Source organism: Flavobacterium magnesitis (assembly GCF_041729735.1).
Lineage (GTDB): Bacteria > Bacteroidota > Bacteroidia > Flavobacteriales > Flavobacteriaceae > Flavobacterium > Flavobacterium magnesitis.
In genome coordinates this window covers 57,672-115,342 of sequence record NZ_JBCFQK010000009.1, presented here as the reverse complement: position 1 = coordinate 115,342, position 57,671 = coordinate 57,672, and the positions used below count along the sequence as shown (strand labels likewise).

Sequence of the window (57,671 nt, the reverse complement as noted above, 5' to 3'; positions counted from 1 at the left end):
GTTCACGTCCGCGTGTAAAAGGAACTACGCAAAACGTACACATATTATCACAACCACGAGTGATGGAAACTAAAGCTGTGATTCCGTTACTCATCAAACGAACTGGCGAAATATCGCCATAAGTTTCTTCTTTCGATAAAATAACATTAATCGCATCACGACCTTCTTCAACTTCACTTAAAAGATTTGGTAAATCTTTGTAAGCATCAGGACCTACAACCAAATCAACTATTTTTTCTTCTTCTAAAAACTGACTTTTCAAACGTTCGGCCATGCAACCTAAAACGCCTACTTTCATTTTTGAGTTAATGCGTTTTACCGCATTGTATTTCTCTAAACGCTTTCTAATAGTTTGTTCGGCTTTGTCACGAATCGAACACGTATTGACCAAAACCAAATCGGCTTCTTCTAAAATTTGAGTGGTGTTGTAGCCGTTGCTCGATAATATAGAAGCAACTATTTCACTGTCTGAAAAATTCATCGCACAGCCATAACTTTCTATAAATAGTTTTTTGGTGTTTTCTGGTTTATGTTCTAAAACAAGACTTTCTCCTTGTTTACTTTCTTCAATAATCTTTTCCATTCTAGTTGTTTCAAAGCACAAAGATAAGAGAAATCAAACGGATATGACAAGATGTCAGATGAAGAATTAACAGTATTTTTTGTTTTTAAAAAATGGAACAATAATTCTATGTTTTTAGTTGAAATGAAAATCAGCTATTTTTTCGGATAAAATAGATTTACGTTAAAGAAATTGAGAATAAAGTGACTGAAAAAATCTGGTATTTATATTGAAGCAAAATTCCCAAATCTTTCAAAAAAAAAATCTAAAGCCTTTGTATTTAAAAAAAATAGATACTTTTGTCTGAGAAAAATAAAGTAATGGCAAAGAATTTAGTAATAGTTGAGTCACCTGCAAAGGCAAAAACAATCGAGAAATTTCTAGGAAGTGATTTTCAAGTAGAGTCAAGTTATGGTCACATAGCCGACTTACCTTCAAAGGAAATAGGAGTAGATGTAGAAAATGGATTTAAACCTAAATATGAAGTTTCTCCGGATAAAAAAGCCTTAGTAAGCAAACTTAAAACTTTATCTAAAAATGCCGAAACGGTTTGGTTAGCAAGCGATGAGGACCGCGAGGGTGAGGCCATTTCTTGGCACTTAGCGGAAGAATTAAAATTAGATAAAAGCAAAACCAAAAGAATTGTTTTTCACGAAATTACAAAAAATGCCATTTTAAAAGCAATTGATAATCCACGTGAAATTGATTATAATTTAGTTAATGCTCAGCAAGCACGTCGTGTATTAGACCGTTTGGTGGGTTATGAATTATCGCCAGTTTTGTGGAGAAAAATTAAAGGCGGACTTTCGGCAGGTCGTGTACAATCGGTTTCTGTTCGTTTGATTGTAGAACGCGAGCGTGAAATTCAGGATTTTAAAGCTGTAGCTTCTTATTCGGTAGTGGCCGAATTTACTAACGAAGCTGGAAAAACATTCAAAGCCAAATTACCTAAAAACTTTAATACTAAAAAAGAAGCCGAAGAATTTTTGAGTAAAAACATCGGTTCTACTTATAAAGTTTCGGATTTAGAAACGAAACCAACAAAAAAATCACCAACAGCGCCATTTACTACTTCGACTTTACAACAAGAAGCAGCACGTAAATTGTATTTGCCTGTTGGAATTACGATGCAGTTAGCACAACGTTTGTACGAAGCGGGATTGATTACTTACATGAGAACCGATAGTGTGAACTTGTCTAAGGATGCTATGGATGCAGCCGAAGCGGAGATCATTAAATCTTATGGAAAAGAGTTTTCTAATCCTAGAACATTTGCCAACAAAAGTAAAGGAGCTCAGGAAGCACACGAGGCGATTCGTCCAACGGATATGTCACGTCATACCGTAAATATTGATAGAGATCAGGCACGTTTGTATGATTTGATTTGGAAAAGAACTTTAGCTTCGCAAATGAGTGATGCCAAGTTAGAACGTACTAACGTTAAAATCCAGGCGAATAATCATAGCGAATTGTTTACTGCGTCTGGAGAAGTATTGCTTTTTGAAGGTTTCTTAAAAGTATATTTGGAAGGACATGATGATGACGAAGAGGAGCAAGAAGGCATGTTGCCGGCTATGAAAGTAAACGAAAAATTACAAAACAATTATATTACAGCAACCGAGCGTTATTCGCGTCCAGCGGCAAGATATACTGAGGCTTCTTTGGTTAAAAAACTAGAAGAGCTTGGAATTGGTCGTCCATCTACTTATGCGCCAACCATTTCTACCATTATCAATAGAAATTATGTTGAGAAAGGAAATTTAGACGGACAAGAACGTAATTATACACAACTTACGCTGCAATCTGGAAAAGTAGGAGAGAAGTTGCTAAAAGAAAATACTGGTTCTGATAAAGGAAAATTAGTTCCTACAGATATTGGAACTATTGTTACTGATTTCTTGGTTAAGAATTTCGGAAACATTTTAGATTATAATTTTACTGCAAAAGTAGAGCAGGATTTTGACGAAATTGCCGAAGGAAATATCGAATGGGCAACTATGATGCAAGAGTTCTACGATCAGTTTCACCCTACTGTAAAAGATGTCGAAGCCAATGCAGATAGAGAAAGCGGAGAACGAATTTTAGGTACAGATCCTGCAACCGGAAAACCGGTTTCAGTTCGTTTAGGGAAATTTGGTCCAATGGCTCAAATTGGTGATGCCGAAGACGAAGACAAGAAGTTTGCTAGTTTGATGAAAGAGCAAAACATCGGAAACATTACCTTAGAAGATGCCTTGAATTTGTTTTTGTTGCCAAAAGCATTAGGGACATACAAAGACGAAGAAGTGGAGGTAAGTAACGGTCGTTTTGGACCGTATGTACGTCACGGAAGTGTGTTTATTTCGTTACCAAAAGGAGAAGATCCATTGGCAGTAACTAAAGAAAGAGCACAAGAATTGATTGATGAAAAAATAAAAGCCGATGCGCCAATTGCTACCTATAAAGGCGAAGGAGTGCAAAAAGGAACTGGACGTTTTGGACCTTTTATTAAATGGGACGGAATGTTTATTAATGTGAGTAAAAAATATGATTTTGATAATTTATCGCAAGCGGATATTGAAGCTTTGATTGAAGATAAAATACAAAAGAATATTGATAAAGTAATCCACAATTGGGAAGACGAAGGTATTTTAGTTGAGAAAGCAAGATGGGGACGTTCGGTAATTACGAAAGGAAAAATCAAAATCGAATTAAGTAAAGATGTCGATGCTGCTAAAATGACTTTGGCTGAAGTTCAGGAATTGATTGCTCAAAAAACACCTGCTAAAAAAGCACCAGTTAAGAAAGCGGCTGCTAAAAAACCAGCAGCAAAAAAAACTACAGCTAAAAAGAAATAAAACTTGTATTTTCCTCTTATTCTTGGGAAGCAAAAAAGTTGAGAATAACATATTATGATAGGATTTGATTTTCTGGAGCCAATAAATAATGACTTTTTGGAAGTGTTAAAATCACTAAGTTCTCAGCAATTGGGAAGTAAGGTGGTGTTTCATACCCAAGAAGAATTTCCAGATTTGAATAAAGTAAAAATTGCTTTAATAGGTGTTTTAGAAAATCGTGGAAGTGATACTATCTCAAATTCGGGAGATTTATCTGCATTTAGACAAGAATTATACAGTATGTTTCCTGGAAATTGGGATGCTAGCATTGCTGATTTAGGTGATATTTTGCCAGGAAATTCAAAAGAAGATACTTATTTTGCTGTACGCAAAGTAGTTTCTGATTTGATCAAAAAGAAAATCATTCCCATAATTATTGGAGGTTCACAGGATTTAACATACAGCATGTACCGTGCTTATGATGAATTAGAACAAATGGTGAATCTGGTTGCTATTGATAGTAAATTCGACTTTGGAAAAGAAGAAGAAGAGATGTCAAGCAACTCCTATTTGTCAAAAATGATTATCGATGAACCCAATAATTTATTTAATTTTTGCAACATTGGTTACCAAACCTATTACAATTCTCAGGAAGAAATTGATTTAGTTGAGAAATTGTTTTTTGATGGCTATCGCCTTGGTGAAGTTTCAAATAATATTGCTCTTGCCGAGCCTGTTTTTAGAGATGCTGACTTTGTTAGTTTAGATTTAAACGCAGTAAAATCAGCCGATTCTGGAAATTTTGTTTCTTTTGCTCCAAATGGTTTTAATGGGAAAGAAATTTGCGCTTTAGCAAGATATGCGGGAATAAGTGATAAGGTTTCGATGTTTGGCGTTTTTAATCATCATAATTCTCGTCAGGAATCAATTTTGATTACACAAATTATCTGGTATTTTATAGAAGGGTATCATTACCGTTCTAAAGAATATCCTTTTGGAAGTAGAGAAAATTATATTAAATACAGTGTTCCTATTGAGAACGAGACTTTGGTTTTTTATAAAAGCGACAGAACAGATCGTTGGTGGATAGAAATTCCTTTTATTTCAAATGGGAATAATAAACTAAAACGAAATACGTTATTACCTTGTTCTTATGAAGAGTATTTAGGTGCTTGTAATCAGGAATTACCAGAAAGATGGTGGAAAGCACAAAGGAAAAATGTGCTTTAAAATGCTGTTTTTTGTTAATGTATGTAGAAGAATAGTGAGTTTTGATTTTAATTAGAGTAGTTTAAAAACTACGTTTCATCGGATAAATGTGTTTTTAATCGTGTTTTTTTAGCATTTTGTCGATAAAATATTTTTTTTATAATTTTTTTAACTTTACTTTTGGTTGAGTGTTGAATTAAAGAAAAAAAAATATTGTTTTATTAATAAATAATAAATACGTTTACACACTTAAAAAATAAAGAATATATAACCCGAATTTATATGAAGAAGTTCATTGCATTTATGGCAATTTTGTCACTTTTAATAAGCTGTGGTAAATCGAGTGATAAAGGTGAGTTAGTCGGTGTTAAAGGAGCAAAATGGCATCCAGAAAAGCCATACGGAATGACACTAGTTCCTGGAGGAGCCTTTATTATGGGTAAATCTGATGAAGATATTGCTGGCGTTCAAGATGCACAAACAAAAACAGTTACGGTACGTTCCTTTTATATGGATGAAACTGAAATTACTAATAGTGAATACCGTCAGTTTGTAGAATGGGTAAAAGATTCTACGATAAGATTGAAGTTAGCTGTGATGGCAGAAGATTTTGGTGTTAAACCTGGAGATGGAAAAGGAAAAAAAGCAGGAAGCATTGGTGATTTTGCTTTTAATGATGCAGATCCTGAAAAAATGACTGCATATGATAAGTATATGTATGATAATTATTATAGTATAGGGACCGATGAAGATCCGTATGCCGGAAGGAGATTAAACCGAAATGTTAAGTTAATCAAAGATCCGAAACAATATCCTGATGAATATTATGTAGAGGTAATGGATTCAATGTATATTCCAATTGAAGAAGCATATAACGGTGAACGACCTATTGATGTTGATAAACTGAAATTCCGTTACTCTTGGATGGATATTCAGGCTGCTGCAAAAGCGAAAGTGGGTAAAAGAAAAGATTTTATAAGAAATGAAGAAGTAAAAGTATATCCGGATACCACAGTTTGGATTAAAGATTTTACTTACTCGTACAATGAGCCAATGCATAATGAATATTTCTGGCATAAAGCGTATGGAGATTATCCTGTAGTAGGTGTAAAATGGACACAGGCTAAAGCTTTCTGTGCATGGAGAACTTTAAATAAAAATACTTATATTAAATCTAAAAAGAGTGGTCGCGACCTGATTAATTCTTTTAGATTACCTACAGAGGCTGAGTGGGAATATGCTGCCAGAGGTGGTCTGCAATCAGCTACTTATCCTTGGGGAGGCCCTTATACTAAAAATGATAGAGGTTGTTTCTTAGCGAATTTTAAACCAAATAGAGGAGATTATGCTGCTGATCAGGCTTTATATACTGTTGAAGCTAAGTCTTATGAACCAAATGGTTACAATCTTTATAACATGGCTGGAAACGTTTCAGAATGGACAGATTCGTCTTATGATCCTAATGCTTACGAATATGTGTCTACAATGAATCCAAATGTTTTAGACGCTTCAAATAAACGTAAAGTGGTTCGTGGAGGATCATGGAAAGATGTTGCTTACTTCTTACAAGTAAGTACCAGAGATTTTGAATATGCTGATTCAGCAAGAAGTTTCATCGGTTTTAGAACAGTTCAAGATTACATGGGCGTTCAAATTACCGGAGGAGCTGGAGATACAAGAAGAAGCAGATAAATAAACACCCCTTTAAATTAATAAATAACACCTACACGAACTAAAAACTAAGATTATGGCATTATTAAGTAAAAAAGCAATGAATTTTGCGTACGGAATGGGAGCAGCAATTGTAATTGTTGGAGCTCTTTTTAAAATTACACATTTCGAAATTGGACCACTAACTGGTACATTAATGCTTTCTATTGGATTATTAACAGAGGCTTTTATTTTTGCACTTTCAGCCTTTGAACCTGTAGACAACGAATTAGATTGGACTTTAGTTTACCCAGAATTAGCTAATGGAACTCCAGCAGCTGCAAGAAAACCAAAAGCAGAATCTCCTTCTGAGGCTCAAGGATTGTTGTCTCAAAAATTAGATAATTTATTAAAAGATGCTAAAATCGATGGTGAATTGATGGCAAGTTTAGGAAATAGTATCAAAAATTTCGAATCGGCTGCTAAAGGAATTGCTCCTGCTGCTGACGGAATTGCTGCTACAAAAAAATACAGCGACGAATTGTCTATGGCTGCCGCTCAAATGGAAGCTTTAAATAGTTTGTACAAAGTGCAGTTAGAAAGTGCTTCTAGAAATGCTGAAGCTAACAAAGAAATTGCTGAAAATGCTACTAAATTAAAAGAGCAAATGCAATCTATGACTGCAAACATTACATCATTAAACAGTGTGTATGGAGGAATGCTTTCTGCTATGAATAACAAAGGATAATAATTAAGTTCGAGACTATTAAACAAAATTACTACAACTAATTATTAGAAAATATGGCAGGAGGAAAACTAACCCCTAGACAGAAGATGATTAACCTGATGTACTTGGTTTTCATCGCTATGTTGGCAATGAATGTTTCAAAAGAAGTAATATCAGGTTTTGGATTAATGAACGAAAAATTCGAGAGTTCAAATGAAAATTCAAAACTATCAAACGAGCAGATGTTAGGTGCTCTGGATGCTAAAGCAGCTGAGGCCAAAGGAGAATTTGCTACAGCATCCATAACAGCTAACAAAGTAAAAACAATAACAGATAATTTTTATAACTATATTCAATCCTTAAAAGCGCAAGCCACTACAGGTTATGAGGTAAATCCGGAAACAGGAAAACTGCCTTATGAAGAAATGGATAAAGGCGATAATATTGCAGATTGGTTTACCGGAGAAGGTTATTCTAAAAAAGGGAACGAAATTATAGCAACTATTAACCAATACAAAGCTGATATGAAAGCTACTTTGGGAGATAAAAAGTATGCTGCTATTGTTAGTGAAATTGAAAGTAAATTTGACCTTTCTGATGTTAAAAACAAAGAAGGTTTAAAAGATAAGTATTTGTCTTATCACTTTAAAGATTTCCCAGCTATAGCAACGGTTGCAAAACTTTCGACCTGGCAAAATGATATTAATAAAGCGGAATCTGATGTTTATAGTGCAGCTTTAGGAAAAGCGGCAGTTGCAGCAGCTTCTTATAATAATTATGAAGCAATCGTGGTCTTAGACAAAAATGCTTATTTTCAAGGAGAAGCAGTAACAGGTAAAGTAGTTTTAGGTCGTTATGATTCAAATACAAAACCAACAAGCGTTACTGGAGCAAAATTAGATCCTGCTACAGGACAAGCTAAAATTGCTTTAACTGCTGGAGGAGTAGGAGAACAAAATATTGCAGGTCAATTTACTTTTGTAGAAGATGGAAAAACAATTCCATTAAAATTCTCAGGTAAATATGTTGTGGTTCCAAGACCTAATTCAGCTACCATTTCTGCTGATAAAATGAATGTAGTGTATAGAGGAGTTTCAAATCCTATTTCTATTTCATTTGCAGGTATTGCTGACAATAATGTTAATGCTTCGGCTCCAGGTTTGTCCAAAGTTGGAAATGGAAAATATATGATGAACCCGCAAGGTGGAAACGAAGTTGTAATTAACGTTTCAGGAAAAATGTCTGACGGGAAAGTAGCTTCAGATAAAAAAGTATTTAGAATCAAAGGAATTCCTGGCCCAACAGGTACAATTAGAGGTGAAATGGGTGTTGTAAAAGGACCTAAATCAAACTTAGAGATTGCTACAATTGGAGCGAAGTTAGTAGACTTTGATTTTGATGTTAATCTAAATGTTGTTGGATTTAATTTAAAAGTTACGGGTCAGCCTACTGTGGTGGTTCAAGGCGATAGATTGAATGCACAATGTAAAGCGATACTTTCTAAAGCAGGAAGAGGAGATCAGGTGACTATTTCTGAAATTAAAACAAAATTAGTTGGTGCAGGTAGTTATTTATTGCCAAGAACGGCTCCAGTTATTTTTGAAATTCAATAATAAATACCTTTTACCCAGAATAGAAGTTTACATCCATTCTTATTAATGATACTATGATGAATATGAGAAATTTTTTGATAATTGCAATCTCTTTAATTGGAGGAGTAGCTTCTTATGCTCAGTCTAATTTGCTGAATGCTAAAATTCCAGAAGAAATTGGATTGAAAACTCCAGCTCAACTCATTTCAGATAATGATAAACCATTAGCGTATGGTTACGTTCATGATAGAGATGTATTGATGGGTAAAATGGTTTGGGAAATAATCGATTTAAGTGAGAAAATTAACTTTCCACTTTATTTTCCTATAGATACGGCTAATATTGGTTCTGACAGACGTTCGTTGTACGATGTGTTGACCAGAGCAATAAAAGAAGGAAGTATTACGGAGGTATATTCAGATAGTTATTTTAATACTAAAAAAACATTCAAAGATATTCAGGCTTCATTGAGTCGAATTGATACCACAGATGTGGGAAGAGAACAGGTTAATGCTGGTCAAAGTGTATCAGAAGAATATATCTTAAGATCAGATTTAACTGCTCAGGATGTTACTCAATACAAGATCAAAGGATTTTGGTACTTTGACAAACGTCAGAGTGAATTGAAATACCGTTTGCTTGCTATTTGTCCTGTTACACCTGATGTGTACACGATGAATAATGAAGAGAAAGATTATATTGAGTTGTTTTGGATTTTTTTCCCAGATGCAAGAGAGGTTCTGCATGAAGCAAAAGCATTCAATGATAAAAATTCGGCTATGCCAATTTCTTTCGACCAAATATTGAATTCAAGACGTTTTAATAGTGTAATTTACAAAGAAGAAAACGTTTATGGAGATAGAGAAATTAAAGAATACATGAAAGACAACGCTCAAAGTCAATTACTCGAAGCTGAACGTGTGAAAGAGAAAATACGTGATTTTGAATCAGACATGTGGAATTACTAATTTCAATTATAATTTTTACAAAACTCTTACCTTGATGGTAAGAGTTTTTTATTTAGAGTAGTATGATAGATTATTTAATAGTAGGATGCGGATTAGCTGGGATTTCATTTTCTGAAATTGCTTTGGCAAACCAAAAAAGTATTGTAGTTGTTGACAATAATTCTCAAAAATCATCAAAAATTGCTGGTGGGCTTTATAATCCGGTTATTTTAAAACGTTTTAGTGAAGTTTGGCAAGCCCAAGAACAATTGCTTTTAATGAATCAGTTTTATGCTGATTTAGAACGAAAACTTCAAGTAAAGGTGGATTTTAAAAAGCCTATTTTACGTAAGTTCTTTTCTATCGAAGAGCAAAACAACTGGTTTGCCGCTTCAGATAAATCCGGTTTAGCTCCGTTTTTATCTACTTCAATAATCACAAAAAAATATGCAGGAATTGATTCGCCCTATAATTATGGCGAAGTTTTACATACAGGTTATGTAGATACGGCTTCTTTATTGGAAAATTATAAAAACTATCTTTTACAAGAAAAGCTTTTGCTTCAGGAATCATTTGATTATAATGTGCTAGAAATTTTACCAGAGAGTATTCGATATAAAAATATTGAAGCCAAACATATTATTTTTGCTGAAGGTTTCGGAATGCATGCCAATCCTTATTTTAATAATTTGCCTTTGGATGGGACAAAAGGAGAACTTTTTATCATCAAAGCATCACAATTAGATTTGGATGTAATTGTAAATACCAGTGTATTTATTCTTCCGTTAGGTGATGAATTATTCAAAGTGGGTGCTACTTACAATTGGAAAGACAAAACCGATTTGCCAACCGAAGAAGGAAAACAAGAATTAATAGATCGCATTCAGGAAATTATCAATTGCGAATTTGAAATTGTCTCTCATTTTGCAGGCGTTAGGCCTACGGTAAGAGACAGAAGACCAATTGTTGGGACTCATTCCAGTAGTTCGTCAATTCATATTTTAAACGGATTAGGAACAAGAGGAGTAATGCTTGGGCCTGCTATGGCCAAAGCATTATTCGAATCGATAGAAAGTGGAATTCCTTTGCCAAAGGAAATTGATATTGATCGGTTTAAACCAAAGGATAAAAGATAATTTTATGCTTTAAAGTTAGGGTCGTAATGTACAAACATATTGATGTAAATATTCCTCGACCATCGGAGTACAAATGGAAACGTAACAATTAGAGTTGCTATTATTGCAATAAAAGCAGTTTTAAGAGAAGTATTAAAAAATAAATAAGAAACAACAAAAGCAGCAATTCCAATAGCTACATTTAGTCCATAACTCACATACATGGCACCATAAAAAAAAGAAGGTTCAATTTGATAAGTTAAGCCACAATGCGAACATTTTACATTCATTTTTAAAACATTAGCTAAATTCAGCGGATTTTTGTCCACATACATGCTCTCATTTTGGCATTTCGGACAAGTTCCTGTTAAAATACTATTTAGTTTGGATCCTTTTTTTAACATTTGCAAAAATTTTTATCAAAGGTACATTATTTGAAAAAGTACCAATGTAACATTAGTCACAAAATATGCTTAATATACACAATTTATCGGTTTCGTTTGGTGGTACTTATTTGTTTGAAGAAGTTACCTTTCGATTAGGAGCTGGAGATAGAGTTGGTCTTGTAGGGAAAAATGGCGCTGGAAAATCCACCATGCTAAAAATGTTAGCAAGAGATTTTGCTCCGGACTCTGGAGTGATTTCCCAGGAGAAAGACATTCGAATGGGATTCTTGCGTCAGGATATTGATTTTGAAAGAGGAAGAACCGTTCTTGAAGAAGCTTATGAAGCTTTTACTGAGATTAAAATTGTTGAGAAAAAACTAGAAGAAATCAATCACCAATTGGTTACCAGAACCGATTATGAAAGTGATGAGTACAGTAAAATAATCGAAGATTTATCGGATTACACCCATCGTTTTGATTTATTAGGCGGGTATAATTATGTAGGAGATACGGAGAAAATTCTTTTAGGTTTAGGTTTTAAAAGAGAGGTGTTCAACAATCAAACGGAGACTTTTTCGGGAGGATGGAGAATGCGTATCGAATTAGCCAAATTGTTATTGCAAAACAATGATGTTTTATTGCTGGATGAGCCTACCAATCACTTGGATATTGAAAGTATCATTTGGTTAGAAAGTTTCTTGCGTAATTATCCAGGAGTTGTGGTAATTGTTTCGCACGATAAAATGTTCTTGGATAATGTAACCAATAGAACTATCGAAATTTCTCTCGGAAAAGCTTACGATTTCAACAAACCGTATTCTCAGTATTTAGAATTACGTCACGAAATTCGTGAAAAACAATTGGCGACTCAAAAAAACCAGGCCAAGAAAATTGAAGAAACCGAAAAGTTAATCGAGAAATTCCGTGCGAAAGCTTCCAAAGCTTCGATGGCGCAATCCTTGATTAAAAAATTAGATAAAGTAGAACGAATTGAAGTGGATGAAGACGACAATTCGGTGATGAATATTTCGTTTCCAGTTTCAAAAGAACCAGGAAAAGTAGTTATAGAAGCGGAAGATGTAACCAAAGCCTATGGTGATAAGGTCATTCTAAAAGACATTTCGCTATTAGTAGAACGCGGAAGCAAGATTGCCTTTGTCGGGCAAAATGGACAAGGAAAATCTACTTTTATAAAAGCTTTAGTACACGAATTTGAATACGACGGAACGATCAAATTAGGACACAATGTCCAATTGGGTTATTTTGCTCAAAATCAAGCTGAATACCTTGATGGCGAAATTACCTTGTTGCAAACTATGGAAGACGCGGCTATGGATACTAATCGTTCGAAAGTGCGAGATATGTTGGGATCTTTCTTGTTTCGTGGAGATGATGTAGAGAAAAAAGTAAAAGTGCTTTCAGGAGGCGAAAGAAACCGTCTGGCGTTGTGTAAATTGCTTTTGCAGCCTATTAATGTTTTGTTGATGGATGAGCCTACAAACCACTTGGATATTAAATCTAAGAACGTTTTAAAGGCTGCTTTACAAAAATTTGGAGGAACTTTACTGTTGGTTTCTCACGATAGGGATTTCTTGCAAGGAATGTCGAATATTGTTTACGAATTCAAAGATCAAAAAATCAAGCAATATTTAGGCGATATTAATTATTTCTTAGAGCAACGCAATCTAGAGAATATGCGTGAAGTGGAGAAAAAAGATGTAGAGAAAGCCGTAGCTCCTAAAGAGAATAAAAAAGCATCCTACGAAGATCAGAAAAAAGGAAAAGCATTGCAAAATAAATTGAGCAAGGTGGAAAGCCAAATCAAACAATTGGAAAAAGACATTCAGCACGACGATAAAATGTTGGCTTCAAATTATGATAAAAACATCGAAGATGCTGCTTTTTTTAAAGCTTACAATAAAAAGAAAGCCGATTTAGACCAACTCTTATTAGATTGGGAAATCGTTCAGGAAGAGATAGATAATTTGTAGTAGAATATAAATAGGCTTGATTAATTAATCAAGCCTATTTTTTTTGAATGAGCAATGGCTTCTTTGCTTTTTTTGAAATAACAAACTGAAACCGAAAGGCTTTCCAGATTTTTAAGCGTATTAATTACCTTTTGTTTTTTATGCTTTGTGGTTTGTCTAATATAAATAGCTTGTACGGTTAACGGGAAAATTTTGCAGATAGATTCATATAAATAAGGATCTTCTTGTGAATCATCGCCTATTAAAACATATTTTAAGTTGGGGTAAAATTCTAAAATATGTTTTATTTTTTCAAATTTGTGATTGTGATCGCCTCTTCCAGTCCAGAAAAATTGAGATAAACTGGTTTTAATATCTTTCAACAACAAAACCGCTTTGGGTAATTGATGGATTTCGGTGAACTTGATGATGAATCGGTATAAATTCCACTCGCTGCTGGAAACGTAAAAAAAGATATTTAATCCTTCATTTGTTTTTCTGCCAGCATGACTTAGAGCTCGATAATGTATGGTAACATCTTCAAAAATTTTACGACGATTTACATTTCGAAACAATAAATTATATAATTTCTTTAAAGGATTTAAAGTGTAAGAAACTAAAAATGTGTCGTCAATATCTGAGATAATTCCTAGGTTATTAATTCTTGGTCGAATGTAACTTTCTCTGGCCGTAATGGTTTCGTTCTCATATTTTAAACTTACCTCATAGTCAATCCAGCCGTATTGATCTTCGCTAAGCGGAATACAAAATTTAAAATAGCCGTCAGGAAGTGTTTTGGTATGAATTATTTTGTGATTGTGTTTCAGGTAAATGTCAACATTAGTCCAGGTTTTCATGCGGTACATACCAATTATGGAACTGGCATTTTTAAAGTTTTTATCCTGAAAATCATAATCTACTTTTTTAGTAGGTTTAAAAATATGTCCCATTACGATTAATTCTTGTTCATTTGCATAACCGCGGTATAATTTTATAATAGGCTTCATTTATAGACTTTCTTTTGTATTGTATTCTAAATTAGTTATTTTTAATACAAATATGAAGTAAAATGGAAAAAAATAATGTGATGATGGTGGTAAATCCCATTTCTGGAGGGGTTGATAAGGCTAATTTGATTGGTCAGGTTTCGCATTATGCGAAATATTTAAATCTCAATTTGTATTGTTTGGAAACCACCGGCGAGAATGATTTAGAGAATATTAGAGATTATTTTACGCAATATCAGCCAGAGCGGGTAATTATTGCAGGAGGCGATGGAACTATAAAATTAGTTGTTGAAGCTTTAGAGCAACAAGATCCTCTTTTTGCCATATTACCTGTTGGTTCAGCTAATGGACTGGCAACCGATTTGGGCCTGATAAAATCACTGGAAGATAATATTGCTATTGCTTTTCAGAATCATTTTATAGCAATAGATTATATAAATATTAATAATCGAATGTGCATTCACCTGAGTGATTTAGGGCTCAATGCTGATTTGATTAAAAATTACGAAAAGAGTAGCATTCGAGGAAAATTAGGCTACGCTTTACAGGTTTTTAAAACATTATCACAGGCTGGAAAATCATTTCAAGTGAGTATAAAAAACAAAGAACAATTGATTGAAGCCAAAGCACAAATGATTGTTATTGCCAATTCTCAAAAATATGGAACGGGAGTCGTGATTAATCCAATAGGAATCATGGGCGATGGAAAATTTGAATTAATTATTTTAAGAAAGGTAACTTTTAGTGTTTTTCTTAAAATTATTATGGGAAAAATTCCAGTTTCATCAGGAGATGTTACTGTTATTTCTACAGACAAAGCTTTGATTAACATCAATAAACCCACAAGCTTTCAAATTGACGGAGAATGTTGTGCAGACGAAACTAATTTAGATATTTCAATTTCAACAAGTCAGTTGAGAATTGCAACATTGAAAACTTAGAAATATTTATTTGAAAGGATTTCGCTCTTGCCATTCTATTTTAGGTTCAAAATAGCGAAAGGTTTTTGATACCAATAAATTCAAAAAAGGATTGTTGTGTTTCATCAATCCATACATATCTATGGCTTTTGCACCTACAGAACTTTTAATTTCTAAGGCGGTTCGGGCAAAAATAATCCGGCTGTATTTTTTGTTAATCGAATAGCCTATCATATCATACAGCATGTTTAAATACAGCATTTTTTCTTTTTGACAATGTTCGTCATAACCTAAGAAATAAGTGTCTATATCAGCCCCATTTTTGATTAAGGTGTTAAAACCAATTAATTTATCATTCTCAAAATAACCGTAAAATAAAAATTTCTCTTTTAAATTCTTCTTGAAAATTTCAAAATGATTTTCGTTTAGATAAAAAGTATTAAAAGCTGCTTTTTGAGCTACATTCAAATACAAATCATGAATGCGTTCCTTATGATTTTTAATATCTTCCAGACTCATCTTCTTTTTGGTTAATTCGGCTGCTTTTTTACGCGCTCTTTTGTATTGATCCCGGTATTTTTTGTTTTTATCAGCTATGTAATCATCAAAAATTTGCCAGGAATCCTTAATGTTGAAAATCATATTCGGTTGGGTAGAAAATCGATAAAAAGAATCAAATTCTGGACTGTCAAAATATTGTATTTCTGTTTTCGAATAATCCTTGAAAATGGTAAGATGAGGTTTGTTACCTTGTTTTTTATATTCTTGTTCTAACGATTCAGTTGCTTTTTTTAATAATCCAAAAATGGTTTTGATTGGAGCTTTTTCGTCAAATAAAATACCATTTTGTCCCGTTAACATGTTGTTGCCGATGATGAGTACTTTAGAACCAAATCTTTTAAAAACAAAATTTCTGATTTTAGTCCGCAAGCAATTATCTCTTTCTCCAAACGAAGGAATCTGACTTAAGTCTAAAAACTGAGAAATGCTGATGCCAATAATATCCTGATTTTCGAATAAAGCAATGAATTTACAACTCATGTTTTTAGGAGCGGCAGTTTCTAAAATGCTTAAATAATCTCTGGAAAGAAAAATGTTTTTTGTAGCCAAAACATCCCATTGGGTAGGTAGTTCTTGTACAGAATCGTAAAATTTAAATGAAAATAAAGATTTCAAATGTTGAGGGATTAATTCTTGCGAAGGTACTATTTTAAGTTTATAAGAGGGTTTAAAGCTAGAAAATAACTAACTTTAGAAAAAAGCAAAATTATGGAAAAGTATAATGAAAAAACAGCACAGCAATTTTTAACGAAATTAGAAAATTGGACTTTCTTAAACGATGGAATTGAGAAAAAATTTGAGTTTAAAAATTTTAATCAAGCACTTGGATTTATTGTTCAGGTAGGATTATTGGCAGAAACTAAAAATCATCATCCTGAATTGTTCAATGTTTACAATAAAGTTACCATCCGATTGTCTACACATGATGCCAAAGGAGTTACCGATAAAGATTTTGACTTGGCAAAAGCCATAGAAAAATTATTTTAGAAAATGCCTCTCTGTACCAAATCAAGAGAGGCATTTTTTTATTGCCAGGCACAGATAATTCCGCCCATAATTGTGAAGCATATTATCCAGTAACCACTATTAATAAAGGTGTATTTCCAACTCTTTCTTTCAAACAAAGCATTTGTTGCCATCATTGGAAAAGCAAGAAAAAGTCCTGTCATAAAGCCGTGAAGAGCACCATGCTTGAAGGTTCTAAAAGCAGTTCCGTAATCGGTCATAAAAGCTGCGAAGGAAGGTTTGGTGTCAACTGTATTTTCTCCTCCAATCATTCCAACTGCACCCCATTGATGAATGGTTAAAAATTGCAGAATCATACTGATTAGAAAGGCAAAAAAGACTACCATGATAAAAATTAAGGGCATATTTGCTCCTTTCATTTTTTCTTCGGTTAATCCCGATTCTTTCATCCAGATTGTTCCAAATACTTTTGGGTTGTACCAAATAAATCCGATAACTAAAGTTGATAAAGCTGCTGCAAATAGCGCTAAGAAGTTAATTTCCATGTGGTGGTTGTTTTGATTCGTTATTCAAATATATAAAAATAAACTTTAACTAATTTTTAGATAAAAAGTAAGATTACTTCTCTTTAAAAATGTTTATGCATGTGTTTTGTCGATTTTTTTAGTGTTTAATCTATATTTTGTACTATATTTATTCCTACAAAGTAAAAGTTCACGTTATGAAAAAAATCTCTACTTTATTTTTAATGGTTTTGACCTCATTTTCAATGATGGCTAATGTAGGACTTTCGGATAAAGAAATCCTTGTGAAACTCTATGAAGCTACTAATGGTAGTCAATGGAAAGTACAATGGGATTTGACAAAACCTATTGCTTCATGGACCGGTGTTAAAGTGGTAAATGACAAAGTAATTGCTTTAGATTTACAAGATAATAATTTGGCTGGTTCCATTCCGGCTGAGCTAGGCGATTTACAAAATTTACAAGAATTAAATCTTCATAAAAATCATCTTTCTGGAAGCATACCTGCTAGTTTAGGTAATTTGAAAGAATTAAAAGTTTTAGACTTGTCTTTTAATAGTTTATCAGCTGCTATTCCAGCTTCGTTATGCAATTTGAGCAATTTGAAAAGTTTAGAATTGTATATGAATCAACTTTCAGGTGAGTTGCCTGCTGATTTAGGGAATTTACAAAATTTAGAAACTTTAGCTGTTTTTAATAACGAAATTGAAGGTTCAATTCCTGCTTCTTTCTATGAAATGAAAGCGTTAAAAACAGTATTATTAAATAGTAATAAACTAAGTGGTACTTTAAGCCCAGATGTTGCTAATTTAACTCAATTGGCAAATCTTAGTTTATTCGAAAATAATTTTCAAGGGCAAGTGCCTTTGTCTATAGAAAAATTAGATAATTTAAAAGAAATGAATATTTCTTATAATAAATTCAATGGTTTGGTTTCTAGGAAATTGGCTATGTTGGATACGCTAAACATGACTATGGTTAACGATAGTGGTGTGGCTTATTTGATGAATGTAGCCATTGAAGTGGATAAAAGACCAATTGTATCTGAAGAATAATAATTTTTTTGGTTAGAAAATTATTTTTTATTTATTAAGTTAGTTTTATAATAAGTTTAGTGTTTGGAAAACCTGTGAAAAATTACATTCACAGGTTTTTTTTGGTTTTATACACCACTAAAAGCACTAAAACCACCGTCAACAGCAAGTACAATTCCAGTAATAAATTGAGAAGCATCACTACATAGAAAATGAATAGCTCCAGCTAATTCATCGGCTTCTCCAAAACGTTTCATAGGTGTGTTATTAATGATGCTATTTCCTCTTTGAGTATAAGAGCCATCTTCATTTGTTAGTAATTTTCTGTTTTGGTTTCCAATAAAAAAACCAGGTGCAATGGCATTTACACGAATGCGATCACTAAATTTTGTTGCCATTTCTACTGCCATCCATCTCGTGAAATTTTCCATCGCAGCCTTAGATGCCGAATAACCGACTACGCGGGTCACCGCTCTATCAACTGTCATGGAAGAGAAATTAATGATAACTCCTTCTTTTTGTTTAGCCATAAGTTCTCCAAAAACGATCGAAGGAAGTACAGTACCGTTTAAGTTTAAATCGGTTACGGTTTGAAAAGCATCCATTGATAAGTCAAAGATAGTTTGGTCTTCGGATATTGTAGCTCCAGGCATATTTCCACCAGCGGCATTCAATAAGATATCAATTCGACCATATTGTGCTATGATTTTTTCTCGGGCTGTTTCTAATGATTTTTTGTCCAGAATATTTGCTGCAATTCCCAATGCTTCATACCCTTTTTCTTTTAAGTTTGTAATGCTATTATCAATGGTTTCCTTGTTTCTTCCCAGAATAACAATTTTAGCTCCTGAAGCGGCCAAATGTTCTGAGATTGAACTTCCTAATACTCCAGTTCCTCCGGTAATTACAGCAACCTTATTTGTGATGTTAAATAGATTCATTTTTTAAATTTGATTTTGTTATTTATTTTAAAAGCTGTGCGAATTAATTAAAATTCACACAGCTTTCGTAAAAAACTAAATTGTGTATTGTTTTAAAATTTCCACCTTACAAAGGCTTCCATTGCGGCGTAATTGGATAAACCTAACTGATCGTATAATTCAGCGGTTTCTTTATTTCTGTCTTCGGCTCTTTGCCAGAATTCTCGGGAATCAGTGCCTTGAAATACGACACCATCTTTTTGCGATTGATGTTTGAAAATTCCTTGTCTTTTAGCCAGCACCTGATCAGGGCTCATTGGGACAGCCATTTCTATTTCGTCAATTCCCCATTCCTGCCAGGCACCGCGATAAAGCCACAACCAACAATCGTTCATGAAATCTTTTGATTTAAGGTTTTTTACAGCCTCAAAAATAGCATCCAAACATACTTTATGAGTTCCGTGCGGATCGGCTAAATCACCTGCAGCAAATATCTGATGTGGTTTTATTTTTTCGATAAGATCCATTGTTAGTTGGATATCGGCTGGTCCTAAAGGCTTTTTTTCGATAGTTCCTGTTTCGTAAAAAGGCAAATCCATAAAATGAATTTGGTCATCAGTTAAACCTACAAAATGACTTGTAGCACGTGCTTCTCCTTTTCGAATAAGACCTTTTAAATGTCTTACCTCGGGAGTATCTTTTTGACTTGTTTTTTTGTTATTTAAAAATTCATGCGCTTTATTGTAAATCGAATTGGCTTCAGGACTATCAATTCCAAATTTTTCATTGTAATCACATACAAAACGAGCAAAACGCTCTGCTTCGCTATCAGCTACAGCAATATTTCCTGATGTTTGATAGGCTACATGAACTTCATGACCTTGTTCCTGCAAGCGCATAAAAGTACCTCCCATACTAATAATATCATCGTCTGGATGTGGACTAAAAATCAGCACTCTTTTTCTAGCTGGCTCTGCACGTTCTGGTCTATTACTATCATCGGCATTGGGTTTTCCTCCAGGCCAACCTGTGATAGTATGCTGTAATTTGTTAAAAATATTGATATTGATGTTGTAAGCTGGGCCTAAATCGGCTAATAAATCACTCATTCCGTTTTCGATATAATCAGCATCGGTGAGTCTAAGAATTGGTTTTTTTAAGTCGAGTGCCATTCTTAAAACCGCTTTTCGAGTCAATTTGTCTGTCCAAACAATTTTTTCAACCAGCCAAGGTGTATTGATTCGGGTTAGTTTCGATGCGGCTTCTTGGTCTAAAACAAAAACGGCATTATTGTGTTCTTGCAAAAATGAAGCTGGAATCAAATTGGTCACAGTGCCTTCAACGGAAGATTTAACAATGTTTGATTTACCTTCGCCCCAAGCCATAAGGATTACTTGTTTGGCTTCCATTATCTTTTTTACTCCAAGTGTAATCGCTGTTCTGGGAGTATTGGTTAAACCTGAAAAGTCTTTACTTGCTGCAACTCTGGTAATATGATCTAAAGCGACTAGTCTAGTTTTTGAATTTTGTAACGAACCCGATTCATTGAAACCAATGTGTCCATTTCCTCCAATTCCGAGAATTTGTAAATCAATTCCACCTAGCGCTTCTATTTTTTCTTCATAGTTGGCGCAATATTCCTGAATTTTTTCTTTAGATAAAGTACCGTCAGGGATGTTGTAATTTTCAGGTAAAATATCCACTTGATCCAATAATAATTCTTTCATAAAACGCACGTAACTATTGATGGAATCCGGTTCCATTGGATAATATTCGTCCAAATTGAAAGTAATCACATTTTTGAAACTAAGACCTTCTTCTTTGTGCATTCTTACCAATTCGGCATACAAACCTTTTGGTGAAGATCCAGTTGCAAGTCCAAGAACGCAAGATTCATTTTGCTCTTGTTTCGATTTAATTAATGCTGCAATTTCTTGTGCAACGGCTATAGAGGCTGTTTTTGAATTTTCGAAAACTACTGTATTGATGTTTTCAAATCTTTTTTCAAATCCAGTAGCTTTGTCGATACTGCTTTTTATCATTGTATTGTTTTTTCGGGTTTTGAAAATTTAATAAATGCTTTATTAAGATAATAGGATGTAAATTAATACGGTCAAGAAAACTAAAATGCTTCCCGCAAGATTTATTCCTGACCATGATTTTTCATAGTTGTTTGCCAAATTTTCTTCGTATTCCGTGTTTGTTTTTGAATTCGAATATATTTTTGAAACGATAAACATAATGATGAAGTTTAGCACAAATTCAATTCCCCATAAATGAACGAAATGAATGTTAATTTTAAATACAAATGAGGTTAAGATATAAAAAACAAAACCGAAAAATAATCCCGCTTTTGCACCCGCAGCGTTAATTTGTTTAAAAAATAAACCTGCTACTAAAATAGAAGAGATGGGAATGAAGAAAATTCCGTTTAACTCTTGTAAAAGAAAGTATAATCCTGAAGGAGCATAAGCTACTAATGGTGCTACAGAAATGGATAATACCGCTAGAATTACCGATGAAATTTTACCATAATACACTAGCTTTTTGTCGGATACGTTTTTATTGAAGCTTTTTTTATAAATATCCATGCAAAAAATGGTACTTGCAGAGTTCAATACACTATTGAAAGTACTTAAAACAGCTCCTAAAATTACTGCTGCAAATAAACCATACAGATAGGTAGGAAGCACTTTTTTCACTAATAAAGGATAAATTAAATCGGGCTTGCCGTAATGTTCCTCTTGGAAATAATAATAACCAATTAATCCTGGAAGCACAATGATTAATGGCATTAATAGTTTGAATACCCCTGTATAAATTAAACCTTTTTGAGCTTCGACTAAATTTTTGGCACCAAAAACCCTTTGGATAATGGTTTGATTCATTCCCCAAAAATAGATTTGGTTAATCATTAGTCCAGTAAAAAGTGTAGAAAAAGGCAAAACGGAATCTTCGCTTCCGATAATATCAAACTTTTTTGGTGCAAAATTATAAATGGTACTTACGCCATCAAAAATATTTCCTTTTCCAATTTGGTACAACGCAATGGCGGGAACTAATAAACCTCCCAGCATTAATCCGATTCCGTTAAGGGTATCAGAGAAAGCTACTGCTTTTAGTCCTCCAAAAATAGCATATAAGGATCCGATGACTCCAATAACAAGCACAGTATAAACTAAAGATTGGTCTTTAGAAATAGAAAACAGGGTCGAGAAATCAAAAATACTTTCGATATTTATAGCTCCCGAATATAATACAATGGGTAATAAGGTAACTACAAATGAACTCATTAATAAAAAAGCAACGATGGAGCGTATTTGTGAATCAAATCGTTTTTCTAGAAACTCGGGAATAGTGGTGAGTTTCATTTTCATAAACCGCGGAATAATAAAAATTGCGGCTATAACTAAGGCTATTGCCGAGGTGACTTCCCAGGCAATAACGATAATTCCATTTTTATAGGAGCTACCATTCATTCCTATTAAATGTTCGGTAGAGATATTAGTGAGAATCATCGATCCAGCAATGATAGGTGCGGTTAAACTTTTCCCAGCTAAAAAATAGCCATTTGAAGTGTCAAGGTTATCTTTTCGGAGTTTGTAACTGGTATAAAAAATAACTAGGAGCGTGAATCCAAAAAAGCCTAAATAGGTATATAACATTTCAAAAGGATATTAAGTTATAGAATGTTTTTTTAGAATTTCAATGTAGCAGGCAGGTATTTAGCCACTAACTCTTCATAATAAGGTCTTAACGCTTTTGAATCTGGTTTAACTGGTGCTTTGGTATATAAATCGTAAGGATTGAATTTTTTTACCCATTCAAATAGTTCAATGTCTTTTTCGGTCATCAAATGCGTATAAGCATTTTCTCTGTGTTGAGAATAAAAAGAATGGTAACGAATCATGTACAAAGCCGGTTCAGGCAAATAGTCTTTCATGATTTGGTATAAATATTCGTCATGTCCCCAACTCATTTTTACTTTATCTAATCCGCAATTTGGAGAATAAACCCCGTATTTAGTATTGTACTTTTCGTTAGTACTATCTGGGTTTGCAGTAAAAAACTCAGGATAAACAATTTTATCTGAAAATTTACAGCCTACTGGAAATGTATCTCCTACAACCGCCCATTGTGGTTCGCCAAAAAGACACAGTACTTTTCCAATATCATGTAAAAATCCTGTAAGCACAAACCAATCTGGATGGCCGTCTGCACGAATGGCTTCGGAAGTTTGAAGTAAATGTTGAAATTGATCTAAATCAATATCTGGATCACTATCATCAACTAAAGTATTTAGGAAATCTACAGCTTCCCAAAGCGACATTTCTTTTCTGTCAAATTTTAAGAATTCTTTTTCCTTTTCGCACACAAAATCATAGGTTTGATAAGTGTGATTAATTCTATAAAACTCTCTTACGGTTTCTACTCTTTCAGAATCTACATAATTGCGGAATTCTTCTTTTTCTTTTGTATCGGCAGCAGGATCTGGGTAGCGTTCGATTAGGTTTTCTTCCCAATCGTCAATTTGGTGCATTGGATTATTGAATTTGTCGGAGTTATTAATGTTTTCCATTTGTGTTGAATTTGATAAATGAATTTGAATTAGTTGATAAGCTACAGCTGTTGTGCTTATTGAGTATTTCAAAATTACATACATATTGTTTTTGTAAAATGGATAAATGCTTCAAAAACATGGATAAATTTTTCATAGTGCTAATTTTTTACAGAATAAATTACATTATATGTATTTGAGAAAGAGTTTTGTTTTTTAGTTTTTAATTCGAAAACTCCTATTGATGTGTTGGTATTAATGAGAAGAGGTCTATAGTTGTCTATATTATAGTTAATTAAGTTGGTTGATTTGATTAATTGAATTATTGATTAATTGTTTTCATTCTTTTAATGTTAAAAAACAATTAAATGTTGGTTTGAGTAACGGTAAAGGATACTATATGTTAATGAAAATGATAAATGGCAGTAAATCAAGGTTTTTATTGGTTATAATTTAAAAAAAGGTAGTAGTAAAAATGCAAAATGTATTTTTTGAGTACTTTTTTTATGGTTTTTTGATTGGATTTTATATGTTTTTGACGAATTTATCCATTCCCAAGCGGTACTTAACTGTTAATTTTACCATAATATTATTAACTAATACTAATTAAAAATGAAAAAAACCAAATTCAAATTATTGACGTTATTTTTCTTAATAGCGTTTTCAATTAATTCGTGGGCGCAAAAAACGCAAGTGTCTGGTAAGGTGGTAGACGACCAAAATATGCCTTTACCTGGAGCAAATGTTTTGGAAAGCGGAACGAAAAATGGTGTTGTTACAGATTTAGATGGGAAATTCAAAATGGAAGTTTCTAATCCGAATGCTGGCATAGTGGTTTCTTATGTTGGATTTGCAGACCAAAGTCTTAAATTAAGTGGGTCAAAAACTGACTTGACAATTAAATTAGCCTCAGGAGCTAATGATTTAGAGCAAGTCGTAGTTGTAGGTTACGGTAAAGGTTCTAGAAAAAATTTAACCACATCTGTTACTTCTATTAAAGCAGATGAGATGAATAGAGGAGCGCTCAGTGATGTAGGACAGTTATTGCAAGGTAAGGTTGCTGGTTTGAATATTTCATCTAGTGGGGATCCAACAAGAACAGCTTCAGTAGTAATGCGTGGTGTTTCTACTTTAAATAGTTCTCAAGGTCCATTTTATGTGGTAGATGGAATTCCAGGTGTTGATATTTCTATGATCTCACCAGATGATATTGCAACTATTGATGTACTTAAAGATGCTGCAGCAACTGCAATTTATGGTAATCGAGCTGCAAATGGAGTTATTATGGTAACTACTAAAAAAGGAAGTAAAGAAAGAACTCAAATTTCATACAACAGTTATTTTGGTGTTGAAAATGTTTCAAACCAATTAGATATGATGAATGCTACTCAACTAAGAGCTTTCACTACTAAAAATAATTTGAATTTTACTCCTGAAAATGATAAAGGGGCAGATACAAATTGGCAAAAAGAAATTTTAAGATCAGGAGCCCTTTCTAGCAGCCACAACTTAGCCATTAGTGGTGGAGGTGAAAAAAGTAGTTATTCAGCTAGTTTGACTTCTATTAAAAGAGAAGGTATTCTTAAGAAAAGTGATTTTGGACGTGTAATTGCCCGTTTATCTGTTGAGCAATATGCTTTTGATGATAAGGTTAAATTTGGTTTGAATGTTACTAATTCTACTAGTAAATATGAAAATGTGCCGCAACGTAATTCGGTACTTATGCAATCAATCAATCACCTTCCTATTTCTCCAGTTAGAAATGAAGATGGTACTTTTTTTGAAAATTTTACTAGTACTGGATATTTTAACCCAGTAGCTTTGATAGAGCATGGTACAGATGAAACAAAAACAAATAACCTTATAGGTAATTTTACTGCGGAAGTTAAACTTCCATTTGGATTTACGTATAACTTAAATGTTGCGCATCAAAAGTTAAGTACTTCTCATGGAGAATTTTATGATAGCTATTATTCACAATATAATAGTGCTAATTTCTATAATAACCCAGATCCACCTCTAACAAAATCCTTAGTTAATTTTGGTGTAAATGGTTCTGCATTAAGAAATTACTATGAAAATACAAATAATATCATAGAGAGTTTTTTAAATTGGGATAAAGATTTAGGTAATCATAAAATTAAAGCAGTTTTAGGTTATTCATGGCAAGAAAACATATTAGGAGATGGTTTTCAGGCTACTACCACTAATTTTCCTGTAGATAATGTTGGGTATAACAACTTAGCTTTAAGTAATTACACTTCTGTAAATGGTTATGTAGTAAATTTTGGGGATAGCAAAGCATATCAAAAAACACGTTTGATTTCGCAATTTGCTCGTTTCAATTACAATTATAATGATAAATACCTTCTACAAGGTACGGTTAGAAGAGATGGAGGTTCTGTTTTTGGAGTAAATAATAGATGGGGTTATTTTCCTTCTGTGGGTGGTGCTTGGAGAATTGATAAAGAAAACTTTATGCAAAACCAAAGCATTTTCAGTGATTTGAAACTTCGTGCTAGTTATGGAGTTACGGGTAACTCTTCAGGGTTCAATGCTTATACAGCTCAGTTTATTTCAGGAAGCGATGGAACTTTTTATTACAATGGTCAACAAATTGGTTCTTACGGACCTACTCAAGCAGCTAATCCTGATTTAAAATGGGAAAAAACAGCAACAACAAACCTTGGTCTTGATATGTCATTGTTGAATGGAGTAATAACTGCTTCTGTTGATGTGTATGATAAGAAAACTACAGACATGATTTTTAACTATCAGGTAAATCCAGTGCTTGTTCCTGTAGGATCAATTGTGGCAAATGGAGGTATCATGTCTAATAAAGGTATCGAAATTGCTTTAGGTGCTACACCTGTTAAGACGGCTAATTTTAGTTGGTCAACTAATTTAAATTTAGCGAGTAATAAAAATAAAATAGTAAAATTAACGAACCCTTTCTTTATTGGAGGAGATTCTATCCGAAGAGTTCAACCTGATGGTGGTGGACAAACAGGTGCTACTTTACAAATTTTAAAAGAAGGTAAACCACTTGGACAATTTTTCACATTGGATTATGCTGGAAAGAATGCTGATGGAGTTTCCCAATATTATGATAAAGACGGGAATTTAACTACAACTCCATTAAACGGTGTAGATTATCACTATAAAGGAAATGCACAACCAAAAGTATTGATGGGGTGGTCAAATACTTTTCAGTATAAGAATTTTGATTTGAATGTTTTCTTTAGAGGAGTATTTGGTAATAAAATTTTCAATGCAACTCGTGCGGATTTATTTAGACCCTCTACAGCTATGACTACAAATATTTTAGTTGATGTAGAAAACGAATCGCCAAACGATTTGAACTCATACCGTTATTCTTCTCGCTTTATAGAAGATGGTAGTTATATCAGATTAGATAATGCAACTCTTGGGTATAATTTTAAAAACATAAACAAGTTTGTTAAAAGTTTACGTATGTACACTACAGTAAATAATCTATTTGTAATTACAAAATATAGCGGAATTGATCCTGAGGTAGAACAAGGAGGTACTGCACCAGGTGTAGATTCAAATAACTTTTATCCTAAAACCAGATCATTCTTATTAGGTTTTAACGTGGTATTCTAAAGAAAATAATAATTGTAATAATTGTAAATATTATGAAAAAAATAATAAAATATTTAGGACTTCCAGTACTTGCTATTGGTTTGTTATGGTCCTGTGAAGATTTAGATGTGCCAATTACGACACAACTAACACCGGATGTATTTCCTCAAAATTCAACGCAGTTTATTCAAACTACAGGACCAGTTTATGTTACTTTCCGTGGAGATTTTTCATTCGCTTGGTGGTGGTCACAATCATTAACCACTGATGAAGCAATTTTGCCATCAAGAGGAGGAAACTGGTTTGATAATAGAAACTATATCGCCATGCACTTTCATGACTGGACAGTTGATAATGGTATTGTAGGTAGTCTTTGGAATTGGTCTTCAAGTGTAATAGGAAAAAGTAACCAAGCTATTTCCATTTTAGAAGAAGCAATGCCAGCTGGTACTGAAAAATCGACTTTAATTTCTGAATTAAAAACGATGCGTGCCATTTCTTATTTCATGCTGATGGACAATTTTGGAGCAGTACCATTAGATACACTTTACGGAGACTTTAGCTCTAAACCAAAATCAAGCAGAGTAGAGGTATTCAATTTTGTTGAAAGTGAATTAAAAAAAGCAATTCCAAATTTAAATCCAGCTTCAGGAGTAACTACTTATGGTAGACCTAATAGACAAACAGCTAATGCCTTATTGGCTAAAATGTATTTAAATGCAGAAGTATATACAGGAACACAACGTTACAATGATTGTATTGCAGCCTGTGATCAAGTAATAGGTTCAGGATTGTATGGTGTAGAAGTAAGAGATTCTTATCTTCAGATGTTTTACCCTAATAATGGACCACAAATGGAGGAATTTATTTTTGCTGTTCCTTATGATCCTGCTGTTGGTGGTGGTGGACTAATGTTTCATGCTCGTTATGATGTGCCTCGCTCTTTAAGAACAAGATTTGGACTTCCTTTTACACCGAGTGCTCCTAGAAGTACCTTGCCAGAATTTTATGCTCATTTTGAAAATGATGCAAACGACATTCGTAACAAACAATGGTTGACAGGTTTACAATTTATGGCTGATGGAGCAACTCCAGTAACAGTTACTACCACTAAAAAAGGATATGATCAATTTTATACTGGATCTGATGGTGCTGAACCTTTTACTTATCAAGTAAATTTAACACCTGATATCGTTCTTCGTCAAAGTGTTGCATTAACTGATTTAGGTAATGACGAGATTGCTTGGAACATGGGGTATAGAAACATTAAATTCTATCCAGATAATACTTCAACAAGCCGTAATCAAAATAACGATGTACCGTTTTTACGTTATTCAGATATTCTTTTAATGAAAGCCGAAGCTATTCTTCGTGGTGGAACTGCTACCTTAGGTGATACACCACTTTCATTAGTAAATACAATTCGTTCTAATCGTACTACCGCAGCAGCATGGACAAGTGTAACATTAGAAGATCTTTATAAAGAAAGATCTCGTGAATTTGCCTGGGAAGCATGGCATAGAAATGATATGATTCGATTTGGAAAATTTGAAGGACAATGGGGATTCAAAACAGATACTAATGTTAAGCATCGTGTTTTCCCAATTCCAACTAATGCATTGGTGTTAAACCCTGCCTTGGTTCAAAATCCAGATTACGTTAACGATTAGTTTATTTTATTGTTTGATTGGTTAATTTAAGTTGGTGATTTATTTAACCCTGAAAAGAGAAGAAGCGAGTTCTTCTTCTCTTTTCTTTTTAAAATAGTAATTCGGTTTTGAGGTATTATTCACTACAAATGAGTTTTGATTTTAAATCAGGAAGAAGCACATTTTTTACTTGTTTCAATAGTTTAATTTTTTTAAACCAAAAGAAATTCAACTGTTTTAAAAGAGAATATAAAATTTTTTTTTACCAGATTAATCCATTTCCATTTGTTTTTAATAGTCTTCATTTCACTCGAATGAATGTTTTATGAAACAAAATCAATCCTAAAAGTAGAGCCCTAAATATAAATTTATTGCTGTTGAATAGGCTTTGGAATTTTAAAAAGCAATTTGCCCTCAACAAAAAACAAACAGATAAATATGAATTTATACCGTTTATTCAGATATAGGCTAATAGCCGTCCCCGTTTTATCATTCATTTTATCTTGTTCAATAAAACCAGCAGCAAGCAATTATGTAGATTTAGTGAATCCGTTAATTGGTACGGCTCCATCTACAACTATTAGTGCTTTGCAGCATGGAGAAGATGAAAAAGAAAACAATGCACAAGTAGTGCCTTATGTTACCGTCCCTTTTGGAATGACCAACTGGACGCCTCAAACCAAGGCAACTGAAACCAAATGCGTTGCACCTTATTATTATACGGATACCAAAATTTCAGGTTTTAGAGGAAGTCACTGGTTGAGTGGTTCTTGCGTACAGGATTATGGAAGTATGACCATTATGCCCATAACAGGAAAATTGAAATGCCAGGCCGATGATCGAGCATCTAGTTTTTCTCATGATACCGAAAAAACAACGCCATACAATTATAATGTTACTCTGGCTGATTACAAGATTGATGTAAATATGACAGCAACTAAACGTTGTGGTTTGTTCCAATTTATATTCGAAAATTCAGGTGAAGCGCATATTATTGTGAATCCAAATAGCGACGAAGGACAGGGTTTTATCCAAATAAACGCAGAGAAAAATGAGATTATTGGCTATAATCCAGTACATAAAATTTATCAGGGTTGGGGAGATAAAGCAGGTTTCAGCGGATATTTTGTAGTACAATTGAGTAAAAGTTCTGGCAAATTTGGTGTTTACCAAAATGAAAAAATACTTCAAGGAAACACAGAAATTGCTAATCTGGAAAACATCGGGGCTTACATTTCTTTTGATGTTGAAAAAGGAGAAACCATTGAGGCAAAAATTGGAACTTCATTTACCAGTATTGAACAAGCCAGAAAAAATTTAGCTGCTGAAACTAAAGATTTGGATTTTGAAGAAGCAAAAGAAAATTTGAAAAATATTTGGGAAAACTTGCTTTCAAAAGTACAGGTAGAAGGAACAAACAAAGATGATAAAGTAAAGTTTTACACCGCAATGTATCATAGTTATTTACAGCCAAGAACCTTTAATGATGTGGATGGAACGTATGTGAGTTTTAATGGAGCTACAAAATTAATGAATAGCGGAAAAGACGATTATTTTACTGATTTTTCTATGTGGGATATTTACAGATCATCGTTGCCATTGTTTAATATGTTAACGCCTAAAGTCAATGGACAAATGATGAAAAGTCTTTTTTCAATGGCAGAACAAGGCGGATGGATGCCTATTTTTCCATGCTGGAATAGTTATACTTCGGCTATGATTGGCGATCATTCAGTAGCGGCAATTGCTGATGCTTATATGAAAAACAATATCGAAATATCCGATAAGGAATACAGTTATTTGATTCAAAACGCCTTCAAATTACCAGCAAATCATGCTGATTATGTAAATGGAAAAGGGCGTCGTGGTTTAACCTCTTATTTGAAATACGGTTATATTCCGCTGGAAGATGAGGTATTAGAATCGTTTCATAAAGGAGAACAGGTTTCCAGAACTTTAGAATATGCTTTTGATGATTTTGCGCTTTCGCAAATTGCAGCCAAAAGAGGAGATACATTACACGCCAGACTCTTGAAAAAAAGAGCATTGAATTATGAAAATGTGTACAGTGTGGCAGATTCTACTGTAAGAGGCCGTTTTGCTGACGGAACTTTTACTAAAGATTTTGACAAGTTTATCCGAAAGCCCTACATCACTGAGGGAACACCGTATCAATACACTTGGTATGTGCCTCAGGATATCAAAGGGTTAATGAATTTGATGGGAGGAGAAGATGGGTTTAATGCCAACTTGGATCGTTTCCATGCCGCCAAACAATATTGGCATGGAAATGAACCGGGTCACCAAATTCCGTTCTTATATAATTATTCAGGACAAGCCTGGAAAACTCAGGAATTGGTAACCCAAATCATGAAAACTGAATACAGTAACGATGTGGGCGGATTAAGCGGAAATGACGATGCAGGACAAATGTCGGCTTGGTATGTTTTTGCAGCCTTAGGATTCTATCCAGTCTCGCCATCAGTTCCACAATATGTTATTTCGGGACCTCATTTTGATAAAATCACGCTGAGTTTAGAAAATGGAAAAACATTGGTTATTAATGCAAAAGGAGCTTCTTCTGGAAACAATTATATCCAGAAAATAAAATTCAATGGAGTGGAATATGATAAAACCTATTTGGATCATTTTTCTATTATGAAGGGAGGAATTTTAGATTTTGAAATGGGAAACCAACCTAATAAATCATGGGGAACAGCTAAAGAAAGCAAGCCTTTTTCATTGTCAAATTAGTAAAAAATAACAGTATGAATCACATTAGTCGTGGCGAATTTTTAAAACTGGGAGGGCTATCATTGCTTGGTGCTTTGGTGAGCGATGCTGTTTTGGCAAATGATAGCTTTTTTAGTGCTACGGCAACTAAAGTGGATTCCCTTTTAATGAAAAAACTCCTTTTAAGTAATGATGCAAAGGTGGAGCAGCTGCTTCAAAAAGAGCTGACAGATTCGGCTATTCGTTTGAGTAGTTTTCGTTCTTTGGCAAATAGTATTGCGGTATTATCCGCTTCGGTTTCTCATGCGGAATCGAGATTTTATAAGTCTAAAATTGTTGTCGAAAGATTGAATCAATCGGCTGATGTATTATTAAAAGGGCAATATAGCGATGGAACAGTTGATGCTGGAGGAAATAGACAATCGCCACCCGATACGGCTTTTGTGTTGGAATGGATTTGTTCGGCAGCCACAGTTTTAAATTTGAATAAACAAAAGCAGTTAGAAGATCTAAGAAATAAACTTAAAAAGTTTATTCAAAACGCTGGAGAAGCAATGATAACGGGTGGAGTGCATACACCTAATCACAGATGGGTGGTTTGTGCTGCTTTGGCCAATATCAATTCCCTTTATCCAGATGTCAGATACATTAACAGAATCAATCAGTGGCTAGCTGAAGGGATTTATCTCAATCAGGATGGACATTATTCGGAACGAAGCGGAGTATATTCGGCAGTTATTGACAAGGCTTTGATTACTATGGCAACTTTGCTGAATAAGCCGGAGTTGCTGGATATTGTTCAAAAAAACCTGATTACTTACTATTATTACACTGAACCGAATGGCGATTTGGTTACAGTAGATTCTAGAAGACAGGATCAATTTATGAATTTAACGGTGACTAAATTTTATTTACAATACCGTTTTATGGCTATTCATACTGGAAATCCAATGTTTGTGTATATGGTCAATCTTATCGAAAAAAGTCCTGATTTTCAAAAATCTATTTTACAGGATTCTTTGGTGGCATTTATGGAAAGTCCAAAGTTGCAACAGCCAATTTCAACTGAAGTAAAATTAGTTAATGATTTCGAAAAGCTTTTTGCTATATCCAATTTGGCTAGAATTAGACGCGGAAATACAGTCATGACTGTTTTTGGAGGAAATGATAAGCCAGTTATGATAGTCTCTGGAAGATCGTCCAATCCTAATTTTTTAATGTATAGAAAAGGGGATGCAATTTTAAAATACATGCGATTGTCTTCTTCGTTTTTTAGAATGGGTTATTTCAGTAGTGATGGTATCGAAAAAGTAGGGAACAAATACATTTTGAAAGAAACCAAAGAAGCCGATTATTATCAGCCGCTTGTTCCGGAATTTCTTAAAGCGGATGGCGATTATCAATTGTCAGAATCAAAAGATAAAAGATTTTGGAACAAAATGGATTTTGAAAATCGAGTAGCTTCGAATGAAAAAAAGCAAACTACTGTTATTGAAATAGAAGAGAATAATGGTGCATTAAGTTTAGATTTTAAAGTAGATGGACCTCCAAATGTAGAAATAACAATAGAAATGTGTTTCAAAGAAGGGACTAAAATAACGGGAGCAACATTGGGAGAAAAAGGGAATTATTTCCTAAAATCAGGGAATGCTACTCTAAATAGGGGAAATGATGTTATCGAATTAGGTCCCGGAATGGGCGAGCATCAAAACGTAAATAACTTAGATAGTGAAGGATATACCTATCATCAGGGAAGTTTGCGCACTGACGGATTACATGTTTATATTACAGGTTTCATACCGTTTCAGCATAAAATGACAATTTCTTAAAAATAGACAAGGCATTAATATTTAGGTTTTTTCCTGTAAATTATACAAATTATTAAAACAGATAGAATTTGTGTAATTCGATTTCGATTAGAATTAGTGACAATTGGTAAAATTCGTGTCAAACTTTTTTTAAAAGCGAATACCCTGAATAATAAAGGAATTCCTCGGGCATTGTAGAAAGTTTACTTAATTTTACGAAAATTAAGTTTAATCTATAAATAATTGAAATTATGAAATTATCATTTATGACTGCTTTGCTGTTCGGTTGTGTTTGTTTTGCGCAAAATAATACAGACACCAGTTTGTATATGAAGTCTGATAAAATAACTTACCTGACTGATATTGGTTCAGAATCAGGTGATTTATACAAAACAATTGGACATCATGGACCAGCAGTCGAAAACGAATGGATGGCATTGCGAATCTATTTTAGCGATAAAGTAGCAATTGATGTTTACAATAAAGCAAATCCAGGGTTAGAATTGAAAAAAGCAAGTTGGTATCCAACTCCAGAACAACAAAAAGAAGGATGGGGAGCTGATTATTATAAAGTGGCGTCAACTGTAGGTTTAGGAGGGGTGAAACTTTGGGACGGAGAAAATTTAGTTCCATTGAATCCTGTAACGAATCGTTTGGCTCGTGTGGGGAAAACCGATACTACTTCATGGATGGAAATGATTTCCAGAGGAGTGGCTTACAAAGGAAAAAAAGTTGATATTCTGATTCGCGTTACCGTATTCTCTGGGAAAAGAGAAGCTAAAGTGGAAGCCCTTAGTTTGAATGGCGAAAAAGTACAATTTGCTACAGGTGTAAATTACTTTAAAGGTTTCGAAACTAAAAAAGGAAATAATTACATCGCAGTATGGGGAGAACATCCTGAAGACGTAGCGGCAGAAATTGTGGGAATTGGAGCGGCAATAAAATATAATCCAAAAGATTATGTAAAAAATACCGATGATGGAACACAGTATTTATTAATCTCTAAACCAACTAAACATTTAGAAACTCAAATTATTTCTGTTTGTGGAAGAGAAAAAGAGATAAATACGCTGGATAAATTAGAAGCTTACATAAAATAAAGTAAAAAAATAGCACTTTATTTCTTGTAGGATTTGAAATTCTGAAAAGCAAAAGAAAGTGCACAGATGATACTTAATCAATCGGTGTCATCTGTGTACTTTTTTTGTGCTTTTTTTTAAAATGAGATACTTTGTTTTAAGAGTTAAGTTGTTGATTTTTAGTTGTTGTTTGTGGTTTTTTGGTAAAAAAATAAAAATGAGTACCATGTTGAAAATAATGTCAAAACTGTTTTTTATAACCTTATTAGTAAGCGTTTTTTTGTTTGGTTTCAAAACCCAGGCACAAAAAATAGCGCAAACTCCAAAAGAGTTTTTGATTACTAATTATGGAGCAAAAGCAGATGGAAAAACTTTAAATACAATCGCAATTCAAAATGCTATTGATGCGGCTTTTAAAAATAAAGGCGGATGTGTTGTTTTTCCAAAAGGGGAATTTTTATCGGGTAGTATTCAAATGAAATCGAATGTGAGTTTGCGTCTGGAAGAAGGAGCCGTTTTATTAGGAAGCACAAATCCCAGCGATTATATCAAAATGGAATTTCCGGGAAGACCGGATTCTCCAAAGAAAGACGATAATTCACAAATGGCTTTGGTTTTAGCACACAAAGCAACAAATATTAAACTATACGGAAAAGGAAAAATAGACGGTCAGGGGTTACAATTAGCTTTAAATATTGACAGTTTACATCATGCAGGAATTGTTGTAGATCCTAATTATACCATTCGGAGAAACAGACCTAATGAAACTATGAGACCTAAGTTGTTTCGTTTTTCTCAGTGTGATAACGTAGCCATTGAAGGTTTGCAAGTGGGAGCTGCTTCCTGTTGGGGATTGTCTTTTGAGTTATGTTCTAATCTTAGTTTGGACGGATTAAAAGTGGTCAATCGTTCGTATTGGAATAATGACGGAATTGACATTACAGATTGTAAAAATGTTACCGTTACCAATTGTGATTTGGACACTGCCGATGATGGAATTTGCTTAAAATCCTATTATCCAGGATATGCTAATGATGGAATTTATATTGCTAATTGTACGATAAAATCAAGCGCCAGTGCGATAAAATTTGGAACGGCATCTTACGGCGGATTTAAAAATGTGGTAATAAAAGATATTGAAGTCTATGATACGTTTCGTTCAGCAATTGCCATTGAATCGGTTGACGGAGCTGCCATAGAAAATATTTCTGTTTCGAATATTAATGCAGTAAATACAGGGAATGCAATTTTTATTCGAATAGGACAACGAAGCGGCGAAAAAGCAGGAAGTATTAAAAATGTGAGTATTAGAAATATAAAAGTGCAGGTGCCTTTTGGACGACCTGATATCAATTATGATTTAAGAGGTCCTGAAGTCGATTTTTTCCATAATCCATTTCCATCATCAATTGTTGGAATTCCAGGATACAAAATAGAAAATGTAAGTTTAGAAAATATCACTATTTCATATCCTGGCAGAGCGACTAAAGGAATGGCTTACATACCATTAAATCGATTGGACCAAGTGCCTGAAAAAATTCAGGATTATCCTGAGTTTTCGATGTTTGGCGAATTACCAGCCTGGGCATTTTATGTGCGTCACGCTAACGGAATTAGTTTTAAAAATGTCAAAGTCACTTTGGACGATACTGATTTTAGACCAGCATTTGTTTTTGATGATGTTCAAAATTTGAATATGGAAGAAATTGATTTGCCAGAAGGCAAAAAGAATCAAGTGGTGTTAAAGTCAGTAAATCAGTTAAAAATTGATTTGGATAAAACTAATATTATACACTTACAATAAATCACTTTATTATTTAAAAATAGAAATTATGAAGAAACTCCAAAGATCCATTTTTATTGGTTTGGCACTGCTGACACAGTGTTTGTTTTTGAACGCACAAAATTATCGTTTTGTTGATCCAATGATTGGGTCAGAAGGATTGGGGAATGTTTTCGTAGGACCATCTTGCCCTTACGGAATGATTAAACCAGGACCAGATAATGATTTAAACGCTAATAGTGGTTTTTCTACTGATTTAAACAGACCCATTTATGGCTTTAGTCAAGTGCATGTAAGTGGAACGGGTGGTGGAGCTAAATATGGAAATGTTTCTATTATGCCTATTTCGGGAGATTTTGAAACTATAAAGCAGGAATCGCTTCGTGAAAACGAAAAAATAGCCTTAGGATATTATAGCGCTTTGTTGAAAAAGTGGAATATTCAAACCGAAATCACGACTTCAGACAGAGCAGCTTTTTACAAATTCGTTTTTAATTCGAATACTAAAAATGCAATTAAAGTAGATTTAGGAAGATATCTGGATGAATCCATTATTCCTGACGGAAGAGAAACCCAGCAATTTGTAGGTTCTCAGGTAGAAGTAATTTCGGATACAGAAGTTCGCGGTTATACTAAAATCCGTGGCGGTTGGAACAACGGAAGTGCCTATACCGTTTATTTCTCTGCCGTATTCGATCAACCATTTACTTCTTTCTCAACTTGGAAAGGCGAAACCTTTTTTCCAAATGAGAAAAATCAGGTAGATAACGGAAAGAAAACCGGAGCGATGTTATTTTTCGAAAGCTTAGCAAACAAGACGGTGAATATGAAAATCGGAATTTCTTTCATTAGTACTTTGAAAGCCAGAGAGAATATTGATAACGAAATTCCACATTGGGATTTTAATAAAGAATTAGCTGAAACCCAACAAAAATGGGAAGATCTATTAAAAAGAGTAGAAGTCGAAAAAGAAGCTTCGGTAGAAAAGAAAACCATGTTTTACACAGGATTGTATCACACCATGCTAATGCCTGTGGATCGTACAGGAGAAAATCCGTTATGGGAAAATGATTCTCCTTATTATGATGATTTTTACGCTATTTGGGATACCTATCGTTCTTCAAGTCCATTAATTACACTTTTAAATCCTTCCAGAGAAGTGGATATTGTCAATGCGATGTTGCAAATCTACAAACGCGATGGTTATTTACCAGAAGCCAGAAGTGGAAATTCGAATGGAAGAACTCAAGGTGGTTCGAATGCTGAGGTAGTTATTGCCGATGCTTTTGTAAAAGGATTGGAAGGCATCAATTACAAATTAGGATTGGAAGCGATGATGAAAGACGCTATGTTTCCTCCAGGCGGAAACGAAGAAAAAGAAGGTCGTGGCGGATTAGTAGATTACAATAGATTGGGATATGTATCGACGGATTATGTTCGTTCTGGAAACCGAACTTTAGAATATTCGTATAATGATTATTGTCTGGCAATTGTAGCCAAAGGAACCAAACGCAAAGGAGAGTATTGGCGTTTTATCAAACAATCAGACAACTGGCAAAACCTATGGAGAGATATTGAAGATAATGGTTCCCGCGGTTTTATTATGCCAAAGGATTCCAATAAAAAATGGGTAGACAGCATTCAGTGTGCTGCAACCAACGGGAAAATATCTTATGTTCCTTATTCGCCTTTAGCGCAAGATTGGCCAAATTGTGTTTGCTGGTGGTGTGGTGTTTTCTACGAAGCCAGTTCTTGGGAATATTCGCTTTCAGTGCCTCATGATGTGGCGATGTTAATCAAAAAAACAGGTGGAAATGAAGCTTTCAAGAAAAGACTGAACACGCTATTTGATAAAGAATTTTATAATGTGGCGAACGAACCTTCATTTTTGAGTCCAAATTTATACCACTGGATTGGTCGTCCTGATTTGAGTAACGACCGCATTCACCAAATTATTGATAAGAATTACAATAGTTCCAGAAAAGGAATTCCAGGAAATGACGATTCTGGTGCTATGTCTTCGTGGCTGGCTTTTCACATGATGGGTTTGTATCCTAATGCAGGACAATCGTATTATTTGATTAATTCGCCATATTTCAAACAAACGGTGATTCATCAGGAAAACGGAAAAGATTTTACCATCAAAGCCAAAAATCTTTCGGATAAAAACAAATACATCAAATCGGTAACACTTAACGGAAAAGCATTCGAAAATGCATTTATTGGGCACAGTGATATTGTTGCGGGTGGTGTATTAGAATTTGAAATGGCTCCAACGCCTTCTAAAACATGGGGAACAAAACAAGTTCCACCTTCTAAATCCGATCAAATAATTGAGGAATAATAATTTTTATTGATGATTAAAATAGTAGTTATGAAAAATTTTAAACCGGGTATTCTTATTTTGCTGATGAGTATGTTATTGATTTCGTGTAAGCTTACTGGCAAGAAGGAAAATTTACAGTCTAAATCAAGAATAGCAAATCCCATTATAGAGGGATATTTTGCAGATCCCTGCATTATAAAAGAGGGTGATACTTTTTTTATTTATGCCACAATAGATCCTTGGGGAGGAGATGAACTGGCTGTGTTTTCAACAAAGGATTTCGTGAAATTTGAACGTCATCATTTAAACTGGCCAACAAAAAAAGCGTGTACAAGTCCGGGTTCAAATGGTTCTATGGTATGGGCACCTTCTGTTAAAAAAGCAGCTAACGGAAAATATTATATGTATGTTTCTGTTGGAAGTGAAATTTGGGCTGGTGTGAGCGATGCTCCGCTAGGCCCTTGGAAAAATGCCAAAGAAGATCTTTCGCCTTTAATTTCGTCTAAAGAGTATCCTGCTGTACATAATATAGATGCCGATTGCTTTATTGATGAAGATGGTCAGGCTTATTTATACTGGGGTTCTGGATTTAATTGGAAAGATGGTATTTGTATGGCGACCAAGCTGAATTCAGATATGATTTCATTTGATGAAGAACCCAAAGCGGTTACTCCTAAAGATTACTTTGAAGCTCCTTATATGATTAAACGTTTTGGAAAATACTATTTGATGTATTCATCAGGTAAGGCAATAGATGCCACTTATAAAGTAGGATATGCTGTGGGAAATTCTCCTTTAGGTCCGTTTGAAACAACTGCGAATAGTCCCATTCTGGAAACTTCTGTTGATAGTACCACTAATGGACCAGGACATCATTCTGTATTTAATGAAAATGGACAGGACTATATTTTGTACCATCGCATTTTTCCGCAAAAAGAAGAATATGTTTTACGCCAAATTTGTATTGATAGTTTGAATTTTGATGCGAATCATGACATAATGAAAATAAAACCAACTGGTATTTCCAGTTTCTAATTTTGTATAATATAACTTTAAAAAGATGAAAAGCATCCTTAAACTAGCCATATTCTTTACTGTTTTTGTTTTTGAAGCTGGTAACTGTCAATCGACAAAACCGAAAACAGAAATAGCTACTACAGCCAGCCAGCTTATTGCTCGCGTTGTGCCAAATCACGCTTCGCAGTTTAGTGTCGAAATCGAATCTTCCAATAAAGAAGATTGGTTCGAAATTGTTTCTAAGGGAGACAAAATTGTTTTAAGAGGTAACAATGGTGTTTCGGTTGCATCGGCATTGTATTATTATCTAAGTAATTTTACAAACAGCCAAATTACCTGGAATGGAACCAATTTGAATTTGCCTAAAAAATTACCAGCAGTTTCAAAATTGATTCATAAAAAAACACCTTATGAATACCGCTATTATCTAAACTATTGTACGTTCAATTATAGTATGAGTTGGTGGGATTGGACGCGTTGGGAAAAAGAAATCGACTGGATGGCTTTGCACGGAATTAACATGCCGCTTGCTATTACTGGTGAAGAATACATCTGGGACGAAGTCTATAAATCGTATGGTTTTACCGATGAAGATTTGAGTTCGTTTTTTAGTGGACCCGCTTATTTTTCCTGGTTTTGGATGGGAAATTTAGACGGTTGGGGCGGCCCTTTATCTAAAAACTGGAAAGATACACACCGCGATTTGCAATTGAAAATTTTAAAAAGAGAACGTGAATTAGGTATGAAAACGGTGTTGCCTGCTTTTACGGGACACGTTCCAGCTTCTTTCAAAAAGTTTTTTCCAAATGCCAAATTAAAGCAGACCAACTGGGGGAATGATTTTGAAGATACTTACATCTTAGATTCTGATGATCCATTGTTTGCCGAAATTGGTAAGAAATTCTTAGAAAAACAATCTGAAGTTTACGGAACAGATCACTTGTATTCAGCAGATACTTTTAACGAAAATACACCGCCATCAAACGATCCTGCTTATTTGTTTGATTTGAGTAAGAAGATTTTCGAAGGGATGAAATCAGCCGATAAGGATGCGGTTTGGGTAATGCAAGGTTGGCTTTTTTACAGCCACAGAGAATTTTGGGAAGCGCCACAAATCAAAGGAATGCTGGATGCTGTTCCTGATGATCGCATGATTATTTTGGATTTGGCTACCGAAATTGAACCGGTTTGGAAACGAACAGAAGCTTTTTATGGTAAACAATGGATTTGGAATATGCTACACAATTTTGGTGGAAATATTGTAATGTTTGGTCGAATAGAAACCGTAGCTAATGAACCTGCAAAAGCTTTAAAAGATCCTAAATCAGGAAAGTTAAAAGGAATTGGATTGACAATGGAAGCCATCGAACAAAATCCAGTTTTGTATGAATTGATGACGGATAACACTTGGCGAGACACACCAATAGAATTGAATTCCTGGCTAGTTAAATACACCCTAAATCGCTACGGAAAATCAAATGCTGATATTTCAAAAGCCTGGGATATCTTAGTGAAAACAGTTTATAATGGAGAAGTCATTCGTGACGGAGCAGAATCAATTATTGTGTCGCGTCCTACTTTTGAAGGCTATCGTCGTTGGGCGAGAACCAAATTAAATTATGCACCAAAAGATCTACTTCCAGCTTGGGATTTATTTGTAAAAGCTGCTCCGGGTTTTCCAAAATCAGATGGTTTTCAGTATGATTTAGTAGATGTTACCAGACAAGTTTTGGCAAATTACGCCTTGCCTTTGCAACAAGAAATAACTAAAGCGTATCAAAATAATGATAAAGTAGCATTTGATAAATACAGCAAGGAATTTTTGGAATTGATTGATGATATGGATTTGTTATTAGCTACACGTCAGGATTTCCTTTTAGGACCGTGGATTGCCGATGCCAGAAGTTGGGGTATTGATGAAAAAGAAAAAGCATTGTATGAACAAAATGCTCGCAACTTGATTACGCTTTGGGGCGGAGCTGACAATAGATTGCATGAATACAGCAACCGTCAATGGAGTGGATTGTTTACTGATTTTTACAAACCACGTTGGCAACAATTTTTTACAGATGTAAAGGCCAATTGGGGGAAATTCAATCAGGATAATTTTGATGAAAAAATAAAAGAATGGGAATGGAAATGGGTAACTGAGAGAAAAGATTTTCCAGTAAAAGCAAAAGGGAATCCGAATGAGGTTGCCAAAGCATTACATAAAAAATACCGATCTCGAATTATTCCTGTAACGGAACGAATGGCACCAATTAAATACGATTACTAAACATGAATGCAATTTCTAACCCAAATTCCAATCGTTTTTTGTCCCTTGATATGTTCAGGGGATTAACGATTTGTTTAATGATTGTGGTCAATACGCCAGGAACGGGAGCTCATTTCTATGACTATTTAACTCATGCCGAATGGTTCGGATTCACCTTAGCCGATTTGGTATTTCCTTCCTTTCTTTTTGCAATGGGAAATGCCATGAGTTTTTCGATGGGAAAAATGAAAGAAAGTACGGCACGTGTATTTTGGAAAAAAGTCATCAGACGCAGCGTTATCATTTTTCTGTTGGGTTATTTAATGTATTGGTTTCCTTTTTTTAGACAAGGAATGGATGGCGCTTGGGAATTAAAACCTTTTGCTGAAACACGCATAATGGGTGTTTTGCAACGCATTGCTTTGTGTTATTTTGCTACTGCAATTATCTTTTATTATTTATCGGAGAAGGTAGCGATAATTGTCTCAGTAATACTGTTGTTAGGCTATTGGGCAATGCTGTATTTATTTGGACAATCGGGAGCCGAATTGGAAATGGCTACCAATGCCGTGACTCGTCTGGATTTATTTGTTTTAGGAGAAGGTCATATTTACAAACGCGATAGCATTCCATTTGATCCCGAAGGAATTTTAAGCACCTTGCCATCCATTGTCAATGTTATAGGCGGTTTTATCGCTGGAAGCTTTATTCAAAGAATTGGAAAATCATTTGAAGGAATAGCAAAATTGTTGTTAGTTGGTTTTCTTTTAATGGCTTTAGCCCGTTGGTGGGATTTGGTTTTACCCTTTTCTAAAAAATTGTGGACAGGTTCTTTTGTGTTGTACACCGTTGGAATTGATTTGTCAATAATGGCTGTTTTAATCTATTTTATCGAATTGAAACAGAAGCATTTTGGAGTAGAATTCACCACCGTTTTTGGTAAAAATCCTTTGTTTATTTATTTGTTTTCTGAATTGTTCTTTATCACTTTACGTCTTATTCCGGTAAATTCGGATATGGATGCTTTTGAATGGGTGAGTGAACGTATTTTTCAAAACATATTTCCAGGAAGTTTTGGTGCATTTGTCACCGCCATTGTATTCATGTTGGTTTGCTGGTCTTTGGGCTGGTGGTTGAATAAAAAACGCATTTACATTAAAATTTAATGAGGCTATTACGATAAATAGTTCTGAAAGAATTAAAAAATATAATTATGTTCAAAAATAAGTGTAATACCATTTTTCTAGTTTTAATTGTTCTTTTTACCAATGCAATAAAGGCGCAAAATAGCGATTTTACTATTGTTTCAGGAAATCAAAAAGCGAGTATTTTAGTAGAAGACAAAGAACCTAAAGTAGTTCATATCGCTGCTAAAATGTTGGCTGATGATGCATTTGCTATCAGCAATCAACGATTGTCTATTGCTAAAAATAGTTCAGGAATAGTAATCATGGCAGGAACTATTGGACAAAGTAAATGGATTGATGCTTTAGTTTCGAAACAAAAAATTACTATTACTGATATAAAAGGAAAATGGGAAACTTATAAAATTCAAATAGTCGAAAATCCAACAGCAGCCATAAAAAAAGCATTGGTTGTTGTAGGTTCTGACAGAAGAGCTACAGCTTATGGTTTGTTAGAAATTTCCAGAATTATGGGAGTTTCTCCTTGGGAATGGTGGGCTGATGTTACGCCAGACAAAAAAGACGATTTAGTCTTAAATATTGAAACGAAAATCTATGGTTCGCCATCAGTGAAATACAGAGGGATTTTTCTTAACGATGAAGACTGGGGTTTGCAGCCCTGGGCAGCTAAAACTTTCGAACCGGAAACTGGAGATATTGGTCCAAAAACCTATGCTAAAGTTTTTGAATTATTGTTGCGTTTGAGAGCCAATACCATTTGGCCAGCGATGCATAAAAGCACCAAAGCTTTTTATTCATTTCCAAAAAACAAACAAGTGGCAGATGATTATGCTATTGTGGTAGGAACTTCGCACGCTGAACCGATGTTGAGTAATATTAATGCAGAATGGAATCATAATACAATGGGTGAATATCGTTATGATACTAACTCAGGAGTAATCAAAGATTTCTTTAGAAAAAGAGCTAAGGAAACCTCTCCTTTCGAAAATATTTATACTGTAGGAATGCGTGGCGAACACGATTCACCGATGATTGTTGGCGAAGACGATTCGGATTCTCAGGTTAAATTATTGGAACAGGTAATTACGGATCAAAGAGCCATTTTGAAAAAAGCTACAGGGAAAGAAGCTGCTAAAATTCCGCAAGCTTTTATTCCTTATAAAGAAGTATTGGATTATTACCAAAAAGGATTGCAATTGCCAGAAGATGTGCAACTGGTTTGGACGGATGACAATTATGGATACATTCGTCAATTGAGTAACCCAAAAGAACAAAAACGTTCTGGTGGTGCGGGAATTTATTACCATACTTCTTATTGGGGACGTCCGCATGATTATTTGTGGTTGAATTCGACTAATCCTGTTTTGATGTGGGAAGAAATGGGAAAAGCTTATGAATTTCAATCCCGTGATTTATGGATTTTGAACTGCGGCGATATCAAACCACATGAATACAATATCGAGTTGTTTCTGGATATGGCTTGGGATATGAAACCTTTTGCTAAAAGCCAAAGCGTAAAAACACACATGCAAAACTGGGCTTCGAGAGAATTTGGAACTCAAAATGCTAATCCGATAACAGAATTGTTTTTCGAGTATTATCGTCTGGCTTTCCAACGTCGTCCTGAGTTTATGGCATGGAATCAGGTAGAACCAGAAACCAAATCAAAACCAACAGCACTGACTCAGATACATTATGGAGATGAGGTTTCGAAAAGAATTGACGAATATCAAAACCTAATGAATACTGCTGAAAAATTGAAAAAAGAGATTTCAGCGAACCGTCAAAATGCTTTTTACGAATTGGTAACTTATCCTGTTATTGGAGCTGCGAGTTTAAATCATAAATGGTTGTATTCGTATAAAAATAAATTTGTTGCTGAACAGGGAAGAGGAAGTGCTGCTTTTTTTGCTACAAAAGCGGAAGAAGCTTATAAACGAATTCAGAAAGAAACCAATTATTTCAATAACGAATTAGCAAACGGAAAGTGGAAACACATTATGAGTATGTCGCCACGTTATTTGCCTGTTTTTGGAGAAACTACAGCAACCGCAGCTGTTGCAGGAACAAAACCCGAATTGAAACTGGCTCTCGAAAGTTATGAAATGGAAGTGAACCATAAAACGGAGAATTCCTATGCCGATGTTTTGCCTGTTTTTAATGCTTACATAGACAATCAGTATTATATTGATGCTTTTATGAGAGGCGCTGGCGAAGTTTCCTGGCAGGCAAAACCAAAAGCCGATTGGATTAAAATTTCTGAAGAACAAGGCGTTTTGGATAACAATAAAAAAAGCCAACAACGCATTTGGGTAAGCATTGATTGGAGTAAAGTTCCAAAAGGAGAAAACAAAAAAGAAGCGCCATTAGGACATGACTACCAATTGATTCCGCCAAGTTATAAAGTCAACTCAGCAATAGATTTTGTGAGTAAAGATACTTTGATTACTATTGGAGTTTCGGCTTTTAATCCAAAGTTTGAGGAGTTAGAAAATTACAAAGGTTTTGTGGAGGACAAAGGATATGTATCAATTGATGCAGCAAATTTTTCGAACAAAAAAGAAGGCACAGCAGCGCAATGGGAAACTTTTGAAGGCATTGGGTACGCAGGAAAAGTCAGTGTTGCTTTGCCTAGAACGGCTAATTCTGAAGTGGATTTAAAAAGCATAAAAGATAATAGTCCCGTAATGGAATATGATTTTTATAGTTTTAACTTTGGTCAGGCCAATGTAAAAGTGCAAGCCGTTCCAACGCATGCTTTTTACGAAGGAAAAGGAGTGCGATGTGCCGTAGCCATTGATGATGCAGAACCTGTTATTTTAGATTTTCAAACTTTTGGACGAAGTGACGAATGGTTGCAAAATGTATTAAAAAATGCAGCCGTAAAATCGGCATCCCAAATTATCAATAAAGCAGGAAAGCATAAATTGAGAATTTGGATGGTGGATCCAGGCGTAATGATTGATCGCGTTTTAATTGATTTAGGAGGTTGGAAAGATTCGTATGCTTTTCCGCCAGAAACGAAAATGTAAATTTTGAAAAATACTATATTGAATGAACTATTGTAAGAAAGTAATTGTAGGCTTGACTATTGTTTTAACCGTTGTTTCTTGTACTTCGGTTAAGGAATTAGCAACTAAAAACGAACAAATTGCATTCTTATCTGATGTTCATTTACTGGATATTTATGGCACGTTTTCCGATTCGGATTATAAAGGCATTTCCAATCCTTATGATGGGAAATATACTTTGGTTCGAACGATGAAATCCCAATTACAATCTACCCGATTGTTCAATGAAAATTATTTTGCTTTTCTTGCCGCTCTGGATGATGTGGCGAAGCGAAATATAAAAACAGTGCTTTTGCCAGGAGATTTTAGTGATGACGGACAACCGATAAACATTAGAGGATTAAAAAAGATTCTGAATGAATATTCGAATAAATATGGCATTCAGTTTATAATTACCACGGGAAATCATGATGTGGCAAAACCTTTTTTGACTGACGCTGGAAAAACAGATTTTCTTGGTGAAGGAGGAAAAGAACAAGTGATTATGAGCAAAGCAGGGATGTATCCCCCTAAAAACACTAATGAACTTCCTGAGGTAATTACAAAAGATATCGGGACAATGGGTTATGCTGAAGTTTTAGAAGAACTAGGTGATTTTGGTTTTTTTCCAAAGAAAACCGATTTGTATTGGGAAACTCCATTTACTTCATACAATCCAGATAATTATACTTTCGAAAAAGGATTGGAGCAATCCACAATCGAAAAGAGAACTTATGCAATTCCACCGTACAACACCACAATTCCAGATTTGAGTTATTTGGTTGAATTAGAAAACGATGTTTGGTTTTTAGCTATTGATGGGAATGTATATGTACCCAAAGATGAAGCAAAAGAAAGTCCGAAAAATCCATTAAATTACAACAGTCCAGGTGGTGGTTACAACCAAGTGTTGACACACAAAAAACATTTAATTTCCTGGGCTACAAAAGTAGTTCAGGAAGCAAAAAAAAGAGGAAAAACGTTAATTGCGTTCAGTCATTATCCAATGGTTGAATTTAATGATGATGCTTCTGAGATGATGAAAAAATTATTTGGAGAAGACAAAATGCAACTGCATAGAGTGCCAACTGAAGAAGTATCCCAAATTTTTGCAGAGGCTGGAGTCCAACTTCATTTTGCAGGACACATGCACATTAATGATACCGGAATTAGAAAATATAAAAACGGAAAAGCATTGTTTAATATTCAAATTCCGTCATTAGCGGCTTATATTCCGGGGTATAAAATCCTGACGATTCAAAATAAAAACAAGATGCAAATTGAAACCGTTGTTCTTGATTCAGTTGCTGGATTTAAAACACTCTTTCCTTTATACGAACAAGAATATGCGTATTTAGAAAGGACTAAAGATCCCAAAATATGGAATAAAGGCATCTTGGAATCTAAAAATTATTATGAATTTACTACTTGGCATCTTAAGGAATTAGTTCGAAGCCGTTTTCTTGAAAAAGACTGGCCTACAGCTTTTAAAAACTTTATGTTGAAAGCAACAGCAATGGATTTATTGGCTTTCGCCCAAGTATCTCCTTCGAAAACAGAAAAATATAAAAATGAAAATTGGACTGGTTTTGATATGATTTTCGATTATCATCGGATGCATTCTGCGGATGAATTGGCTTTAAAAGATATTGGCAAAGACCGAATGAATCAGTATAAAATTATTATAGATTCATATATTGATTATTATAAAAAAGTGGCGAACCCTAATGCTACTGAAACTTCCTTTTATGAATTTTGTTCCATTTTTAAAAGTTTTCTAAATGGCGCTCCATCCGATAAATTTATTATAAATTTGAGAAGAAATACCATCCACTAAAATTTGTCCAAAACAAACTATTCTATGAAACTTAAATTATTTATAGTTTTCATTCTATTTATTTACCTGCCTGTTTTGGGACAGAACATAAAATTTGAACATTATAATGAGAATAATGGACTTTCCTATAATTCGGTGAGGCACATTGTTCAGGATAAGAATGGTTTTTTGTGGTTTGGAACTTTTTTCGGATTGAATCGTTTTGATGGGTATCAGTTCAAACCTTATATGAGTTCTGAATTAGGAAAAAATAAACTTTACAATGATGATATTACTGCATTAGAACTGGATGAGGATTCTCGTAATTTGTGGATAGGAACTAGAAAAGGGCTTACGGTCTATCAAATGGATACGAATGTTTTTAGTACTTTTTTTAATGAAAAAAACAATCCCAACAGTTTGCCTGAAGATGAGATACGTGCGGTACATGTAGATAGATTTAAAAGAGTTTGGGTTGGAACCATGAGTGAAGGACTTTCTATTTATTATCCTAATGCACAACGATTTGCTATAGTTAACATTAAAGGATTTGATTATATAAAACATATTTTTGAAGATAAAAAAGGAAATATTTGGGTTGGTAGTTTTGGAAAAGGTTCGGTGGCTAAAATTATTTTAGGTCCTAAGGGCGAAATATTAAAAACGACCACTTATACCTTGTCAATTCCTAATTCGAATCAAAAAAATCCTTATATTAATTTTATATATGAAGATATAAAGTCCGATATTTTTGTGGGTACAAGGGAAGGACTTTATAAATTAAATAAGCTAAAAAACACCTTTGAGAATCTTTATATTGAAGACGCCGTTTTAAGAAATAAATTAGGTCCTTATTTTATTTCAATTGCTCGCGCTCCCGATGGAAAATATTGGTTAGGTACTTTGGGAGGACTTTTGGTTTGCAATCAATTAGAAGATATTGGAACTGGGAATTTTCAGCGGTATTTTTCTAAACTTACGGATGAAAATTCATTAGTGGGTAATATTGTGAATTCTTTGTATTTTGATAATTCGGGTGTTTTATGGGTAGGTACCGAAGACGGTTTAGATAAGTACAATCCTTATGGCAATCAATTTAAGATTAATAAGGATATTTCATTGTATAATGACAATCAAAAACCCAATATAAGAGGTTTTGCTAAAACCTATAACGGTAATGTGATTGTGGCATCAAGGTACAATGGACTTTTTATCTCTAAAGAAAAGTCATTTGTTCCTTTGTATAATGACAAAAATGATATTGCCAGTATTTATTCAAATGATGGTAAGTTGTTTTATTGCGGTTTGTGGAACGGTAAGGTTTTGGTTTATAATTACATTACAAATAGTTCCAGAATAGTTGATGTTGGTGTGAGGAACTCTCCCATAATTTCTTTTTTAGTATCCGATGAAAATTTATTAGTAGTAGGTTCTTTTGGTGAAGGCGCGGTAATATTAGATTCAAAAACATTAGAAATTAAAGTGCCTAAAGGAGTGCTATTACCCGATTTTCAAATTAATAAAATAAAAAAAGATCGATTTAACAATTTATGGTTTGCAACAGAATCGGGAGTTGTGAAATATAATTTAAAGACCAAATCGGTTAAGCTTTATTTAAAAGGAGACAATGAAAAACTAGGTTTACCTGCGAATCATGTAAGTGATATTTTGATTGATACCAATGAAGATATTTGGGTAGCCACAGTAAAAGGAATAGGTATTTATGATGCCAAAAAAGATAATTTTATTCCCATTTTAGGGCCAAAAGAACTCCAGGGAAAATGGATTACTGATTTGGAGATGGATAATGATGGCTATTTGTGGTTGAATATTAATAATAATAGTGTTGCCAGATACAAGAGAAAATCAAAAAAAATAAATGTTTATTATGTTGATAGTGGTAATAGATTAGATATTTTTAGTTCGAAAGGATTTTATAGTTTAAATAATTCTACCATTTATTTAGGAGGTAAAAATGGGATTATTTATTTTTCGACAGATAATATAAAAGAAAACAAAATATCACCTCCGCCTATTATAACGGAGTTTAAAGTTCAAAACGAAGAAGTATTTCCTGGAGTAGAAATCAATGGACAAATTCCATTTACTAAAGATATTAATACGAATAAAAAGATTGAACTCAATTACAACAATCGAAATTTTTCAGTGCAGTTTTCAGCTCCTTCTTATACTAACGAAAGGCTGAATAAATTTGAATACATGCTGGAAGGATTTGATAAAGATTGGATTACTACCAATAGCGATTCCAGAACTATTCAATATACCAACTTGAATCCAGCAGAGTATGTTTTTAAAATTCGTGCGCAAAATAGCGACGGAATTTGGAGTAAAACTACCGCTTATACTATCACCGTTTTATCTCCTTTCTGGACGAACACTAAGATTTTTCTTTTAGTGATTATGATACTTTCGGTTTCTTCTTATTATATTAGAAAAGAAATTAAATCCCGAATTAAACTACGACAAGCGCTGTTGTTAGAAAGAGTAAAACGCGATAGTGACGAGCGTTTGTCCAACGAAAAATTAGAGTTCTTTACGAATATTTCGCATGAATTAAGAACGCCTTTAACCTTAATATTAGGTCCTGCTAAACAACTATTAGAGCAAAATGAAGGTTCTAATAATGATAAGACAAAGCTGTATTTGATTTATCAAAATGCCAGTAGGTTGTTGTTGTTAGTAAATCAGATTTTAGATTTTAGAAAAGCACAATCAGGAGAATTAAAACTAAAAGTATCTAAAACTGAAATTGTAGCCAATACTCAAACGGTATTTGATTCCTTCGCACAATTGGCACTGGAAAAAGATATTAATTTCCATTTTAATTGTGAAAATGAAAGCCTTGAAGGTTGGATTGATATGGATAAGTACCATAAGATACTGTATAATCTACTTTCAAATGCTTTAAAATTTACAAACAATTATGGTACTGTTGATTTGTACATTGGTACAAAAGAAGACGATGGAGTTAATAAATTAATTGTTGAGGTAAGTGATGATGGAGTAGGAATTCCTGTAGAAAGTCAAGAGAAGATATTTTCTAGATTTTATCAAGTTAAGAGCAGTAAAAAAAACAATACAGGTTCTGGAATTGGCTTGTCTCTAGTGGTTTCTTTAGTAGAAATTCATCGAGGCGAATTGAAACTAAAAAGTGCTCCTTCAAAGGGAAGTGTTTTTACCTTGGAATTGCCTATTTCGAAAAGCAGTTATAAAAAATCTGAGGTTTTTGATATTGAGTACAAAGAACCAGAAATGGCATATACTGCAATAGATAATATTAAAAAAAGCAATCAAAGTACAGAGCTAAAACAAAATATTCTAGTTATTGAAGATAATGCTGAACTTCGTTTCTTTATTAGCGATTATTTGTCGGATTATTATAAAGTGTACCAAGCTGAAAATGGTGATGAAGGATTGAATCTTTGCCGAAAGATAAAACCAGCGCTTTGTGTTGTCGATGCGATGATGCCAGTTATGGGAGGATTTCAATTTGTTGAAGCCTTAAAAAGCGATGAAAATATTAGTCATACTGCGCTCATTATGTTGACGGCATTATCCGAAAACGAAAACAAAATTAAAGGCTATAATTTGGGAGTGGATGAGTACATGGTAAAACCTTTTGATCCCTCTTTGTTAAAAACCCGAATTGATAATATTATAAAAACCCGAATTGAATTAAAGCAAAAATTTTCGGGTGAGATTGAAACCGATGTTACTACATTAACGCATTCTCAATTAGACATCGACTTTATTTCGAAGATTACTGATTTAATTGAAAAAAACATAAGCGATACGGAGCTTACCGCTAACTTTATGTGTGCGGAATTAGGAATGAGTTCGTCTAAACTATATCGAAAAATCAAACAATTAACGGATTTGTCTCCCAATGAATTCATCAGAACGGTTCGCCTAAAAAAGGCTGCACAATTATTAAAATTAAAGACATTCAATGTTTCTGAAGTGGCGGTTCAAGTAGGTTTTAATGATCCTTTGTACTTTAGTAGGTGTTTTAAAAAGCAATTTGGTTATTCTCCAAGTCGATTGATTAAGTAATTGTTTTAAGATTTTAAGCTTTGAACAACGTACTTTTAAATTTTTCTTTCCTTAGGCTCATTTTTAACGAATATTCAATAAAAATTCGATTTTGCCATAATTTTGGTTAATTTACTTGGCCGATTTTGGAATTTAATACATAAATTAGCAGATGTTTAATTTAAGAATCTAATTTTTATAAAAAATGTTTATTTAAGTTGGAATTTTAAAAATTAATACAAAATATTTGTGTTTCAATTATTTAGAATTATATTTGTGTAATCGATTACATTTGTTGTGGTTGATTTTTTAGCTATTTTGAAATTAATTTATTGATTAATAGTGTTTTACGCTTTGTTTTTTAAAATATTGCGTTGTTTTTTGCCTTTTTTTATAATGCTGTAATTATTCAAAAGGTCTTGTAAAGTATTTAACTTTTAACTTTATTATAAATATTTTTAATTATGAGCCAAACACCAAAAGCTGTTGGAAACTATCGTTGGACAATATGTTCGTTATTGTTTTTTGCAACTACAATAAATTATTTAGATAGACAGGTTCTGTCTTTGACATGGAGTGATTTTATAGCTCCTGAATTTCACTGGACAAATAACGATTACGGAAATATTACAGCCTTGTTTTCAATTTTTTATGCAGTTTCTTTGTTGTTTGCAGGGAAGTTTGTAGATTGGATGGATACTAAAAAAGGTTTCCTTTGGGCAATTGGAGTTTGGTCTTTAGGAGCTTGTTTGCACGCATTTGCAGGAATTGCAACTTCTGGAATTATCACTGGAAATTGGTTCGTGGGTTTTGAAGGAGCTAAAAATATTATTGAAAATATTAATGACACAGGTTTAGTTATTAATGTGAGTGTTACGTTGTTTATTTTTGCTCGTTTTGTGTTAGCATTAGGAGAAGCAGGAAATTTTCCAGCTGCAATTAAAACTACAGCCGAATATTTTCCAAAAAAAGACAGAGCGTTTTCGACTAGTATTTTCAATGCAGGGGCAACAGTAGGAGCATTGGCTGCGCCAATAACAATTCCTTTTATTGCTAAAGCTTACGGTTGGGAAATGGCTTTTATAATTATTGGTGCTCTAGGATTTGTTTGGATGGGATTCTGGGTTTTTATGTATGATAAACCAGAAAAGCATGCAAAAGTTAGTCCGGCTGAATTAGAATACATTCAACAAGATGTTATTGCTGATAGTAAATTAGTAGGGTATGTTCCTGAAACGACTACAAGAGTTACTTTTAAAGATTGTTTTAGATACAAACAAACATGGGCTTTTGCTTTTGGAAAATTCATGACTGATGGAGTTTGGTGGTTTTTCTTATTCTGGACACCTGCTTATTTAAGTTCGGTTTATGGAATGGATTCTACAGAAGCGGCTTTTCCATTATTTGTATTGTATATGATTACATTATTGTCTATAATTGGAGGTTGGTTGCCAACTTATTTTGTAGAGAAAAAAGGAATGAATCCATACGAAGGAAGAATGAAGGCGATGTTGATATTTGCATTCTTTCCACTATTAGCATTAGTTGCTCAACCGTTAGGGCACATTTCGTATTGGTTGCCAGTAATTATTATTGGTATTGCAGGAGCTGCTCACCAAGCTTGGTCTGCTAACATTTTTACAACAGTAGGAGATATGTTTCCTAAAAAAGCCATAGCTACCATTACAGGTATTGGTGGTTTAGCTGGAGGAATTGGCTCGACAGTTATTAATAAAGGTTCAGGAGTTTTGTTTGATTATAGTAAAAATACCAATATGGATTTTATGGGTTTCCAAGGAATTGAAGCAGGTTACTTTATCATCTTCTCCATTTGTGCCGTTTGTTATTTGATAGGTTGGATGGTTATGAAATCATTAGTGCCTAAATATGCACCTATAACTGATTTATAAAATCAAAAGAGCTCTCTTGTAATTAAGAGGGCTTTTTTCTTTTTTTTAACTTTTTATACAGAACTTTGTTTTTTTATAAAATAGAGAATAAATAAATTAAATTAATACCTTTGTAATCGATTACATTAAAATTAGATAATTATGACAAATTATAGTTCTAGATACGCCTCTAGCCCTCAAGCAGTAAAACAATATGATACCAAACAATTAAGAGATGAATTCTTGATTGATAATCTAATGCAAGAAAATGAAATTACATTAACTTACTCGCACTATGATAGATATATTGCTGGTTCAGCTGTTCCTGTAAAAGATTTGACACTTGAGACTATTGATCCTCTAAAATCAACTTATTTTTTAGAGCGTAGAGAAATGGGAATTATCAATGTTGGTGGAAATGGTTCTGTAGTTGTTGAAGGCAAATCATACGAACTAGGTTTTAAAGATGCTTTATATATTGGTAGCGGAAATAAAGAAGTAATATTTAAAAGTGCTGACGCTAAAAACCCAGCTAAATTTTATATTAATTCGGCTCCAGCTCATACTACTTATCCAACAGTTCAGGTAAGTTTAGCTGAGGCAAACAAATTAGAATTAGGTACTATGGAAACGGCTAATCACCGTACGGTAAACCAAATGATTATTGGAAGTGTAGTTACTACTTGCCAATTGCAAATGGGAATGACCGAATTGCGTCCAGGAAGTGTATGGAATACTATGCCAGCTCACGTTCATGATCGTCGTATGGAAGTTTATTTTTACTTAGATATTCCAGAAAATCAAGCTGTTTGTCATTTTATGGGAGAACCACAAGAAACAAGACACATCTGGATGAACAATCATCAAGCGGTTATTTCTCCACCATGGTCTATCCACTCTGGATCAGGAACATCTAATTATACTTTTATTTGGGGTATGGCTGGAGAGAACTTGGATTATGGAGATATGGATGTTTGTAAAATCACTGATTTAAGATAAAAAATAATGACAAATTTATTTGATATAAAAGGCAAAGTTGCTCTTATCACAGGAAGTACACACGGACTGGGAATGGCAATGGCTAAAGGTTTAGGTGAAGCAGGAGCAACAATTGTTATAAACGGAAATTCATCGCAACAAAAAATTGATGACGCTGTAGCAGCACTTAAAAGCGAAGGAATTAATGCTGTTGGTTACAGATTTAATGTAACTGAAGAGCAGGAAGTTAAAGCAGCTGTAGCAAAAATTGAAAGCGAAGTTGGACCAATCGATATCTTAATTAACAACGCTGGAATTATTAAAAGAATTCCATTGCTTGATATGGAAGTTGCTGATTTCAGAGAAGTAATTGATATAGATTTAGTGAGTCCGTTTATTGTTTCTAAGCATGTGGCTAAAGGAATGATTGAGAGAAGACAAGGAAAAATCATCAATATTTGCTCAATGATGAGTGAATTAGGGCGTAGCACAGTTTCAGCTTATGCTGCTGCAAAAGGTGGTTTGAAAATGTTGACTAAAAATATGGCTACCGAATGGGCTAAATACAATGTGCAGATTAACGGAATTGGTCCAGGTTATTTTGCAACAGAACAAACAAAACCAATTAGAGTTGATGGACATCCATTTAACGATTTTATCATCAGCAGAACACCAGCGGCTAAATGGGGAGACCCGGGAGATTTAGCTGGAGCAGCTATCTTTTTATCGTCTAAAGCTAGTGATTTTGTTAACGGTCACATTTTATATGTTGATGGTGGAATTTTGGCTACCATTGGAAAACCATCAAATGAAGATTAATATTTTAAGTAAACTATAATGAGCACTTTTATAAACGATAACTTTTTATTAGAAAATAAATTCGCAGAAGAATTATACCATAATTATTCTAAAAACCAACCGATTATTGATTACCATAATCACTTAAGCCCTCAGTTTATTGCTGAAGATAAAATTTTCAACAACATTACTGATGTTTGGATTAAGGGTGATCACTACAAATGGCGCGCCATGCGTACTTTAGGGATCAATGAACAATTTGTTACTGGTAATGGTTCTGATAAAGATAAATTTTTAAACTGGGCAAAAACAGTTCCTTATACAATGCGTAACCCATTGTATCACTGGACTCACCTGGAGTTAGCTCGTTATTTTGGTATTACTGATTTATTAAACGAGAAATCGGCTGAAAGAATTTACGAAGAAACTTCTGCAAAAGTAAATTCAGCGGAATACAGCACAAGAAACTTGTTGCGTAAAGTAAATGCTGAATTAGTATGTACTACTGAAGATCCAATTGATAGTTTAGATTTTCACGCTCAATTATTGAAAAGTGATTTTAAAACAACGGTAAGTACTGCTTTTAGACCTGACAAAGCGATTTTAATTGCAAATGATGGTTATAACGAATACCTTGATGTTTTAGCACAAAAAGCATCTACTGAAATCAATACTTATGCTGATTTACGTGCCGCTTTAAGAAATAGAATTGAGTATTTTAATGCAAATGGTTGCCAACTTTGTGACCACGGATTAGACCAAATTTATTTCGAAAACTATACTGAAAACGAAGTAAGTGCTATTTTCAAAAAGAAAAGAGAAAATCAAGTGATCAGTAATGAAGAAGCGTTGAAATTCCAAAGTGCTATTTTAGTATTCTTATGTGAAACGTATCATGAATTTGGATGGGTACAACAATTTCACTTAGGAGCTTTGAGAAATAATAATGCTCGTATGCACCGTGTTTTAGGACCTGATACAGGATGGGATTCTATTGGAGATTATCCACAGGCTCAAAAATTATCAGCTTTCTTAAATGCTTTGGACAGTAAAGATAAATTGACTAAAACTATTATTTATAACTTGAATCCAGCGGATAACGAAGTGATGGCTACCATGATTGGTAACTTTAACGACGGAAGTGTTAGAGGAAAAGTACAATTTGGTTCAGGATGGTGGTTCTTAGATCAAAAAGACGGAATGACAAAACAATTGAATGCGCTTTCTAACATGAGTTTGATTAGCTGTTTTGTGGGTATGTTGACTGATTCAAGAAGTTTCTTGTCTTTTCCAAGACACGAATATTTCAGACGTATCCTTTGTAACCTTTTGGGTGATGAAATCAAAAGAGGTGAATTACCAGCTTCTGAAATGGAATGGATTGGAAAAATGGTATCCGATATTAGCTATGGTAACGCTAAGGAATATTTTAAATTTCCAGTAAAAGGTTAAGAAAATAATTAAGTATAATTTATAAAAATTTTTCACTTGAAATCGCCATGATTCAATTATCAAAAATATAAATGAAGAATGGCGATGACATATTCCTTGAAAAAAAACATTAACTACATATGAAAAAAGTAGTCACTTTTGGAGAAATTCTACTGCGTTTATCAACAGAAAGGCATTTGAGATTTGCTCAGGCCGATTCGTATAAAGCAACCTATGGAGGGGGAGAATTTAATGTTGCTGTTTCGCTTGTAAATTACGGGATGAAGGCAGAATTTGTTACTAAAATACCTGATAATGAATTAGGTAATTGTGCTATTCACGAAATGCGCAAACTGGATGTAGATTGTAAAAATGTAATGAAAGGTGGCGATCGTTTGGGGATTTATTTTCTTGAAACAGGAACTAGTACTCGTGCCAGTAATGTAATTTATGATAGAGCAAACAGTTCAATGTCTACTTTGAAAAAAGGAGAATTTGACTGGAAAGAAATATTAAAAGATGCAACCTGGTTTCATTGGAGCGGAATTACTCCTGCACTTTCTGAAACGGCTGCCGAAGCTTGTTTGGAAGCTATAAAAGTGGCTCACGAATTAGGTTTGACTATTTCTACTGATTTAAACTACCGTTCCAAATTGTGGAATTATGGCAAACAACCTAAAGACGTTATGCCAGAAATGTTGAAATACAGTAACATTATATTAGGCGATATTGATACGGCTAATTTTATGTTAGGTTTAGATAAAGTAGATCCTGATTATCAAAAACCGG

The 57,671-nt window shown here is 33.9% G+C and carries 38 protein-coding genes (2 of these 38 cut by a window edge); 29 read left to right on the top strand and 9 right to left on the bottom strand.

From position 1 onward, the window contains the following. Positions 1-583 carry the beginning of a tRNA (N6-isopentenyl adenosine(37)-C2)-methylthiotransferase MiaB gene (gene miaB, locus AAGV33_RS08175; protein WP_373391478.1) on the bottom strand. Its footprint begins 863 nt before the window's first position, so only the first 583 of its 1,446 coding nucleotides appear in the window; its start codon is at positions 581-583; its stop codon lies off the left edge, out of view. A gap of 299 nt (positions 584-882) precedes the next feature. Between miaB and topA the strand changes: the two genes are divergently transcribed. The 7 genes from topA to AAGV33_RS08140 all read left to right on the top strand — a co-directional run bounded on the left by topA (position 883) and on the right by AAGV33_RS08140 (position 10,639). Then, positions 883-3,399 (top strand): type I DNA topoisomerase, encoded by a 2,517-nt coding sequence (gene topA / locus AAGV33_RS08170; protein WP_373391477.1) that lies wholly within the window; start codon positions 883-885, stop codon positions 3,397-3,399. A gap of 57 nt (positions 3,400-3,456) precedes the next feature. After that, positions 3,457-4,608 (top strand): formimidoylglutamase, encoded by a 1,152-nt coding sequence (locus tag AAGV33_RS08165; RefSeq protein ID WP_373391493.1) that lies wholly within the window; start codon positions 3,457-3,459, stop codon positions 4,606-4,608. A 261-nt stretch (positions 4,609-4,869) separates the two neighbouring features. Further along, complete coding sequence (gene porK / locus AAGV33_RS08160) at positions 4,870-6,279, top strand: T9SS ring complex lipoprotein PorK/GldK (RefSeq protein ID WP_373391476.1); 1,410 nt, start codon at positions 4,870-4,872, stop codon at positions 6,277-6,279. 55 nt (positions 6,280-6,334) lie between these two features. Further along, a complete protein-coding gene (gene porL / locus AAGV33_RS08155; protein WP_373391475.1) occupies positions 6,335-6,985 on the top strand; it encodes a type IX secretion system motor protein PorL/GldL in 651 nt (216 codons plus the stop codon). Positions 6,986-7,038: 53 nt separating this feature from the next. Next, positions 7,039-8,577 carry a type IX secretion system motor protein PorM/GldM gene (porM, locus tag AAGV33_RS08150; protein ID WP_373391474.1) on the top strand — a complete coding sequence of 513 codons (1,539 nt, stop codon included), beginning with the start codon at positions 7,039-7,041 and terminating at the stop codon, positions 8,575-8,577. Positions 8,578-8,633: 56 nt separating this feature from the next. Next, positions 8,634-9,524: a type IX secretion system ring subunit PorN/GldN gene (gene porN / locus AAGV33_RS08145; protein ID WP_373391492.1), complete on the top strand. Its 891-nt coding sequence runs from the start codon at positions 8,634-8,636 to the stop codon at positions 9,522-9,524. A gap of 62 nt (positions 9,525-9,586) precedes the next feature. Then, on the top strand, positions 9,587-10,639 hold the full coding sequence (locus AAGV33_RS08140; protein ID WP_373391473.1) for an NAD(P)/FAD-dependent oxidoreductase: 1,053 nt from the start codon (positions 9,587-9,589) through the stop codon (positions 10,637-10,639). 2 nt (positions 10,640-10,641) lie between these two features. Here the strand turns inward: AAGV33_RS08140 and AAGV33_RS08135 are convergent, their stop codons facing one another. After that, positions 10,642-11,022 (bottom strand): DUF983 domain-containing protein, encoded by a 381-nt coding sequence (locus tag AAGV33_RS08135; RefSeq protein WP_373391472.1) that lies wholly within the window; start codon positions 11,020-11,022, stop codon positions 10,642-10,644. A gap of 65 nt (positions 11,023-11,087) precedes the next feature. Here AAGV33_RS08135 and abc-f point away from each other — a divergent pair, with 65 nt between their 5' ends. Then, a complete protein-coding gene (gene abc-f, locus AAGV33_RS08130; RefSeq protein WP_373391471.1) occupies positions 11,088-12,995 on the top strand; it encodes a ribosomal protection-like ABC-F family protein in 1,908 nt (635 codons plus the stop codon). A 20-nt stretch (positions 12,996-13,015) separates the two neighbouring features. Here the strand turns inward: abc-f and AAGV33_RS08125 are convergent, their stop codons facing one another. After that, positions 13,016-13,981 carry an App1 family protein gene (locus AAGV33_RS08125; RefSeq protein ID WP_373391470.1) on the bottom strand — a complete coding sequence of 322 codons (966 nt, stop codon included), beginning with the start codon at positions 13,979-13,981 and terminating at the stop codon, positions 13,016-13,018. A gap of 62 nt (positions 13,982-14,043) precedes the next feature. Between AAGV33_RS08125 and AAGV33_RS08120 the strand changes: the two genes are divergently transcribed. Beyond that, positions 14,044-14,922 (top strand): diacylglycerol/lipid kinase family protein, encoded by an 879-nt coding sequence (locus AAGV33_RS08120; RefSeq protein ID WP_373391469.1) that lies wholly within the window; start codon positions 14,044-14,046, stop codon positions 14,920-14,922. Between the two features lie 6 nt (positions 14,923-14,928). Here AAGV33_RS08120 and AAGV33_RS08115 read toward each other — a convergent pair whose 3' ends face one another. Continuing rightward, positions 14,929-16,077, bottom strand: a complete 1,149-nt coding sequence (locus AAGV33_RS08115; protein WP_373391468.1) for an 8-amino-7-oxononanoate synthase — start codon at positions 16,075-16,077, stop codon at positions 14,929-14,931. A gap of 93 nt (positions 16,078-16,170) precedes the next feature. On the opposite strand from AAGV33_RS08115, the gene AAGV33_RS08110 reads away from it, so the two are divergent. Beyond that, positions 16,171-16,449 carry a 4a-hydroxytetrahydrobiopterin dehydratase gene (locus tag AAGV33_RS08110; protein ID WP_373391467.1) on the top strand — a complete coding sequence of 93 codons (279 nt, stop codon included), beginning with the start codon at positions 16,171-16,173 and terminating at the stop codon, positions 16,447-16,449. A 38-nt stretch (positions 16,450-16,487) separates the two neighbouring features. On the opposite strand, the gene AAGV33_RS08105 is transcribed toward AAGV33_RS08110, so the two are convergent. Continuing rightward, the gene (locus AAGV33_RS08105; RefSeq protein WP_373391466.1) at positions 16,488-16,973 is read right to left on the bottom strand and encodes a DUF1761 domain-containing protein; all 486 of its coding nucleotides are present in this window, start codon (positions 16,971-16,973) and stop codon (positions 16,488-16,490) included. A 176-nt stretch (positions 16,974-17,149) separates the two neighbouring features. On the opposite strand from AAGV33_RS08105, the gene AAGV33_RS08100 reads away from it, so the two are divergent. Next, positions 17,150-18,007 (top strand): leucine-rich repeat domain-containing protein, encoded by an 858-nt coding sequence (locus AAGV33_RS08100; protein ID WP_373391465.1) that lies wholly within the window; start codon positions 17,150-17,152, stop codon positions 18,005-18,007. Between the two features lie 107 nt (positions 18,008-18,114). Here AAGV33_RS08100 and AAGV33_RS08095 read toward each other — a convergent pair whose 3' ends face one another. The 4 genes from AAGV33_RS08095 to AAGV33_RS08080 all read right to left on the bottom strand — a co-directional run bounded on the left by AAGV33_RS08095 (position 18,115) and on the right by AAGV33_RS08080 (position 23,485). Beyond that, positions 18,115-18,927, bottom strand: coding sequence for an SDR family oxidoreductase (locus AAGV33_RS08095; protein WP_373391464.1), 813 nt, complete (start codon positions 18,925-18,927; stop codon positions 18,115-18,117). A gap of 92 nt (positions 18,928-19,019) precedes the next feature. Then, complete coding sequence (gene nagB / locus AAGV33_RS08090; protein WP_373391463.1) at positions 19,020-20,948, bottom strand: glucosamine-6-phosphate deaminase; 1,929 nt, start codon at positions 20,946-20,948, stop codon at positions 19,020-19,022. A 42-nt stretch (positions 20,949-20,990) separates the two neighbouring features. Continuing rightward, a complete protein-coding gene (locus tag AAGV33_RS08085) occupies positions 20,991-22,571 on the bottom strand; it encodes a solute:sodium symporter family transporter (RefSeq protein ID WP_373391462.1) in 1,581 nt (526 codons plus the stop codon). A 32-nt stretch (positions 22,572-22,603) separates the two neighbouring features. Beyond that, complete coding sequence (locus AAGV33_RS08080) at positions 22,604-23,485, bottom strand: inositol oxygenase family protein (RefSeq protein WP_373391461.1); 882 nt, start codon at positions 23,483-23,485, stop codon at positions 22,604-22,606. A 591-nt stretch (positions 23,486-24,076) separates the two neighbouring features. Between AAGV33_RS08080 and AAGV33_RS08075 the strand changes: the two genes are divergently transcribed. The 18 genes from AAGV33_RS08075 to AAGV33_RS07990 form a co-directional block, all read left to right on the top strand. Further along, on the top strand, positions 24,077-27,091 hold the full coding sequence (locus tag AAGV33_RS08075) for a SusC/RagA family TonB-linked outer membrane protein (protein WP_373391460.1): 3,015 nt from the start codon (positions 24,077-24,079) through the stop codon (positions 27,089-27,091). Between the two features lie 32 nt (positions 27,092-27,123). After that, on the top strand, positions 27,124-28,740 hold the full coding sequence (locus AAGV33_RS08070) for a RagB/SusD family nutrient uptake outer membrane protein (RefSeq protein WP_373391459.1): 1,617 nt from the start codon (positions 27,124-27,126) through the stop codon (positions 28,738-28,740). 417 nt (positions 28,741-29,157) lie between these two features. Next, complete coding sequence (locus tag AAGV33_RS08065) at positions 29,158-31,473, top strand: GH92 family glycosyl hydrolase (RefSeq protein WP_373391458.1); 2,316 nt, start codon at positions 29,158-29,160, stop codon at positions 31,471-31,473. 14 nt (positions 31,474-31,487) lie between these two features. Beyond that, positions 31,488-33,281 (top strand): hypothetical protein, encoded by a 1,794-nt coding sequence (locus AAGV33_RS08060; RefSeq protein WP_373391457.1) that lies wholly within the window; start codon positions 31,488-31,490, stop codon positions 33,279-33,281. Positions 33,282-33,511: 230 nt separating this feature from the next. Continuing rightward, entirely contained in the window at positions 33,512-34,360 is an 849-nt protein-coding gene (locus AAGV33_RS08055; RefSeq protein ID WP_373391456.1) for a DUF4861 family protein, read from the top strand. A gap of 205 nt (positions 34,361-34,565) precedes the next feature. Next, a complete protein-coding gene (locus tag AAGV33_RS08050; protein WP_373391455.1) occupies positions 34,566-36,143 on the top strand; it encodes a glycoside hydrolase family 28 protein in 1,578 nt (525 codons plus the stop codon). 28 nt (positions 36,144-36,171) lie between these two features. After that, entirely contained in the window at positions 36,172-38,466 is a 2,295-nt protein-coding gene (locus tag AAGV33_RS08045) for a GH92 family glycosyl hydrolase (protein ID WP_373391454.1), read from the top strand. Positions 38,467-38,496: 30 nt separating this feature from the next. Further along, positions 38,497-39,483, top strand: a complete 987-nt coding sequence (locus tag AAGV33_RS08040) for a family 43 glycosylhydrolase (RefSeq protein WP_373391453.1) — start codon at positions 38,497-38,499, stop codon at positions 39,481-39,483. A gap of 25 nt (positions 39,484-39,508) precedes the next feature. Then, positions 39,509-41,743, top strand: coding sequence for an alpha-N-acetylglucosaminidase (locus AAGV33_RS08035; protein WP_373391452.1), 2,235 nt, complete (start codon positions 39,509-39,511; stop codon positions 41,741-41,743). Between the two features lie 2 nt (positions 41,744-41,745). Beyond that, a complete protein-coding gene (locus AAGV33_RS08030; RefSeq protein ID WP_373391451.1) occupies positions 41,746-42,888 on the top strand; it encodes an acyltransferase family protein in 1,143 nt (380 codons plus the stop codon). 47 nt (positions 42,889-42,935) lie between these two features. Beyond that, positions 42,936-45,899, top strand: a complete 2,964-nt coding sequence (locus AAGV33_RS08025) for a glycosyl hydrolase 115 family protein (protein ID WP_373391450.1) — start codon at positions 42,936-42,938, stop codon at positions 45,897-45,899. Positions 45,900-45,921: 22 nt separating this feature from the next. Continuing rightward, the gene (locus AAGV33_RS08020) at positions 45,922-47,754 is read left to right on the top strand and encodes a metallophosphoesterase family protein (RefSeq protein WP_373391449.1); all 1,833 of its coding nucleotides are present in this window, start codon (positions 45,922-45,924) and stop codon (positions 47,752-47,754) included. Positions 47,755-47,778: 24 nt separating this feature from the next. Continuing rightward, the gene (locus AAGV33_RS08015) at positions 47,779-51,807 is read left to right on the top strand and encodes a two-component regulator propeller domain-containing protein (RefSeq protein WP_373391448.1); all 4,029 of its coding nucleotides are present in this window, start codon (positions 47,779-47,781) and stop codon (positions 51,805-51,807) included. Between the two features lie 443 nt (positions 51,808-52,250). Beyond that, positions 52,251-53,696, top strand: a complete 1,446-nt coding sequence (locus AAGV33_RS08010; protein WP_373391447.1) for an MFS transporter — start codon at positions 52,251-52,253, stop codon at positions 53,694-53,696. Positions 53,697-53,837: 141 nt separating this feature from the next. Beyond that, entirely contained in the window at positions 53,838-54,674 is an 837-nt protein-coding gene (gene kduI, locus AAGV33_RS08005; protein ID WP_373391446.1) for a 5-dehydro-4-deoxy-D-glucuronate isomerase, read from the top strand. A gap of 6 nt (positions 54,675-54,680) precedes the next feature. After that, positions 54,681-55,472 (top strand): gluconate 5-dehydrogenase, encoded by a 792-nt coding sequence (locus tag AAGV33_RS08000; protein ID WP_373391445.1) that lies wholly within the window; start codon positions 54,681-54,683, stop codon positions 55,470-55,472. Positions 55,473-55,490: 18 nt separating this feature from the next. Next, a complete protein-coding gene (uxaC, locus tag AAGV33_RS07995) occupies positions 55,491-56,903 on the top strand; it encodes a glucuronate isomerase (protein WP_373391444.1) in 1,413 nt (470 codons plus the stop codon). A gap of 119 nt (positions 56,904-57,022) precedes the next feature. Next, positions 57,023-57,671, top strand: partial view of a PfkB family carbohydrate kinase gene (locus AAGV33_RS07990; RefSeq protein ID WP_373391443.1) — the 5' portion only. The gene runs 374 nt beyond the window's last position; the window shows 649 of its 1,023 coding nt (coding positions 1-649); the start codon lies at positions 57,023-57,025; its stop codon lies off the right edge, out of view.

Bases quoted from the DNA above. Each gene is read 5' to 3' on its own strand.
- AAGV33_RS08065 (WP_373391458.1), top strand. From the start codon at position 29,158: ATGAATTTATACCGTTTATTCAGATATAGGCTAATAGCCGTCCCCGTT.
- nagB (WP_373391463.1), bottom strand. From the start codon at position 20,948: ATGATAAAAAGCAGTATCGACAAAGCTACTGGATTTGAAAAAAGATTT.
- AAGV33_RS08055 (WP_373391456.1), top strand. From the start codon at position 33,512: ATGAAATTATCATTTATGACTGCTTTGCTGTTCGGTTGTGTTTGTTTT.
- AAGV33_RS08095 (WP_373391464.1), bottom strand. From the start codon at position 18,927: ATGAATCTATTTAACATCACAAATAAGGTTGCTGTAATTACCGGAGGA.
- AAGV33_RS08035 (WP_373391452.1), top strand. From the start codon at position 39,509: ATGAAAAGCATCCTTAAACTAGCCATATTCTTTACTGTTTTTGTTTTT.
- AAGV33_RS08040 (WP_373391453.1), top strand. From the start codon at position 38,497: ATGAAAAATTTTAAACCGGGTATTCTTATTTTGCTGATGAGTATGTTA.
- porK (WP_373391476.1), top strand. From the start codon at position 4,870: ATGAAGAAGTTCATTGCATTTATGGCAATTTTGTCACTTTTAATAAGC.
- AAGV33_RS08015 (WP_373391448.1), top strand. From the start codon at position 47,779: ATGAAACTTAAATTATTTATAGTTTTCATTCTATTTATTTACCTGCCT.
- abc-f (WP_373391471.1), top strand. From the start codon at position 11,088: ATGCTTAATATACACAATTTATCGGTTTCGTTTGGTGGTACTTATTTG.
- AAGV33_RS08070 (WP_373391459.1), top strand. From the start codon at position 27,124: ATGAAAAAAATAATAAAATATTTAGGACTTCCAGTACTTGCTATTGGT.
- AAGV33_RS08000 (WP_373391445.1), top strand. From the start codon at position 54,681: ATGACAAATTTATTTGATATAAAAGGCAAAGTTGCTCTTATCACAGGA.
- uxaC (WP_373391444.1), top strand. From the start codon at position 55,491: ATGAGCACTTTTATAAACGATAACTTTTTATTAGAAAATAAATTCGCA.
- AAGV33_RS08105 (WP_373391466.1), bottom strand. From the start codon at position 16,973: ATGGAAATTAACTTCTTAGCGCTATTTGCAGCAGCTTTATCAACTTTA.
- topA (WP_373391477.1), top strand. From the start codon at position 883: ATGGCAAAGAATTTAGTAATAGTTGAGTCACCTGCAAAGGCAAAAACA.
- AAGV33_RS08050 (WP_373391455.1), top strand. From the start codon at position 34,566: ATGTTGAAAATAATGTCAAAACTGTTTTTTATAACCTTATTAGTAAGC.
- AAGV33_RS08120 (WP_373391469.1), top strand. From the start codon at position 14,044: ATGGAAAAAAATAATGTGATGATGGTGGTAAATCCCATTTCTGGAGGG.
- AAGV33_RS08045 (WP_373391454.1), top strand. From the start codon at position 36,172: ATGAAGAAACTCCAAAGATCCATTTTTATTGGTTTGGCACTGCTGACA.
- AAGV33_RS08080 (WP_373391461.1), bottom strand. From the start codon at position 23,485: ATGGAAAACATTAATAACTCCGACAAATTCAATAATCCAATGCACCAA.
- AAGV33_RS08085 (WP_373391462.1), bottom strand. From the start codon at position 22,571: ATGTTATATACCTATTTAGGCTTTTTTGGATTCACGCTCCTAGTTATT.
- kduI (WP_373391446.1), top strand. From the start codon at position 53,838: ATGACAAATTATAGTTCTAGATACGCCTCTAGCCCTCAAGCAGTAAAA.
- AAGV33_RS08125 (WP_373391470.1), bottom strand. From the start codon at position 13,981: ATGAAGCCTATTATAAAATTATACCGCGGTTATGCAAATGAACAAGAA.
- AAGV33_RS08110 (WP_373391467.1), top strand. From the start codon at position 16,171: ATGGAAAAGTATAATGAAAAAACAGCACAGCAATTTTTAACGAAATTA.
- AAGV33_RS08060 (WP_373391457.1), top strand. From the start codon at position 31,488: ATGAATCACATTAGTCGTGGCGAATTTTTAAAACTGGGAGGGCTATCA.
- porM (WP_373391474.1), top strand. From the start codon at position 7,039: ATGGCAGGAGGAAAACTAACCCCTAGACAGAAGATGATTAACCTGATG.
- AAGV33_RS08140 (WP_373391473.1), top strand. From the start codon at position 9,587: ATGATAGATTATTTAATAGTAGGATGCGGATTAGCTGGGATTTCATTT.
- AAGV33_RS08030 (WP_373391451.1), top strand. From the start codon at position 41,746: ATGAATGCAATTTCTAACCCAAATTCCAATCGTTTTTTGTCCCTTGAT.
- AAGV33_RS08010 (WP_373391447.1), top strand. From the start codon at position 52,251: ATGAGCCAAACACCAAAAGCTGTTGGAAACTATCGTTGGACAATATGT.
- AAGV33_RS08135 (WP_373391472.1), bottom strand. From the start codon at position 11,022: ATGTTAAAAAAAGGATCCAAACTAAATAGTATTTTAACAGGAACTTGT.
- porN (WP_373391492.1), top strand. From the start codon at position 8,634: ATGAATATGAGAAATTTTTTGATAATTGCAATCTCTTTAATTGGAGGA.
- AAGV33_RS08075 (WP_373391460.1), top strand. From the start codon at position 24,077: ATGAAAAAAACCAAATTCAAATTATTGACGTTATTTTTCTTAATAGCG.
- AAGV33_RS08100 (WP_373391465.1), top strand. From the start codon at position 17,150: ATGAAAAAAATCTCTACTTTATTTTTAATGGTTTTGACCTCATTTTCA.
- AAGV33_RS08020 (WP_373391449.1), top strand. From the start codon at position 45,922: ATGAACTATTGTAAGAAAGTAATTGTAGGCTTGACTATTGTTTTAACC.
- AAGV33_RS08025 (WP_373391450.1), top strand. From the start codon at position 42,936: ATGTTCAAAAATAAGTGTAATACCATTTTTCTAGTTTTAATTGTTCTT.
- porL (WP_373391475.1), top strand. From the start codon at position 6,335: ATGGCATTATTAAGTAAAAAAGCAATGAATTTTGCGTACGGAATGGGA.